Here is a 56,839-nt window from a genome sequence, read left to right as displayed (position 1 = left end):
CCTATCCGTCCAGCGCGTTCGGAACCGTCGCCCATATCGGACCGATGGCGCGGACAGCACTCGATCTTTCCGTCATGGCCGGCGCCATGTCCGGCCGCGATATCAGCGACTGGCAGCAAGGCGTGGGAACGCTGGCGCCGCTTGGCCGGATCGAAGAAGTTTTGCGGGGCGCCCGGATCGGCTACTGGTCGAAGCCGCCTTCAGGAGCGCTGGATTCCGGGATCGCCGCCGTCGTCTCCCACGCCTTGACGTGTTTCGACGCCTTCGGCGCGACGGTCGAGCCGATTGACCTTCCCGGTGGCGATCTCCTCGATTTGTTCCAGCATCATTGGTTCACCGGCGCCGCGGCGCGGCTGGCGCTGGTTCCGCCGAGCGAACGGGCGGGCATCGATCCGGGCTTCCTGGAGATCGCGCAGGCTGGGGCGGCGTTCGACGTCCATACGCTCGTCGCCGCACAGTTGGAGCGCGCCGAATTCGGCGCCGCCATGGACCGGCTGCTAGACGACTATGATTTCATCGTTTCGCCGGGGGCATCGATTCCAGCCTTCGACGTTGGCCTTGAAGTGCCTCTGGGCAGCGGCCTCTCGCGATGGATCGAATGGGCGGCGTTCAGCTACCCGATCAATCTCAGCCAGCAACCGGCCTGCGTCATTCCTTGCGGCATGACCGAGGCGGGCCTGCCCGTCGGCTTCCAGATCATCGGCGCGCGCGGCGACGATGCCCGCGTGCTTTCGGCGGCAGCCGACCTGGAAGCCGCTTTCGTGCCCATGACCCACGCGTTTCGCCAGAAAGATCTGGTGTGAAAGATTTCGCATGAAGAAAAGACTCTAACCAACGCCAAAAGGGGAACTTTGCCATGATGAACAGACGTGCAATGCTGCAGGGCGTGGTCGGCGCGGGTGCGGCCGGTGCCGCGCTTCTTGCCGATATGAACACTGCGGCGATCGCCCAGGACACCAAGCCCATTCCGGTCGGCTCGGCCCTGCCGATGTCCGGCATCGCCGCCGCCGACGGCATCGAGTTCAAGAACGGTCTCGAACTTGCCGCCGAGGAGATCAATGCGGCGGGCGGCATTCTCGGCCGGCCTGTCGAGATCCACATCGAAGACACCAAGGAAATGGGCGCCGACCTCGTCAGCCAGTCGATGCAGCGCCTGATCGACCGCTTCGAGGCACCGGTCATCATCAATGGCTATAATCTCGGCACCAACATGATCGAGATGGACGTCGCCGCCGACAACGACGTCATCATGATGCACTACAACACGCTGATTTCGCACAATGAGAAGTTCAAGACCGACCCTGCCCGCTATTACAGCTCCTTCCAGGGCGATCCGCCGGAGTTCTGGTATGGACCGGGCTGCCTGAACTTCCTCAAGACGCTTGCCGCGGACAGCAAATGGAAGGCGCCCAACAAGAAGATCGCCATCATCCCGTCTGCCAACGAATATTCGATCGTCATCGCCAACGCGATCCGCGACAAGGCCGCCGAATACGGCTTCGAGGTCAGCCTGTTCGAGACCGTTCCGTTCCCGACCAACCAGTGGGGACCAACGCTGGCGAAACTCCGCCAGGACCCGCCGGCGGCGATCCTGGTCACGCACTTCCTGCCGCAGGACCTGGCGCAGTTCATGGTCCAGTTCCTCGCCGAGCCGATCAACAGCCTGATCTACATGCAGTACGGACCATCGCTGCCGGCTTTCCGCGAGATCGGCGGCGAGGCGGTCAACGGCGTCGTCTATTCGACGGTGATCGGCTGCCTGCCGGACGACTTCTCCAAGCCGTTCCGCGAGAGCTACCGGGCCAAATTCGGCCCGAACTCGGCCTACATCACGGGATCGCAGACCTATGACGGCCTGTGGATGTGGGCGCTTGCCGCGGCAATCGCCGGTGGTCCAGGCGAACCGATGGACAAGGCGCAGACCACCAAGGTGGCCAATGCGATGAAGCGCCTGGTCTATCGCGGGGTCAACGGCACCTACCGGGCCGATCCGGCCGGCCAATCGGCCTTCTGCTATCCGACGCAGGTGGCCGATCCGTCACTTGGCATGCCGCACCAGTTCCTGCAGCATCAGGATTACAAGACCGATCCGAAGCTGATCGCGCCGGCGCTCTATGCCACGGACAGCTTCATCCTGCCGCCATGGATCAAGTGACCGGACGCGGAAATGAAACCAACGACACCGGCCGGGCCCTTTGCCCGACCGGCTCCATTGGGTGAGAAATATGACTGAGGCCGCCGGTCCGATGCTGGTTTGTGACAGTGTGGTCAAACGGTTCGGCTCGCTGGCCGCCGTCGACGGCGTGTCGATGGTGGTCAATGCGGGCGAGATCGTTGGCATTGGTGGGCCAAACGGCGCCGGCAAGACAACCTTCTTCGACGTGGTGACCGGGATCACGCCGGCCAGTGGCGGCCGGGTGCATTTCGGCGACACCGACATTTCGGCGCTTCCGGCCGACCGCATCTGCCAACTCGGCATCGCCCGCACCTTCCAGCTCAATGCCGCCTTCGACAGCTTGACCGTTCGCGAAAACATCGAGATCGCCGCGTATTTCGGCCGGCAGCGGCGAAGGCTGGCCGGCTTCCGCCTCGGCGAGGATGTCCGGCAGGCAACGATCGAAGCGCTGGACTTCGTCGGGCTTGCGGCCAAGGCCGACGAGACCGTGGCGCGGCTGCCGGTGCTCGACCGCAAGCTGCTGATGATTGCCGGCGCCATCGCCACCCGGCCGAAAATGCTCTTCCTCGACGAGCCGGTGGGCGGGCTCAACGTCGCCGAGATCGACCAGATCATGGCGATGGTGCTGAAACTGCGCGACCAGGGACTGACGATCGTCCTGATCGAGCACGTCATGCGCTTTCTCCTGGCGCTCTCCAGCCGCGTGATCATCATGCACCATGGCAAGGTGATATTCGAAGGCCGGCCGGACAAGGTCGCCGAGGACCAGACCGTTGTCGAAACCTATCTCGGCCAGGGCACGCAGAAACGGCTGAAGAAATTCTTCGATGAGCAAGCCGCCATGACGAATCCGGCGGTGGGGGGAACGCCATGACGGGCGCAGCCGCAAAACCACCTGTCCTGCAACTCGACGGCATCGTCTGCGGCTATGACGGACTCGACGTGCTCAAGGGCATTTCGCTGACCGTTCACGCCGGTGAATTCATCACCGTCGTCGGCCCGAACGGCCATGGCAAGTCGACATTGCTCAAGACCATTTCCGGCCTGGTGCCGCTGCGCGGCGGTCAGATCAGCATCGACGGCCGGCGCCTGTCCGGCAAGCCGCATGAGACGGCGATGCTGGGCGTCGCCCACGTGCCGCAGGGCGATATGCTGTTCGCGCAGATGAGCGTGCTCGAAAACCTTTTGATGGGCGGCTATCTCGCGCCGGACAAGGCCGAGATCACGCGTCGGCTGGACGAGGTCTACGCGCTTCTGCCGAAGCTTGCCGACCGTCGCAACCAGATCGCCTCGAGCCTGTCGGGCGGCGAACGGCGCATGGTCGGCATAGGCCGCGGCCTGATGATGGGCGGGCGCATCCTTTTGATCGACGAGCCGTCGCTTGGCCTCGCGCCACTGATCATCGATCAGGTCTACGACGTCATTTCGCAACTGAGCAAGGCTGGCCGCACGATCCTGCTGGTGGAGGAGAACCCGGCCCGGGTCGAGGACCTCGCCGACCGCCTGCATCTGCTCGACGACGGCGCCATCGTCTGGTCAGGCAAGCCCCCCGAACTGATGGCGCGCGACGAACTCCTCGCAACCTACCTCGGAGGCTGACGCCATGACCGACGTTCTCTTGGCCATTCTCGTCGCCGGCTTCACCTCGGGCGCGCTCTATGCGCTGGCGACGGTCGGGCTGTCGCTGGTCTGGGGTTCGATGGGCATGCTCAACATGGCCCATGCGGCGATGCTGACGCTTGGCGGCTACGTCGCCTTCACGGTGATCACCTCGCTCGGCCTGCCGGTCGCGATCGGTTTCGCCGGTGCCATCGTCGCGGGTGCTTTGGCCGGCGCCATCCTCTATTTCGCGATCGTTCGCAATCTCCTGCAGAATGACAAATCGACATTCGAAGCCAACGTCATGATCGCCACGGTCGGCATCGGCATCGCCCTCGAGAATGCCATTCTCCTGACCTATGGCGGGCAGCCGCTGAAGCAGCCGGTTTCGATCGCCGGTGCCTTACGCCTGGGGCCGCTGACGCTGCCCTGGCAGAACCTTCTGATCATCGCGGTGGTGGTCGTGATGATGGTGGTCGTCTCGGCGGCGCTCGGCCGCACGCGGATGGGCCGTGCGATCCGGGCGACGGCGCAGAACCGCGACGCGGCGCAGCTCATGGGCGTCGCCGTCAACCGCGTCTACCTGCAGGTGCTGATGCTGTCGGGCGCGCTCGCCGGCATCTGCGGCGTCATGGTCTCGTCGATGACGCAATTGTCGCCGCCACTCGGCAACGACCCGATGCTGAAGGCCTTCATCATGTGCGTGGTCGCCGGTCTCGGCAATCTGCCGGGCGCCATCGCAGCAGCACTTGGGCTGGCGTTGCTCGAATCCTTCGTTCAGTACGCCTTGGGCGCCAGGTGGGGCTTTCCATCGCTGCTGTTCGTCGTCATTGCCGTGCTGATCTGGCGGCCGTCCGGCCTTTTCGGCCACGCCGAAATCCGGCGCATGTGAGGGGCATCATGACAGAGACACGCCCCATGTCCCGTTCCTCCATGTCTCGCTCGGCCAGGACTGATCTTGCCATCAGCCTGATGCTGATCGCGGCGGCGATCGCGCTGCCGTTCCTGGTCGACAGCCGCTACATCCTTGGCCAGATCGTGCTGGCGCTGTTCTATGCGACGATCGCCTCGCAGTGGAACCTCCTGTTCGGCTTCTCGGGCATCTTCTCGCTGGCGCAAATGGCGATCTTTGCGTTCGGCGGCTATGCGACGGCGATGCTCTGCTTCTATTTCGGCTGGAACGTCTGGGCAGCACTTGTGCCGGGCGCGCTGGGCTCCGTGCTGTTCTCGCTGGTCGTCGGCCTCGCCTGCCTTCGCCTGACCGGCGTCTATGTGGCGCTGCTGACGCTGGCGATCGCCCAGACGATGTATCTGCTGATCGTCACCGACACCGAATGTTTCGTCATGGTCGGCTCCGTCTGCCGCCAGTTCACCGGCGGCGCCGTCGGCTTTGCCCGCTTCGGCGACCTCGGCACCAGGGCCTTGCTCCGGGCGCAGTGGCTGGTCGGCAATTACGCCATCATCGCGGTGCTGTTCGCGCTCACCATGGTCTTCACCTACGCGATCGTCAAAAGCCCTATCGGCCTTGCCTTCCGGGCGCTGAAGGACAATCCGGGCTATGCGGTGGCCCGCGGCGTCAACCGCTTCCAGGCGCAGCTTCTGGTGTTCGGCATCTCCGCCTTCTTCACCGGGCTGGCCGGCGGTTTCTATGCCGCGCATTTCCAGGCGATCGGCCCCGGTGTGCTGTCGATGTCGCAACTTATGTTCATCATCGCCATCGTCGTGGTCGGCGGCGTCGGCACGTTCTGGGGACCGCTGGTCGGGACGGTGGTGCTGGTGCTGGCTGACGAATTGATGCGAGAGAGCGGCGAGTTCCGCACGCTCGGGCTCGGCCTGATCATCGCCCTGTCGGTGGTGTTGATGCCCAAGGGGCTGGTCGGCCGTTTTGGTGATCTCATCGACTGGCTCGGGCGCCGTCGCGCCAGCCCCGACAGCAAGCCGGCAGCAAGCAGCATTGTGCAAAGCCCGACCCCGGCCGGAAAGTGAGAGACTGACGATGTTCGATACGATCATAGTGGGCGCCGGCTCGGCCGGCTGCGTGCTGGCAAACCGGCTCAGCGCCGATCCTGCCCGCAAGGTGCTGCTGCTGGAGGCCGGGCGCGAGGCGCCGCTCGCCTCGGATGTGCCGTCGGACTGGCCGACCATGTTCAACACGCAAGTCGACTGGGGCTACTACACCGAGCCGCAGGCCGCCTGCCGCGGCAGGCGGGTGTTCTGGCCGCGCGGCAAGATGATCGGCGGCTCCGGCGCGCTGAACGCCATGATCTATATTCGCGGCCTGCCGTCCGACTATGATGGCTGGGCGGCGATGGGCTGCCCCGGCTGGGCGTGGGCTGACGTGCTGCCGGTGTTCAAGGCCAGTGAAAGCAATGCCGAACTCGGCAACGACCCGCTGCACGGCGCCGACGGGCCGCTGCATATCGGCAATGTCGGACATGTCGATCCCAACGAGCTTGCCTGGATCGAGGCCTGCAAGGCCGCAGGCTACAAGCAGAACCGCGATTTCAACGGCGTCGAGCAGGAAGGCGTCGGCCTGTTCCAGTTCACCATCAAGAATGGCGAACGTTGGGGCACCGGCAAGGCCTATCTGCGCCCGGCGCGGGAACGACCCAACCTGACCGTGAAAACCGGTGTGCTGGCGACGGGCCTGATCGTCGAGAAGGGCCGGGTCAAGGGCATCCGCTATCTCGTCAATGGCGAACCTGAGACCGCTTTCGCCGACAGCGAGGTGGTGCTGTCCTCGGGCTCGATCGGCAGTTGCCAGCTGATGCTGCTTTCGGGCATCGGGCCGGCCGACGAACTCGCCCAGGTCGGCGTTGCTCCCGTGCACGACCTCCCGGGCGTGGGCAAGGATCTGCAGGACCACATCAACATTCCGATCACCTTCTATACCAAGGACAAGATCGGCGTCGGCGCCTGGACCGACGAGACGCTGCAGCGCGACTTCGCGGAATGGCAGACATCGCGCAGCGGTCCGCGTTCCTCACCCTGGGTGGCGGCGGGCGGCTTCGTCAAGAGCCGGCCCGATATCGAGCCGGACCTGCAGCTTTACGGCGCCATCAGCCCGCATCGCGACTATGTTCGGTTCCTTTCGTCCAGACCCGGCATCACGCTGCACACCACGCTGCAGCGGCCAGACAGCCGCGGCGAGATTCGCCTGCGCTCGGCCAATCCAATCGAATATCCGGCGATCGACCCACGTTACTTCATCAGCGACGAGGATGGCTCGGACATCGCCACGCTGGTCGAAGGCATCCGCATCAGCCGGCGCATCGCGGCGCAGTCGCCGCTTGCCGAAATGCTCGTCGGCGAAATCACGCCGAGCGCCGAATGCGAGAGCGACGCCGAGATCGCCGACTATATACGCGGCCACTGCACGACGCTTTATCACCCGACCAGCACCTGCCGCATGGGTTCAGATGCGATGGCCGTCGTCGATCCCACGTCGATGAAGGTTCATGGGCTGGACGGGCTTTGCATCGCCGACGCCTCGGTCTTTCCGAAAATGGTGTCGGGCAACACCAACGCGCCGACGATCATGATCGCCGAACGCGCCGCGTCAATGATCCTGGCCGGCTAGGAAACAAAACATGACGACAGGCTGGAATTTCCACGAACTCTATCTCTGGCACGAGACCGGCAATGCCGCGCAGTTCTTTCAGCCGAGCCTGACCATCGAGCCGGGCGAGCATGCGGAGAATGCCGACACGAAACGCCGATTCCGCAATCTGATGGAGGTTTCAGGCCTGACCGAGAAACTGTATAAGATCGCCTCCGTCGCGGTGAGCGAGGATGACCTCGCCCTGTTTCACGACCGCGACTACATCAGCCGTATCAAGCTGCTCAGTGATGGGCGCGGCGGCGATGCGAGCTATCTCACCCCCTTCGGCCATGGCAGCTACGAAATCGCCTGTCTGGCCGCTGGCGGCACGGCAGCGGTGATGGATGCGGTGTTGAGCGGCGATGCCGACAATGGCTATGCGCTGGTACGACCGCCCGGCCATCATGCCGAGCGCGGGCAAGGCATGGGCTTTTGCCTGTTCGGCAACGTTCCGGTCGCTATCCTGAAGAACCGGGCCAAACATGGCTTCGAGCGGGTCGCCAGCGTCGACTGGGATGTTCATCACGGCAACGGCACCCAGTCCGCCTTCTATTCGGACCCGTCGGTACTGACCATCTCGATCCATCAGGACGGTCTTTATCCGGATGACAGCGGTCTTCACAAGGAACGCGGCGAGGGCAAGGGCGAAGGCTACAACATCAATGTACCGCTGCCGGCCGGCTGCGGCCACGGCGCTTACATGTCCGTCTTCGAACGCGTCGTGCTACCGGCGCTCAATCGCTACAAGCCTGATCTCATCGTCGTGCCGTCGGGCTTCGACGCCTCGGCGGCCGATCCGCTGGGGCGCATGATGCTGCATAGCGGTAGCTACCGCGACATGACGCGGATGCTGATGCAGGCGGCGGACGACCTCTGCGGCGGGCGCCTGATGATGTCGCATGAGGGCGGCTATTCGGCCTCCTACGTTCCCTATTGCGGCCTGGCGGTGATGGAGCAACTGTCCGGCATCAGGACGCATATCGACGACCCGTTCCTGCCGGTCTTCGAAAGCTATGCCGGCCAACCCTTGCAGCCACATCAGGCGGCCGCTGTTTCCAGGGCGGAGGAACTTTTGGGCGGCATCGCCTAGAATTCTGATTGCGGTCAGCCAATGAGGCGATCTCAAGACACACCGGCGCCCAATCTCACAAATGCGGACTTGCGCTGACGGTAGGACGTGCGGCTGATGCAGCGTCGATAGTGAATGAGATAAACCGCAAATCGTTGCTTTCTGCGAAAAACTACGCCGGAGCATTCCAGACTACGCTAACTCCTACTCCCACTCGATTGTTCCCGGCGGCTTCGACGTCACGTCGTAGACGACGCGGTTGATGCCGCGGACTTCGTTGATGATGCGGGTGGCGGCGGCGCCGAGGAAGGCCATGTCGTAGTGGTAGAAATCCGCCGTCATGCCGTCGACCGAGGTGACGGCACGCAGCGCGCAGACGAACTCGTAGGTGCGGCCATCGCCCATCACGCCGACCGTCTGCACCGGCAACAGCACGGCGAAGGCCTGCCAGATGGCGTCGTAGAGGCCGGCCTTGCGGATCTCGTCGAGATAGATGGCGTCGGCCTCGCGCAGGATCTCCAGCTTTTCGCGGGTGATGCCGCCGGGGCAACGGATGGCAAGACCCGGGCCTGGGAACGGGTGCCGGCCGATGAAGCTTTCGGGCAGGCCAAGCTCCTTGCCTAGCGCCCTGACCTCATCCTTGAACAGCTCGCGCAGCGGCTCGACAAGCTGCATGTTCATGCGCGCGGGCAGGCCGCCGACATTGTGGTGCGACTTGATCGTCACCGACGGGCCGCCGGTGAAGGAGACGCTTTCAATGACGTCGGGATAGAGCGTGCCCTGCGCCAGGAATTCGGCGCCGCCGAGTTTCTTGGCCTCTTCCTCGAACACCTCGATGAACAGCCGGCCGATGGTCTTGCGTTTTTTCTCCGGGTCCGACTCGCCCTCGAGGGCGTCGATGAAACGGTCCGACGCGTTCACCAGAATGAGCGGTAAATTGTAGTGTTCGCGGAACATCGCCACCACGCCCGCGGCCTCGTCCTTGCGCATCAGGCCGTGGTCGACAAGGATGCAGGTCAGCTGGTCGCCGACCGCTTCGTGGATCAACAGCGCCGCAACGGAGGAATCGACGCCGCCCGACAGCGCGCAGATGACCTTGCCCTTGCCGACCTGCTTGCGGATCGTCTCGACCGCGTGCTCGCGGTAGGCGCGCATGGTCCAGTCGCCCTCGATGCCGGCGATGTTGTGGACGAAGTTGCGCAGCAGCCGGGCGCCGTCGGGCGTATGCACCACCTCGGGGTGGAACATGATGCCGTACATCTTGCGCTCGATGCTGCCGAAGATGGCGAAGGGCGAGCCTTCCGACTTGCCGAACACTTCGAAGCCCTTGGGCAAGGAGATGACGCGGTCGCCATGGCTCATCCACACCTGGTGGCGCTGGCCGGGTGCCCACAGGCCCTCGAACAGCGGGCTGTCCTTTTGGATCTCGACGAAGGCGCGGCCGAACTCGCGATGGTCGGAGCTTTCGGCAACGCCGCCCATCTGCACGCACATGGCCATCTGGCCGTAACAGATGCCAAGCACCGGCATGCCGGAATCGAAGACGATCTGCGGCGCGCGCGGGCTGCCTATATCGCCGGTCGAAGCCGGACCGCCGGACAGAATGACGGCCTTCGGATTGATGCGCTTGAATGCCGCTTCGGCCGACTGGAACGGCACGATCTCGGAAAACACGCCGGCCTCGCGGATGCGGCGGGCGATGAGCTGGGTGAACTGGCTGCCGAAATCGACAATCAGGACGGTGTCGGGATGATTGGCTGTTTTCATGGCGAGCGTTTAGAGAAAGAAACGAGTCGGCGCAATGGGTTGCGTAGCCCGACTTTCAGGCTGGTCTGGCATCTTCATGGGATGGTTCCGTCCGAAGGGCGCCGTCGCCGATCGCCCGTTCGAGCCGCATGACGGCGTCCGCCAGCTTCTCGTCGATGACTTCAAGATATTCGGTCCAGTCGCCGACATGCCGCAGATCCGCCGCCCCGTCGGAAATGCCGCGCAGACCGATCAGCGGAATGTCGAACAGTTGGCAGGCGCGCAGGCAGGCGAAGGTCTCCATGTCGACCATGTCGGCGCTAACAGCATCATAGGCCGCGCCGGTGATGATCGCTGCGCCGGTCGACAGGGTCGCCTGCCTGATCTCCGGTATCTTGAAGGGCAATGGCACGGTTACCGGCAGGTCGAGGAAGGGTGTCGCACCCTTTTCGAAGCCGAGCGGCGAAGCGTCGATGTCACGGTAGCTGACCGAAACCGCCTGGTAGATCTCCGTCTGCTCCAGCGTCCGACTGCCGGCTGAGCCGAGCGAAACAACGAGATCCGGCAGTGCCTTTTGCGATTTCAGCCAGGAGAGTTCCGCACCCAGCCTGACGCCGGCCTCGACGGGACCGACACCGGTTATCAATGGCGTGAACAGTTGCTTGAGGTGCGGGCCGTATTCGGCCTGCGCCGCCATGACGAAGAGGACGTCCTTGCCCGATAGGCGCGACACTTTACCGGTCATGATGATTTGCTCCTCTCCGCCGGATCATCTGCTTATCTGCACCGCCGCTCGCCGGGACCCGCTGCCTCCGGCAGCTCCCGGCGTTCGTGGCCTTCCATCGTGCCACCGGCACGATGGATTCGCCTGCGGCGAACCGGCCACTCACCCTTCTATGCCATCACGCCCGACCACGGTCATCATGGTGCCGGTCATGGTGGCGATCAGCTTGGCCTCGCCGTCGGCGGCAAAGGCGTAGGCCTGGCCGTCGGCGACGATGATGGTGCGGCCCGGCTTGGTCACCGAGCCGCGGAACAGGAAGCGCTCGCCCCTGCCCGGCGCCAGGAGGTTGACCTTGAACTCGATGGTCAGCACGCCGGAATTTTCCGGCATCAGCGAAAAGGCGGCATAGCCGCAGGCCGAGTCCAGCGCCGTCCAAATGACGCCGGCATGGAGGAAGCCATGCTGCTGGGTGAGTGCCGCCGAATAGGGCATCTCGATCTCGATGATGCCGGGGGTCACCAGCGTCAGTTCGGCGCCGATCGTGGCCATCGCCTTCTGGCGCGCGAAGGAGGTCCTGACGCGATCCTCATAGTCCGGGGCGGGTACGATCTTTGCTGCCATTGCCGCTGCCTTCCTTTACGCGGATAAGCTTATTGCAGAGGCATGGGCGGCAGGCAAATGCTTTTGCTGCACTGCACAATCGACCTGGCCTGCCGGCCGGCGCCGCGCATCCGTCAGGATTCAGGCCGATCTGCGTAACGCACAGAGATAAAACCCATCGGTGCCGCTGAGCGCCGGCGACAGCGAGATGTCGCCTTTGGCGCCGATGCGTGCGGCTGCCTCATGGCCGAGAAAACGGCTGTCCCAGAGCTTGCGGTGGTCGACCGGGGCAAAACCGCTGTTACGGTCCCGAAAGGCCGCGATCTGCTCACCGTTTTCCTCATCAAACACCGAGCAGGTGACGTAGACCAGCAGGCCGCCCGGTTTGACATAGGCTTTGGCCGCATCGAGGATCGCCGACTGCTCGCCCTTGCGGGCATCGAGCTGTCTCTGCGTCAGCCGCCATTTGGCGTCGGGACGGCGGCGCCAGGTGCCGCTGCCGGTGCATGGGGCGTCGACCAGCACGATGTCCATGTGATTGCCGAGCGGCGCGAGTTCTGTGGGCTTGGTGACCACTTGCACATTGCGGTTTTCCGAACGACGGATGCGGTCGAAGATCGGCGCCAGCCGTGCTTTCTCCGCATCATGGGCAAAGATCTGGCCACGATTTTCCATCGAAGCCGACAGTGCCAGCGTCTTGCCGCCGGCGCCGGCGCAGAAATCCAGCACCTGCATGCCGGCTTCGGCCCCGGCAAGGGCGGCCGCGATCTGCGAGCCTTCGTCCTGGACCTCGAACCAGCCCTTCTGGAAAGCCGGCTCGGCCTGCACGTTCGGGTGCCGGCCGTCGCCGTCGATCGGCGGGATGCGGATGCCGTGTGGCGCGATTGCCGAGGGTTTCGCGCCGGTTCCCGTCAGTTCGGCCAGCACCTTGTCGCGATTGGCCTGCAAGGTGTTGACCCTGAGGTCGAGCGGCGGGCGCGTTGCCAGCGCCGCGCCCTCGTCGGCCCAGGTCGAGCCAAAGGCTCGCTCGAAAAGCGGCGCGCACCAGTCGGGAACATCCGCCCGCACCGCGTCCGGCGCGTCGGCGAGCCGATGGTCGGCGATGGCCTGAAGCTCGGCGGCGGTCAGCAGCGGCGGTCCGAACTTGTCGCCATCAAGCGCCTCGTTGAGCGACTGGGCCGTCTGGCCCCATTCGAGCAGCAGCGCGCCGAAGCCGATGGCGCGCGGCGTGTCCTGCCCCAGCAGCCAGCCGGCGGAACGCTTGTGGCGCAAGGCGTCATAGACGATGTTGCCGATCGCCGCACGGTCGCCGCCGCCGGCGAAGCGATGCGACAGGCCCCAATCCTTCAGCGCGTCCGCCACCGGCCGGTGGCGCCGGCCGATGTCTTCCAGCACTTCGATGGCCGCAGCCAGCCGTCCGCCCAATCGCATGGTCTTGTTCCGTCACGCAGAAAATTATTCCGGCCCTGCTCTAGAGCGCGCAACCGGCGCGCACAAGCAGGTCGGCCTGCACAACCGCTCTGCTTTCCAACTTTTCTGGTTGCGAATACTCTTCCGGTTGTGATTCGCGGCGCGCAAAAGGTGGACCGGCGGATCGACCTGAGGAGAGGGCAATGAAGACTTATCTGGCGGAAGTTCTAGGCACATTTCTATTGGTGTTCATCGGTACGGCTTCTGTGGTGACGGGCGGCTTCGGTGGCGCGCTGCCGCTCGGCCAGGAAGGCATCGGTCTGGCGTTCGGCATCGGCCTCATCGCGGCGGCCTATGCGATCGGCCCGATTTCGGGCGCGCATCTCAATCCGGCGGTGACGCTCGGCGTCTTCCTTGCCGGCCGGCTGCCGGCCAAAGACGTCATCCCCTACTGGATCGCGCAGGTCATCGGCGGCGTCCTTGCTTCGCTGGCGTTGTGGATCATCGTTTCCGGCCAGGTTGGCGGACACACGACCGGCTTCGGCGCCAATGGCTGGGATGTGACGAAATGGGGCGTCAGCTCGGCATTTCTGTGGGAAGTGATCGGCACCTTCACCTTCGTCACCGTGATCCTGGGTGTCACCGCTGAAAAGCACTCGACGGCGTTCGCCGGGCTGGTCATCGGCCTGACGCTGGCGGGGTTGCATTTCGCCATCATCCCGGTGACCGGCACGTCGCTCAATCCGGCCCGCTCGATCGGCCCGGCGCTGTTTTCGGGCACTGCCGCGATCGGCCAGCTCTGGCTGTTCATCGTCGCACCGTTGATCGGCGGCGCCATCGCCGGCGTGGTTGCGAAGGCGCGGGTGTTTGAGAAGGATTGAGCTTTGGAGGGTTGAATACGAAGGCGCGGGCCATGGCCCGCGCCTGAGTGATTGGCACGATAGACCCGCCAGGCCTCCCCAATCACGGCTTGGATAGGCGCGGCCTTAGATGGGAGCTTTGCGCCCCATCTCGGTCGTTGAGGTTAGTGTTGCCAAATGCCTGAGAGCCGACACCGCAGACAGTAGGCTGCAGGTGCGTGCGCGCGTAAGAACGGTGCTCTCAACGTGACACTGCTAAAAAAGGGCGGGACGAAACGCCAAGCGCATTGTTGTCAACGCGACAAATGACTGTCGCGAAGGAAGGTCGAGGCTCGCTGAGGTTCGGTGGGCGGGCGACCTAAATACGACTAACACAAGCTATCGAGCACGCCAGTTCTTTTTCCGTGAACGGCTTGCTGAGAACGTTCATCTCGCGAGCGCCCGGTAGTTCGGCATAGCCCGTCGCTATAATGACGGGGATTTTCGGCCACTTGGTTTTCATTGCGTCCGATAGCTGCAGGCCTGTCATCTTTGGCATCGCATGGTCCGTTATGACGAGGTCGAACGGCTGCTCCTCCAGCAGGTCAAGGGCTGCTGCGGCCGAATGCGCCTCGGTAACGGCATGCCCAAGATCCTCAAGCATCGCAGCGGTGTTCAACAGCACTAGAACGTCGTCATCCACTGCCAGAATCCGGAGAGAGGCAGCCTCGGCGGTTTTCGGGCTGAGGGGCTCCTGCTCCCGCGCGCGGTCTGATGTCGCGGCAGCCACTGGCAGCCACATTTCCGCAGTCGTGCCTGCTCCCTTGTGGCTGATGAGAACCAGGCGCCCGCCCATCTGTTCCGTCATCCCGTGCACCATCGACAGACCCAGTCCCGTCCCTTTGCCAACTCCTTTTGTGGTGAAGAACGGTTCTGTCGCGCGGGCAAGCGTATCCTCGTCCATTCCTTCGCCACTGTCCATTATTGAAAGGCAGACATATTCGCCTGGCGCCAAGCCAGCGCCATGCCTTTCACCAATCCGTTCCTGCCGGGCGGAAATCAAGATCGTTCCCCCGTCAGGCATGGCATCCCTGGCGTTAACGCATAGATTCAGCAATGCGAGTTCGATTTGGCTCTCATCAATCATGACCTGATTGAGGGAAAGGGGAAATTTTGTCTGTATACTCGCCCTTGAGCCTAGCGATCGCTCTAGCAACTCCTTCATTCCCTGTATCAAGCTAATTATGTCAACGGGTCTTGGATCGAGTTGCTGTCGCCGCGCAAAAGCCAGCATGCGCTGCGTCAACGAGGCACCCCGTTGCGCACCGAGCACGGCATTGTCGAGGAGACGCAACAGCTGTGGATCGTCGGGCAGCCGTTTGCGAAGGAGTTCAAGACTGCCCAAAACCGCCATCAGCAGATTGTTGAAGTCGTGAGCCACGCCGCCCGTCAGCTTGCCGATCGCATCCATTTTCTGTGAATGAAAAAGGGCCTCACGTGCCTGATCCAGTGACTCCTGCGCCTTCTTCCGCTCTGTGATGTCGCGGGTAATCTTCGCAAAACCCAGAAGCTCGCCATTGTCGTGCCGTATCGAGTCAATGACCACGTGGGACCAGAACGCGGTGCCATCCTTGCGGATGCGCAAACCTTCCCGCTCAACTCGACCCTCACGCGCGGCGGTCTCCAGGGCGCTTTGCGGACCGCCTCGCTCGCGATCCTCGGGCGTAAAGAATTGGGAAAAATGCTTCCCGATGATTTCGTTCGCCGAATAGCCTTTGATACGCTCGGCGCCTGAGTTCCAGCTCGTAATTATCCCTTGTGGATCGAGCATATAGATCGCGTAGTCCGTGACGCCTTGGACCAGACGTTGGAACTGCTCCTGGCTTTTGCGGAGTTCCTCCTCCGCTTTCTTTTGTTCGGTCAGATCACGGCTGACTTTGGCAAAGCCGGCCAGGTTGCCGCCTGGATCGCGGATGGGATCGATCACAATGTGAGCCCAGAAACGATTCCCGTCGCTTCGGACCTGCCAGCCTTCGCTCTCGAACTTGCCCTCACGGGCTGCTGTCTCCAGAGCACGCGCGGGCAGGCCGGAGTCCCGATCCTCCGGTGTGTAAAACCGGGAAAAATGCTGGCCAATGATCTCGCGGGAAGCATAGCCTTTGAATCGCTCGGCGCCCGCGTTCCAGCTCGTCACGATCCCGGAAGGATCCAGCATGTAGATCGCGTAATTGGTAACGGCCTGGACGAGAACGCGGTAGCGATCCTCATCGGCTGGATTGACGGTCCCTTGAATCATTCCCCCATCCATTTACTTCGCTGCAACGGGAGAAAACCGCCGCCGGCCCCTTATGGTTCCACGCTAAATCAAATGAACTGGTGCCGACGGACATGTGGTGGACCTCGCACCAGTGTGCATCCCAACTTCGTCCGCCATTTCAAGGAGATTTACTTGCCTCCCAGCAGCGCGCCGATTACTAGAATTAGCTCCAGAAAATCGATGTTTCCCTGGGCCAGGTGGCCAAGCGGTGCAACCGTTCTACATTATTGATGCCCAATGACGGGCTGACAGTTTCTGGTGGAGACTAGGGGCGGAATGGCCGAGCGAAAAAAGCAGCCCGTTGTAAGTTCCGGTATCGCCGGCTTGGACGAAATTCTTCGTGGTGGTCTGCCCGCTTCGAACTTTTATATCGTGCAGGGCGATCCCGGCGCAGGCAAAACCACGGCAGCCTTGCAGTTTCTGCGTGCCGGCGTGGCGGCCGGTGAACGCTGCATCTACGTCAGCCTTTCGCAAACCGCTTCCGAACTGCAGGCGATTGCCTCTTCACACGGCTGGACGCTCGATGGAATTCGCGTCGAAGAGCTTTCGGCCTCCGAAGCCGTGAGTGGCGCAGCCGATCAGACGATTTTCCAGACCGCCGACCTTCGCTTGGATGAGACGCGTAAGGCGATCGAACGCGCGATCGAAGAATACAAACCACACAGACTGGTGTACGACTCCTTGCTCGAAATCCGGCTGATCACCGGCGATACGCCAAGGTTTAGGCGGGAACTGATCGGCTTCAAAGCCTTCCTGGCCAGGCGGGGCATTGTGGCTGTTTTGCTCGATACCCAAACCAGTGGCGGCGATCACAATGGCGAGGAAATCGAGGGCATCGCCCACGGCGTCATCCGCCTTGATAAATCGCTCGAGGACTATGGTGCGGTGCGCCGGCGGATCGAAGTCAGCAAGATGCGTGGCGTGCCTTATGCCGACGGTTATCATGACATGGCCATTCGCGAGGGTGAAGGCGTCGTTGTGTTTCCAAGGATTGTGCCGGGCTCGCCTCCCGAGGTGACCAAGCCGCAACTGATCAAATCGGGAGTCGAGGCTCTCGACGAGATGTTTGGCGGCGGTCAGGAGTCAGGAACAATAACACTGGTTATCGGTCAGTCCGGAACCGGCAAGTCAACTATGTCGTCTCTTTACGCGACGGCTTCTCTCAAGCGAGGCGAGAGCGTTGCCCTCTTCCTGTTCGAGGAGCGGTTGGAGACCTTCTTTCGCCGCTCCGAAGGGCTCGGGATGGACCTGCGGCAGTTCCACAAGGATGGCCAACTGGTCATCTACGATTTTAGCCCGAACGAAATCTCGCCAGGCGAGTTCGGCCAGATCGTGCAGCAAGTCGTCAGCCGCAACAATACACGTGTGGTGGTGATTGACAGCTTCACGGGCTATCTGAATTCACTTCCCCACCGCGAAAAGGCGGTGCTCGACATCCAATCTCTCCTGAAACATCTCGCGCGTGCGGACGTGCTGACAATGCTCATCGTCGCGCAGCACGGATTGCTCGGGCAGAATGTCGGGATTGACGTCGATGTCAGCTTTCTCGGGGATACCGTGCTTCTACTTCGTATGGCCGAGCACGAGGGCCGGTTGAGGCGCAACATTACAGTCGTCAAAAAGCGCCACGGTCCGCACGACCTCGATGTCCGGGAACTCTTCATTGCAAGCTCCGGGGTTTCGGTCGTTGCCTACAATCCTCTGCCTGAGACGTGAGCGGCACCGATTCCAACGGTCTGGGAACGCTCGATTGGGTGCTCATTTTGGCGCCCTACCGCAAGGACGCTGCTTACACGACCTCCCTGCTGCAGGAGCGCGGTGTTCGGGCTCAAGCGGCCGACCCCGCGGATTTGAACAACCTGCTTGCGTTATCTCCCGGGGTGCTGGTCGTTACGCATGAAGCCTTGAACCCCACGGCCATCGCAACTGTTGCCAGTTTCCTTCAGCATCAGCCGAACTGGTCGGAAATACCCATCGTGATCCTACTCGACCGCGCGGCGCCCCAAGTGCGCGTCCAGGCCGCCCTGAACGCTGCCTGGCCACGCTCACGCCAGATTTTTTACCAACGTCCCGTGGCCGCGTTGGAACTGATCAGCGGGATACAGTCGGCACTCCTCACCAGAGCCCGCCAGCGCGACGTACGCGATTACCTTGAGCGGGAAACCGAGCTGCGCCTCGAACTCAATCATCGGGTAAAAAACATCCTCGCAACAGTCGTATCAATCTTTGACATGACACGGCGCGGCGCAACCTCGGCAGCCAGCCTGTCCGAAGACTTCAAGGGCCGCTTGAGAGCCTTGGCGGATGTTCATTCCGCTGTATTTGCGGCCGGCGGCGAGGCCGTACCTTTGACAGATGTCGTGAATTCGGTCCTCGCGCCGTACATTTCCAGCGGACAACACGGCATTACGATTCAGGGGCCCGAGGTGTTGCTTTCGCGCGAGGCCGGCGCGACGCTCGCTCTCTCGCTCCACGAGCTTGCAACGAATGCGATCAAATATGGCGGATTGTCCTATCCCGAAGGAAGGATAGATTTGGAATGGAAGATCGCTTCGAGTTCGGAACCAGTTCTGGCGCTGAGATGGACAGAATCGGGAGGACCGCCGGTCGTTCAGCCCTCGCGAGTAGGATACGGCACACGCTATATGCGCGCCGCCCTGACCAGCCTGTTTGGAGAGCCTCCTGATCTCGTCTTCGCATCGGATGGCCTGCGTTTCTCGATTCACGGACTACTCTCCCGCCTTAGCCCGCAATCAACCGAGTAGTGTAGCGGCACCTTGGCTGCTCACCCAAAAGCACGGCATCTCGAGAAACACCGAGGTTGCTATCAATTGAAGCTGGCTCAATGTCGACGTGGACGGCCCACCGGTGTTGGATGCCAATCGGGGTTCACAGTCGACGCCGGCCGTTGCCCAGCCGCAGCGCGAGCCAGCCCTCAAGCCGTCGTCTGCGTCACCAGCCCCAGCTCCTCGACCATCGCTTCGCGCATCAGGAACTTCAGCGGCTTGCCGGTCACCGTCATCGGCAATTCGGTGCGGAAGCGAAAACGCCATCTCAGGCAAGGGGCGGTCGTCTGCAGTTCGCTATCGACTTCCAGGCTGATGAACCCAAGCAGTCCGTTGGCGGCTGTCTCGTGCCGCATCTAATTGCCTGCCTGACCAATATTTTTCACGGTATAAATATAAGAAATAAATATGTAAGAAATACCACTATATGGACCGCACCCGTCAAGAATGTTGTTCTTTCAGTACTAAAACTTACGTTGCATATGAACAGCGCTAAAATCAAAAGCACTGTGTCAGTCGCCGGCAGCCCCAGGGTTAACCCTCTTCCCGTCAGCAGGCTGGCGGCTGCGACCGCCGGTATTGTCAAACCAATTGTGGCGCAAGCGGAACCCATCGCGACATTCAAGCCGCGTTGCAGCTCATTGTTGAGTGAAGCGCGAACCGCCGAAATGGCCTCCGGCATCAAAACCAGCCCGGCGATCAATGCCCCCACGATGCTGTCAGCCTGTGTCACCTGATAGGCAACGAGCGTATTTTCAACACTTGCGGCGACCTGCTCGGCAAGCATGACAATGCCAATCAGCCCGATCAAGAGCAGCAATGTGCCGGCAAAGACGCTTTCGTGAGGGGCAGTCCGCAGCGAAACGCCGTGGGCCTGCCCTTCGACAAAGTCTTCTCGGTGGCGGACAGTCTGCGCGAACACAAAACTTGCATAAAGCAGCACCGAAAGCACACTCACAAAGCCAAGTTGAGCTGCCGAAAATGTGCCCGGCCCCGTAGCTTGTGTGTAGGTCGGCAGAATAAGCGTCATGATGGTCAGCGCGATCAGAACCGCCAAATATGCGCTGGTCCCTTGTCGAACAATTGCCTGCTTGCGATGACGCCAGCCGCCAAGCGCAAGACACGTGCCGACGACGCCGGTGGATGCAATCATCACCGTTGAAAAGACGGACTCACGTGCAAGCGTAGGGTTGTTCTCTCCATGCAGCATCATGGAAACGATGATCGACACCTCGATTGCCGTCACGGCAAAAGTCAGCACCAATGTGCCGTAGGGCTCTCCTACACGCCGGGCCACCGACTCGGCGTGGTCGAGCACCACGAAAATGGTGGTGAACATGATCGCACTCGAAAGCGCTCCGACGAGTATCCTGGCGCTCAGCGAACCTTCGTCCGCCGACAGCCCGCCTGCCCTGACTGCAACAGCCATCACCAAGGCGGCCAAGGGCATCGCATAAGAAACCACCGATCGTTTGAAACCACTCATTCGAGCCCCTGTCGCTTCTGCGAACCTTGCCGAAAAACCATGTGGAGTGGAGCACCTTAGATAATATCGGGCAGGCCCGACGGCCGGCGTTCTCCCCCTCACAAACAACGCGCTCCAAATGATGCAGCAGGATCGCGACCTGAACGCACCCAGCGCCGCGGACAAATCGAAGCGCCGCCTTCGCTCACGCCGTCTTCTGCGTCACCAGCCCCAGTTCCTCCACCATCGCCTCGCGCATCAGGAACTTCTGCGGCTTGCCGGTCACCGTCATCGGCAATTCGGTGCGGAAGCGTATGTGGCGGGGGATCTTGTAATGGGCGATCTGGCCGGCGCAGAAGTTCTTGACCTCCTGCTCGGTGGCGATCTGGCCGGGCTTGAGCACGATCCAGGCGCACAGCTCCTCGCCATACTTGGCGTCGGGAATGCCGAACACCTGCACCTCCTTGACCTTTGGATGGCGGTAGAGGAATTCCTCGACCTCCCTGGGATAGACGTTCTCGCCACCGCGGATGACCATATCCTTGACCCGGCCGACGATGTTGCAATAACCCTCGGCATCGATGGTGGCGAGGTCGCCGGTGTGCATCCAGCCGTCGCTGTCGATCGCCTCGCGGGTCTTCTCCTCGTCGTCCCAGTAGCCCTTCATCACGGAATAGCCGCGCGTGCAAAGCTCACCCGGTACGCCGACCGCAACGGTAGCGCCATCGGCATCGACCGCCTTGACCTCGACATGGGGGTGGATGCGCCCGACGGTCGAGACGCGCTTTTCCAGCGGGTCGTCGACGCCGCTCTGGAACGAGACCGGGCTGGTCTCGGTCATGCCGTAGGCGATGGTCACCTCTTCCATATGCATCAGCGACACCACCTTCTTCATCACCTCGATTGGGCATGGCGAGCCGGCCATGATGCCGGTGCGCAGGCTGGAGAGATCGAAGGCGGAAAAATCCGGATGATCCAGCAGGGCGACGAACATGGTCGGCACGCCATAAAGCCCGGTGCAGCGTTCCTGAGCCACCGCCTTCAGTGTGGCGCCGGCGTCGAACCCTTCTCCCGGGAAAACCATGGTCGCGCCTTTCGAGACGCAACCCATCGTGCCCATCGACATGCCGAAGCAGTGATAGAGCGGCACCGGAATGCACAGCCGGTCGTCGGCGGTCAGCTTGATCGCCGAAGTGACGAAATTGCCGTTGTTGACGATGTTGCTGTGGGTCAGCGTCGCGCCCTTGGGGGCTCCCGTGGTGCCTGAGGTGAACTGGATGTTGATGGCCTCGCCCGGCTTCAGCTTCTCCGAGATGCGGTCGAGGCTGTCATGCTCGTCACGCCCGGCCATGGCCAGCACGTCGCCGAAATTGAACATGCCGGGCGAATTCTCGTCGCCCATGCGGATGACGATCTTCAGCGCCGGCAGTTTCTGTGCCTTGAGCTTGCCCGACGTGGCCTTGGCGATCTCGGGTGCCAGCGTCTCGATCATGCCGAGATAGTCTGACGTCTTGAACCTGGCAGCGGTGACCAGCGCCTTGCAGCCGACCTTGTTCAGCGCATAGTCGAGCTCGGTCAACCGATAGGCGGGGTTGATGTTGACCAGGATCAGGCCGATGCGGGCGGTGGCGAACTGCGTCACCAGCCATTCCCAGCGGTTGGGCGACCAGATGCCGACGCGATCGCCCTTTGCCAACCCCAGTGCCAGGAAGCCGGCAGCCAGCGCGTCCACCGTGTCCGACAGTTCGCTCCAGGTGAAGCGCTTGTCCTGGTCGACGAAAACGGCGGCGTCGAGCGTGCCGTATTTGCTGACGGTGTCGGAAAACAGCGCGGGGATGGTCTTGTCGAGCAACGGCACGCTGCGTTCGCCAGAGACATGCGCCCTGTTGTCAACGGGTGCGACGAAGACACCGCCAGCACGCGCGCCGCGTCCGCGCAAATTGCTGGCATTCTTCAACTCGTCGAGATTGACCGGCATCGCTCTCTCCTCCCGGGACTGGCCGAGCCTATCAGCCCGAGGGGGTGGTGAAAATCCCGCCGATGGTCGGGGCCGGGCAACGATACGGTCCACGACGCTTCGGGGCTCTTCGTTGGTTGACGAACATCAAAACGCAAAAACCCGCCTGGGCGGCGGGTCACTGGCGCAAATCAGCACCATAGGCAAAAATGTACCATAGCTGACTGCACCGGTCAAGGAAATAATTCCTATACAGGAAAAACCCTGGCGCAAAGTTACCGACACCGCAGGACGGACCGCCGTAGGGGTTTTGAAGCTGGGTTTGGAGCCCTGAGGGCAGCGGGCGAAGGCCCGCCGCTATCCGACCGCTGACGCCATCTTCGCCGCGATGTCGCGCAAGAGTGCCTCATCCGCCGCTGCCCGTGTCCTCTTCGACGCCACCAGACAGGCCTGCGAGCGCAGGACGAGGCCATCGCCGAGTATCTTGAGATGATTGGCGCGCAGCGTCGAGCCGGTGGTCGTGATGTCGACGATGACATCGGCCAGACCGGCCGCCGGCGCGCCTTCGGTAGCCCCTAGGCTCTCGACGATGCGATAAACCTGGATGCCGTGCTTCTGCGAGAAGAATTGCTGCGTCAGCCGCCAGTATTTGGTGGCGATGCGCAGCCGCCGGCCATGGCGCTGGCGAAAATCGGCGGCGACGTCGTCGAGATCGGCCATGGTGTCGACATCGAGCCATATGTCGGGCACGGCAACCACGACATCGGCATTGCCGAAGCCGAGACGGGCGACAATTTCGGCGCGGGTCTCCCAGTCGGCGAGGTTTTCACGCACCAAATCCTCGCCGGTGATGCCCAGATCGACGGCGCCCTGGCCGATCTCGCCTGATATTTCGGAAGCCGACAGGAACACCACTTCGACATCATCCAGACCCTCGACGCGGGCGTGGTATTTGCGCTCGTCACCGGGCAGGCTGACGGCGAGGCCGGCTTTGGCCAGTATTTGCAGCGCCTGCTCTTTCAGGCGGCCTTTCGACGGGATCGCCAGCGTGATCATGGCGCCGTCTCCCGCAATGCCTCGATGCGGTCGAGCCAGACCGAAAAGCCGACGCCGGGGATAGGCGTCTTCGCGCCAAGCAAGGTCAGCAGCCGGTCATAGCGGCCGCCGCCGACCAGCGGCCGGTCGCCATTGTCGGCCGCGATTTCGAAAACCAGGCCGGTGTAGTAATCGAGCGGGCGGCCGAAGGCGGCGTCGTAGCGGACTTTATCGGCCGGCAAGCCATGCGTTTCGATCGCCTTGGCGCGGGCAGCGAACTTTTCCAGCGCGACATCGAGCGACAGACCGGCGCCGGTGGCGAAGGACTCCAGCGCCTGGGTTGCGCCATCAAGCGGAACGTCGATCGCCAGAAAATCCTTCAGCGCGGAAAAGGCCTCGCTCGACAACCGAACGCTGCGCAATTCGGCTTTCTCGATCAGCCGCCGGGCAATGTCGGACGGCGCGCGTCCGGCGGACGCCGACAGGCCCGCCTCTTCCATGCCGCTGGCGATGTGAGCGGAAAGACCGTCCAGATCACCGTCGAGGACGAGAGCGGCGACCGGACCGGAGAGTTGGCCGTTGCGCGGCGGGTTGGCGAGATCGGCGAGTGCCGCCTCAAGCATCGGCGCCGAGCCGAACGCACGGGCAAGGCGCATGCGCCAGCCGCGCGGCAGGCCAAGGGCAGCCAGAACCGCCTCGAAAATGGTCTGGTCGCCGAGCGTGATGGCCAGCGCCTGACCAGGCAGCACCAGCGACAGCAGCGCATGCGCGTCCGCCACCGAGCGGGCATCGGCCCCAGCGGTATCGCGGTCGCCAAGATCCTCTATGCCGGCCTGGAAGAACTCGTTGCCGCCTTCGCGGCGCTGGCGAAACACCTCGCCCAGATAGGAATAACGGCGCGGCGTGCCGGCCTGCGAGCTTATGTGGTCGAGGCAGACCGGAATGGTGAATTCCGGCCGCAGGCACAATGTCTGCCCGGTTTCGCTTTCGGTCAGGAAGATACGGCGGCGTAGATCCTCGCCGGCCATGTCGAGGAACGGGTCGGCCGGCTGCAATATGGCGACTTCGACCGCATGCGTGTTGCGGGTGGCGAAGAGGTTGGTGATGTCGGTTGATATTGCGGGGTAGCGGGAGGTCATCGATCGGATGGGCGCGAGGCACCCCCCTCTGGCCTGCCGGCCATCTCCCCCGCAAGGGGGGAGATTGGCAGCTTCGAGCTTGGCGCGCCATCTTCAACACCGGAGATTGGCGAAAGCCTCGGCGGCATCCAATCTCCCCCCTTGCGGGGGAGATGGCCGGCAGGCCAGAGGGGGGTATTCAAGCGCCACCTTTCGCGCGATCAGCGGCCTGCGCCGCCAATATCTTCTTCACCTCACCAACCAGCTCGCTTTCCGCCACCGTCACCTGCGCCGGGCGCGCGGCGCGCCATTCGGCGTTGTCGGTGATTTCGGCCGACATGCGCGCGCCTTCGATCAGGTCTTTGATCTGCAGCTCGCCCTTGGCGCGCTCGTCGCCACCCTGGATGATTGCGACCGGGCAGCCGCGGCGGTCGGCATATTTGAGCTGCGCCTTCATGCCGGCGCCGCCGAGATACATTTCGGAGCGGATGCCGGCGGCACGCAGCTCCGAAACCATCTTCTGGTAGCGGCCGAGGCTGTCGGTGTCCTTGTCCATCACCAGCACGACGACAGGTGCGATCACATCCGAGGCGTCGAGCTTGCCGAGGTTCTTCAGCGCGGTCATCAACCTGGAGACGCCGATGGAAAAGCCGGTCGCCGGCACAGGCTCGCCGCGAAAACGCGAGACGAGGCCATCATAGCGGCCGCCGCCACCGACCGAGCCGAAGCGCACGATCTGGCCGTCTTCGTTGGGGATTTCGGCCAGAAGCTCGGCTTCGAAAACCGGGCCGGTGTAGTATTCGAGGCCGCGCACGACCGAGCGGTCCATGGCGATACGGTCCTCGCCATATCCTGCCGCCCTGACCAGCGCTTCAATCGTGGCGAGTTCGCCGACGCCTTCCTGGTAGATGGCATTCGAACTGACCATGGAATCCTGGCCTACCTGTGCATTCCTCGCTGTCGCGAGAAGGACTGCCTCGGCCTGCCCGTTATTCAACCCGGCGCCCTTGGCGAAGTCGCCTTCGCCTTCCTTGCCACCGTCCCAGCGGCCCGGGCCAAGCAAAAGCTTCACGCCTTCCGGCCCGAGCTTGTCCAGTTTGTCGATCGCGCGCAGCACCGTCAGCCTTCGTCCGGCATTCTCCTCGCCGCCAAGCCCGATCGCCTCCAGCACGCCATCCAGAACCTTGCGGTTGTTGACGCGAATGACGTAGTCGCCGCGCTTGATGCCGAGCGCTTCCATGACGTCGGCCATCATCATCGCCATTTCGGCGTCGGCGGCCACGCCCGGCGTACCGATCGTGTCGGCGTCGAACTGCATGAACTGGCGGAAGCGGCCGGGGCCTGGCTTCTCGTTGCGGAACACCCAGCCGGAGCGATAGCTGCGGTAAGGCTTGGGCAGGCGCTCGTAATTCTCGGCGACGAAACGGGCCGTCGGCGCCGTCAAATCATAGCGCAGCGACAGCCACTGGTCGTCGTCATCCTGGAAGGAGAACACGCCTTCGTTCGGCCGGTCCTGGTCGGGCAGGAATTTTCCAAGCGCATCGGTGTATTCGATCAGCGGCTGGTCAGCGGGCTCGAAACCGTAAAGCTCATAGACCGAGCGGATCGTCGCCATCATCTTCTCGACGGCGCGGATGTCCTCGGCGCTGCGGTCGGCAAAACCGCGCGGCAGTCGCGCTTTCGTCTTTTCCGATTTGTCGGCCATGAGTGAGCATCCGGTGTTTCGTGGCGTTGCGGGATAGGAAATTCCTATTCGGCAGCGCGCGTTTCCTAACTGATGCAGCCGGGAGCGGCAAGGGTCGGCACCCAGCACCACGCTCGAACCTCCGTGAAACAAAACCGCATCGAAAATGAAACAATCCCGACACGGGTGTGGCATCGTGCCGACACAATCGTCGCCCATAAGGCGGGGTAAATGAGGGCTCGGGGCCATGGTCAGCACAGCAAGATTTTACGCTATTGATGGCGAAGCCGGCGAATTGCCCGCGCGCTTGCGCCCGGCCGACATCCACGCTCCGAAAATGGTCAGCCAGGCTGCCGGCCCGTTCGAAGTGCCGGCCGACACCGGCAAAGGCCCATCCATGCGCGACGCGTTGATGACCGGCCTGCTGGTGATCTATCCGACCGTGGCCACGGTGGTGGCGATCGTCGCCGGCCTGGTGCTGGCCAGCGCCAACGGCACCTGAAATTACTCGCTTTACCGGAAGTAGAGGGGCTACTTCGGCCTTTTGAACGCCTTCCGCTGCTTCTCGACCTCTTTGCGGCAGATGCAGCCCTCGAGATGGTCGTTGACCAGGCCCATCGCCTGCATGAAGGCGTAGACAGTGGTCGGCCCCACGAAGCTCCAGCCGCGTTTCTTCAACTCCTTCGAAATCCGCACCGAGACCGCCGTGGTCGGGTTGGCGCGCAGATGGGCGAGATCGACGATCTGCGGCCGCTCCTCCTTGCCGGGTTCGAACTTCCAGAACCAGGCGGCCAGCGAGCCGAACTCGTCGGCCATTTCGCGGGCGCGCTTGGCGTTGTTGATGGTCGAGACGATCTTGCCGCGATGGCGGATGATGCCGGCATTGCCGAGCAGGCGCTCGACATCCTTGTCGGTGAAGGCGGCGACCTTGTCGAATTCGAAATTGGCGAAGGCTTCGCGAAAATTCTCCCGCTTGCGCAGAATGGTCAGCCACGACAGGCCAGACTGAAAGCCTTCGAGGCAGATCTTTTCGAACAGCCTGCGGTCGTCGGCCACAGGCCGGCCCCATTCATGATCGTGGTAGTGCAGATAGTCGGGCAGATTGCCGTGCCAGAAGCAGCGCGCGACACCATCGGGACCGGCGAGCAGTCCGGTGTTTTCCTTGTCCATAAGCCAAAATCCGTTCGTTAACGCGCTTTTGCGCGGCATTTACTGCGGCTTTACCAGATTCCTGAACCCGGCGGTAACCACATCAAAAGGTTTACCGACAGTTCCGCATTTTACGCATTCCGATTCATGTTTCGGTTGCTGCTTGCGCGCCAATGATCGCCGAACCGGGAGGACGTTTCCACCCGTTTTGTATCAGACGATCAAGGTGCGTTACGATGAAGACAGTTCTGTTTCCCGTGCTCGGCGCCGTGGCTGTGTTTGCCGCCGGCGTCACGCCCTCCACCGCCGGCGACCGCTATGCCGACAGGCCGCCGGTGATGGTGAGCCCCGACCTTTCGGCACCCTGGGTGCTGCAGCTTGGCCAGGCACCCGGCATCGTGCGCCAGAACCGCCAGGTCGTCCAGCAACAGCGGCGCCTGCGCCTGGCGCAGCCCGACCGAGTGCAGACTGCGGCGGTGCAGCCGCCGGCCAAGCGCATGGTCGCGCGTCCTCAGATCAACCCGATCTACCTGCCGCAGGAAGTCGACTATGACGGAGGCCAGAAGCCGGGCACGATCGTCATCGACACCACGCAGAATTTCCTCTTCCTGGTCGAGAAGAACGGCAAGGCAAGGCGCTATGGCGTCGGCACCGGCAAGCCGGGCTTCGAATGGTCGGGTACGCACAAGATCACCAACAAGCGCGAATGGCCGGACTGGCGCCCGCCGGCGCAGATGATCAAGCGTGAAGCCGCCAAGGGCCGCTATTTGCCGACCTATCTTGCCGGCGGCACGGAGAACCCGCTTGGCGCCCGCGCGCTCTACCTCGGCACGACCGAGTACCGCATCCACGGCACCAACCAGCCGTGGACGATCGGCGGTGCGGTGTCATCGGGCTGCATCCGCATGCGCAACGAGGACGTCGTCGACCTCTATGAACGGGTCAATGTCGGAACCACGGTCGAGGTGATATAGTAGGTCCTGCGAATCACCTGGCCGGCAAAGCAGTCCGCTTTTCGAGGCCAGTTTAGGGACAACGGGGGACGGGCCGTATGGGGATGCGGCCGGTCAGGAAGGGCAGCACGGGAAACCGCGCTGCCCTTTCCGTTTTGAGCAGAAATCGAGGGCAGAAGGTCACCCACGCGTCGCGCAACGGGCATAGCGGTTCGCTTTCATGCTGCCCTTTGCCGCATTCTTTTGCTATCTCGGTGGCTAGTTCCACAAAAGAGTTCACCCATGCCCCTGTCCGAAGACAGCCGTTATCTCAAGGGCGGCCCGGTCGCCCAGCGCATCATCGCCGCCGTTCGCGAGGACGCCGCGATCGCCAAAGCCGAGGGCTTTCCCCCCAAGCTGATCTCGATCACCGTCGGCGACACCGATGCGGTGGATGTTTATGTGCGCAACCAGCGCGCCAAGGCTGAGCTCGCCGGCATCGATTTCGAGGAACGGCGCTTTCCCGCCACCATCACGGCAGGCGAGTTGGAAGCGGCCATTCACGGCCTGAACGCCGATCCGCGCGTTACCGGCATCATCATCCAGCGGCCGGTCCCAGTGCATATCCCTATCAGGACGCTGCAGGCGGCGGTGCATCCGCTCAAGGATGTCGAAGGCATGCATCCGGCCTCGATCGGCAACATCGTCTACAACCAGCTCGATCTCGCGCCTTGCACGGCGGCGGCCTCGGTCGAACTGCTCAAGGAAACCGGCCTCGACCTCAAGGGACTGGAAGTCGTCATCGTCGGCCATTCGGAAATCGTCGGCAAGCCGATCGCCTTCCTGTTGATGAGCGAAGGCGCGACGGTGACCGTGTGCCACCACATGACGCGGTCGGTCGCCGCCCATGCGCGACGTGCCGATGCGCTGTTCGTCGCCGTTGGCAAGCCGCGGCTGATCAAGGCCGACATGGTCAAGCCGGGTGCGGCCGTCATCGACATCGGCATCAATTCCGAAATCGGCCCCGACGGCTCAAGCCGCATCGTCGGCGACGTCGACACCGAAAGCGTGCGCGAGGTCGCCTCCTGGATCACCCCGGTGCCGGGCGGCGTCGGCCCGATTACGGTCGCCATCCTGCTGCGCAACACCATGGTGGCGCTCAGCCGCCAGCGTGCGCTTTATGAGGCGACCTACGGTACGGCGGACAGGCTCGCGGCGGAGTAAGCGCGGCGCCCTACTCCGCGGCGATGAGGTTCTCTCCCCGAACGCCTTCCGGCATCGGTCCGCCATAGGCCCAGTCGAGCAGTTTTATCGTGTGCACCACCGGCAGCTTGGCGGCGGAAGCGATCTGGGTGATGCAGCCGATGTTGCCGGTGGCGACGATCGAAGCCCCCGTCGCCTCGATGTTTGTCACCTTGCGGTCGCGCAGTTTGGCCGAGATTTCGGACTGCAGGATGTTGTAGGTGCCGGCCGAACCGCAGCACAAATGCCCTTCGCGCGGCTCGCGCACGATGAAGCCGGCCTTGGCCAGCAGCTCCTTCGGCTGGCGGGTGATCTTCTGGCCGTGCTGCATCGAACAGGCCGAGTGATAGGCGACGACCGTGCCCGGCTTGCGCACCGGTTCAGGCAGGTCGAAGGTCGAGAGATATTCGGTAATGTCCATGGCCAGCGCCGAAACGCGCGCCGCCTTGTCGGCATAGGCCGGGTCGAGCCGCAACATGAAGCCGTAATCCTTGATCGTCGTGCCGCAGCCGGACGCGGTGATGACGATAGCATCGAGCCCACCCTGGTCGATCGCCCACGTCCAGGCGTTGACATTTTGTCTCGCCGAGGCAAGGGCGGCTTGCTCGCGCCCCATATGATGCACCAGCGCGCCGCAGCAGCCTTCGCCCGGTGGCACCACGACCTCGACGCCGAGCCGCGTCAGCAGCGAAATCGTCGTCTCGTTGATGGCGGGATCGAGCACCGATTGCGCACAGCCGGTGAGGATGGCGACGCGGCCTCTTTTGCTCCCCTGCCCGGCATGGATGCCAGGTGAAGCTATCGACGATGCTGTCGGGATCGAGGCCGGCGCCAGCTTGAGCATCGCACTGAGCGGTTTCAGCGCCGGAACCTTGTCGAACAAGCCTATGAAGGGCTTGCCCAGCTTCGCCAGCTTGAGCGCCGCGCGAAAACGCTGGGGGTAGGGCAGCACGAAGGCCAGCATGGCGCGGGTCAGGCGGTCGAGCAGCGGCCGCTTGTAGGTCTCCTGGATATGGGCGCGGGCATGGTCGACCAGATGCATGTAGTTGACGCCCGACGGGCAGGTGGTCATGCAGGCAAGGCACGACAGGCAGCGATCGATATGGGTGACGATCTCCTTGTCGGCCGGACGGCCGTTCTCCAGCATGTCCTTGATCAGGTAGATGCGCCCGCGCGGTGAATCGAGCTCGTTGCCAAGCGTCACATAGGTCGGGCAGGTAGCGGTGCAGAAGCCGCAATGCACGCATTTGCGCAGGATCTTTTCCGATTCCGCGACATGCGGATCGGCAAGCTGGGCAAGCGAAAAATTGGTCTGCATCGCTGATGTCCTAGGCCATTCGGCCGGGATTGAGGATATTCTTCGGGTCGAATTCCTGTTTCAGGCGCGCCGCTAGTGCGGCAAGCGCCGGCGGCTGCGGCTCGAACACCGGCACAGCAGCACGATGCGAAGGTGCGGCACGCACCAGCGTCGCATGGCCGCCGCCATGTTTCCTCGACAGCCCGCGCAGCAAAGCAGCTTCCGGATCGCCCTCTTCCATGCGCAGCCACACCAGCCCGCCCTGCCAGTCATAGAAGGCGCTGACGGCGGCCTGCATGCGCAGCGTCAGGACCATCTGGTGGCCCTCGCCCGGCGTCATCGACACGCGCCAGACCGGTTTCTCGCCGTTGTCGGCGAAAGGCCTGCAATCGCGCACATCGCGCCAGATCAGCCGTGAAGCCTCACCGGCAATCTCCTGCAGCGGCCCGGCCTTGCCGAGCAGCGTTTTCAGCGCGGTGATGCGGTAGGCGACTGACGGGCCAAAACCCTCGACACGCAGCAGCGTGGCAGCGTCGCTGCCGAGCGCGCTGCCAGCGACCCGTGCAGCGATGCGCTCCGGCAGGTGCGCGGCACTCGACACTTCCGCGCTTGAACCGAGCGCCAGGGCCATGGCGGCGGCAGCGGCATCGTCGAGCAAGCCACGGATGGCGAGCGTGACTTCGGTCTCGGCGGCCGGCAGCACCTTGAAGGTGACGTCGGTGAAGGCGGCCAGCGTGCCCCAGCTGTTGGCCATCAGCTTGGACATGTCATAGCCGGTGACGTTCTTGACCACGCGACCGCCCGACTTGAAGGCCTCGCCGCGCCCGGACACCACATTGATGCCCAGGATATGATCGCGCGCCGCGCCCGCCTTCAGCCGGCGCGGCCCGGAGAGGTTTGCGGCGAGCACGCCGCCGATTGTGCCTTTGCCAGCTTCGCCGCCGAGCAGTGGGCCGTAGTCCATCGGCTCGAAGGCAAGCTGCTGGCCGTTTTCCGCCAGCAGCTTTTCGATCTCGGCCAGCGGTGTGCCGGCTTTTGCCGACAGCACCAGTTCAGCCGGTTCATAGAGCGTGACGCCAGAGAGTTTCGACAAGTCGAGCGTGTGTTCGGTTTGCAGCGGCCGGCCGATGCCACGCTTGGAGCCGTGGCCGAGGATTTCCAGCGGCGAGCCTTCCGCCGCTGCCCAGGCGACGGTGGAGGGGACTTCGGATGAGGTGGTCGGGGTGAAGGTGGTCATGAGATCGACGCCCCATCGACAGATGCGGAGGCGTCGCGATCCTTCACACCCCCCTCTGTCCTGCCGGACATCTCCCCCGCAAGGGGGGAGATCGGCAACTTCAACGTCGCATCTGTCTTCCAACGCCGGCAGTTGGCGAAAGCCGCGATGATAGCCAATCTCCCCCCTTGCGGGGGAGATGTCCGGCAGGACAGAGGGGGGTGTTCAAGCGCCGACATGTCCACTCAAAACCTCGGAATGTCCGGGAACGGCAGTTTGCCGCCGGAAATGTGCATCCGCCCAAGCTCGGCGCATCGCCGCAGCTGCGGGAACACTTTTCCCGGGTTGAGCAGATGGTTGGGATCGAAGGCACATTTGACCCGCATCTGCTGGTCGAGATCGATCTGGGTGAACATTTCCGGCATCAAGTCGCGTTTTTCCACGCCCACACCGTGTTCGCCGGTCAAGACGCCGCCGACCTTGACGCAGAGCCGCAATATGTCGGCGCCGAAGCTTTCGGCCTTGTCGAGTTCGCCCGGTACGTTGGCATCGTAGAGGATCAGCGGATGCAGATTGCCGTCGCCGGCATGAAAGACATTGGCGACGCCGAGACCGTATTTTTCCGACAGCTCGCGCATGCCGGCGAGCACGCGCGGCAGCTCCTTGCGCGGGATGGTGCCGTCCATGCAGTAGTAATCGGGCGAGATGCGGCCGACCGCCGGAAACGCCGCCTTGCGGCCGGCCCAGAAGCTCAGCCGTTCCTGTTCGGACTGCGAAATGCGGCAGGTGGTCGAGCCGTTCTTGTAGGCGATCGCCTCGACCAGCCCGATCAGATGATCGACCTCGACGCCGGGGCCGTCGAGCTCGACGATCAGCAGCGCCTCGACATCGAGGGGATAGCCGGCATGAACGAAATCTTCCGCCGCATGGATCGCCGGCCGGTCCATCATCTCCATGCCGCCCGGGATGATGCCGGCGCCGATGATGTCGGCGACGCACTGGCCGCCCTGCTCGCTGGTCGGGAAGCCGATCAGCAGTGCACGTGCCGTCTCCGGTTTCTTCAGGATGCGTACGGTAACCTCGGTGACGACGCCGAGCAGCCCTTCGGAGCCGGTCATGACGCCGAGCAGGTCGTAGCCTTCCGCATCAAGGTGACTGCCCCCCAGCCGCACCACTTCGCCATTCATCAGCACCATCTCGATGCCGAGCACATTGTTGGCGGTTAGGCCGTATTTCAGGCAGTGCACGCCGCCGGAATTCTCCGCGACATTGCCGCCGATCGAGCAGGCGATCTGGGAGGATGGATCGGGGGCGTAGTAAAAGCCCTCCTGCTCGACGGCGGTGGTGATGCCGAGATTGGTGACGCCCGGCTGGGCAACGACGACGCGATTGGGGAAATCGATCCCGAGGATGCGGTTGAAGCGGCTCATGACCAAAAGCACCGCGTCCTCGAGCGGCAGCGCGCCGCCCGACAGCGAGGTGCCGGAGCCGCGCGGCACGACGCGGATGTTGCGGTCGTTGCAGTATTTCAGCACGCGCGAAACCTGCGCCACCGTTTGCGGCAGCACGACAACCAGCGGCAGCTGCCGATAGGCGGTCAGGCCGTCGCTCTCGAAGGCGCGCATGGAATTGGCGGCGTCGACGACGCCCTCACCCGGCACGATGATGCGCATGTCGGCGACGATCTCGTCGCGCCGGCGCATCGTGGCGTCGTCTGGTTTCGGCATGGCCAAGCCGGACATCAGCAGCCTCATTTCGCTTGACTGGTCAAAATCTTTTACCAGTGAAGCGCGTTGGGTGCAAATCCTGTGGCGGCGGGAATCCGCTTCAAGGCTGAGGCAAGCTTCCTCAGCGGCAATCTGCCGCTCTCTCACCCTCCCCTTGTGGGGAGGGTCGCGAACGAAGCGAGCGGGGTGGGGGTCCGCGCGGCGCTCTACGAGGACCACCACCCCGTCTCACGATCTTCGCTTCGCTGCGATCATGAGCCGACCCTCCCCACAAGGGGAGGGTGAGCAGATCTATTCGCCGGGCGGCTTGCCGGGCTCGGAATGCATCCGGCGCACACGGCGTACGCCCCACGAGACCAGCAGGATGGCGACAGGCACCGAAGCAGCGGTAACGATCTCCGGCGCGAAGGCATGGCCGAAGATCGAGGCGCCCTTGGCGACATAGCCGACAAGGCCGACCACATAATAGGAGACGGCGGCGACCGAGAGCCCCTCGACGGTCTGCTGCAGGCGCAGTTGCAGGCGGGCGCGGTTGTTCATCGAGGCAAGCAGGTCGCGGTTCTGCTTCTCGACCTCGACATCGACCCAGGTGCGCAGCAGCGTCGTGGCGCGGGTCAGTTTTCGCGACAGATTTTCCTGCCGCTCCTCGACCGAGCGGCAGGTGCGCATTGCGGGTGCCACACGGCGCTGCAGGAACCCGCGCCATGTGTCATAACCGGGCACAGCCTCTTCCTCGAGCGCCTCCAGCCGTTCGCCGACGATGCCGTCATAAGCGCGGCTGGCGCCGAAGCGGTAAAGGCTCGATGCCGCGTCCGCCTCCAGCTCCGCCGCAAGTTCGGTCAGATCGGCCAGCAAGGTCTGGCTGTCGCGTGTCCCGGCGACCTTCATCTCCAGCGTGGTCTGCGCCAGCCGGTCTTCGATGCGGCGGGCGCGGCCGGACAAGGTCAACGCCAGCGGCAGGCCGAGCATGGCCAGCGTCCGATAGGTTTCGATGTCGATAAGCCGCTGCGACAACGCGCCGGTGCGCGCCGGGGTCAAACCGCGATCGAGCAGCAGCATGCGCGTCAGGCCATCGCCATCCTGGCGAAAATCGGTGACGATGGCGGCGTTTCCGCGCTCGACCAGCGAGTAGCACAGACTGGTCGGGTCGAAACCGGCTATCAGTTGCTCGCTCGCTTGCGTCCATTTGCGGATTTCGAGCCTGATGCCGGAGATGCAGGTTCCCGGCGGCGAAAACCCGTTGCCGAAGGGTGAGTCCTCCTGCGTCCTGCCGCTTTCGGAAAGCGGCCCTTCCCACAAATAGGTCGAGAATTCGGTGTGCCGCTCCCAGCGCAGCGAGCCCTTGCCCCATTTCATGGCATGGTGGCGGGCCTGGCGGTCGGGCGCGGCGATGCCGAGGCGCCGCGACAGTTCGGAAAGCACCGCGTGGTCGACGCCGGAGCCACCCTCCGTCATGAAGGCGAGTTGCATCAGGACGCGTGGCTTTTCGATCAGCGGATGCGGCCGGGCATGAACCTCGCCGAGTGCGCCGGGCCGCCCCTCATGCGCGGGAAAGCCCATGACGCTGCCCTTGGCGCGCGGCTGGAATTCGAGATCGGACGGGTCGTCTGACACGGCTTGTTCCCTGGGTTCCTTGAACCCTCTTGCACGTGCGTCCCTCTAGTGCCAATGGCCTTATGACGCAAACAGCAAAGTTAGCCGAAGATGATGGCATCAGGGCGAAAAATCGGCACGCTTTTGTCAATTGGATAAATAATTTGACCAGTTGGCGAGGCAGGCTCTATTCTGCGACACCGGTTCACCTTCCAGGCATTCTGTTGAGCGACATTTTTTCCAGGATCGAGCATTCGCGCACCGCCGACGAGGTGGTGCAGCAGATCGAGAGCCTCATCCTCGAAGGCGTGCTGCGCACCGGCGACCGGCTGCCGGGCGAGCGCGAGCTTGCACGCCAGTTCGACGTATCCCGGCCGATCCTGCGTGACGCCCTGAAGGCACTGGAAGGACGCGGCCTTTTGACGACAAGGCCCGGCGGCGGCACGCATGTCGCCGATGTCATCGGCCAGCTTTTCACCAAGCCGGTGACGGACCTGATCTCGATGCACCGCAAGGCAGTGACCGATTATCTGGAATACCGCCGCGAGATCGAAGGGGTCGCGGCTGAATACGCGGCACGGCGCGCCACTGCGGACGACATGGCGCTGCTCGACAAGATCATGGCACGCATGGACGATGCGCACCGGACCGGCGACTTCGACGACGAAGCCGAGATCGATGTCGAGTTCCACCACGCGATCTGCGAATGCGCGCACAACATCATCCTTTTGCACACGCTGCGCTCCTGTTACCGGCTGTTGTCGGAGGGCGTGTTCCAGAACCGGCTGCTGGTGTTCAGCGTGCCCGGCGCGCGCGACGCCCTGCTCGCGCAGCACCGCGCGATCCATGCGGCGGTGAAGGCCGGCGATCCGGATGCTGCCCGGCAAGCGGCGATGGACCACATCACCTATGTCGAACGGTCGATGGCGGAGGCCGAGCGCAGCGGCGACTGGCAGCGCGTCTCGCGGCTGAGGTTGAAACAGCGCGTCGACGCCACCGATACAGAACCAGCACGCAAACGCTCCTAGCTATCGAGACGGGAAGCCCATGAGCCAGATCCTGACCATCGCCGACCTCAAGGACCTCGCCCGCCGGCGCGTGCCGAAGATGTTCTTCGACTATGCCGATTCCGGTTCGTGGACCGAAGGCACGTATCGGGCCAACGAAGAGGACTTCCAGAAGATCAAGTTCCGCCAGCGCGTGCTCGTCGACATGGACAACCGTTCGCTGGCATCGACGATGATCGGCGAAAAAGTGTCGATGCCGGTGGCATTGGCGCCAACCGGCATGACCGGCATGCAGCACGCCAATGGCGAGATGCTGGCGGCTCAGGCTGCGGAGGAATTCGGCGTGCCGTTTACCTTGTCGACGATGAGCATCTGCTCGATCGAGGATGTCGCCTCGGTAACCACGAAGCCGTTCTGGTTTCAGCTCTATGTGCTGCGTGACAAGGATTTCGTGCTCAACCTGATCGACAGGGCAAAGGCGGCGAAATGCTCGGCGCTCGTGCTGACGCTCGACCTGCAGATTCTCGGTCAGCGCCACAAGGACATCCGCAACGGGCTTTCGGCGCCACCCAAGCTGACGCTGACGAACATCGTCGACATGGCCATCCGCCCGCACTGGTGCGCCGCCATGGCCGGCACGAAGCGGCGAACCTTCCGCAACATTGTCGGCCACGCCAAGGGCGTCGGCAACATGGCCTCGCTGGCATCGTGGACGACGGAGCAGTTCGACCCGCATCTGTCGTGGAAGGACGTCGCCTGGATCAAGGAGCGCTGGGGCGGCAAGCTGATTCTCAAGGGCATTCTCGACAAGGAGGACGCGCTGATGGCGGCCAAGACCGGCGCCGACGCGATCATCGTTTCCAACCATGGCGGGCGCCAGCTCGATGGTGCGTCGTCGTCGATCGGCGTGCTGGAAGAGATTGCCGACGCGGTCGGCGACACGATCGAAGTGCATATGGATGGCGGCATCCGCTCCGGCCAGGATGTGCTGAAGGCGCTTTGCCTCGGTGCCAAGGGAACCTATATCGGCCGGCCATTTCTTTACGGCCTGGGTGCACTTGGCAAGGAAGGGGTTACCAAGGCGTTGGAAATCATCCGCAAGGAGATGGACATCACGCTGGCGCTGTGCGGAAAGCGTCTTGTCACCGACATGGGCAAGGACCAGCTCCGGCGCTAAGCCCGTGACCGCGTGACCACGGAGACACCGAAAAATTGGCAGAACCCGGCATCCATTTTCTCGACGCGCATGGGCCGGAAGGTGTGCGTCTTTACGCGATCGGCGACGTCCACGGCCGGCTCGACCTGCTGGCCGCCATGCATCTGCGCATCAGGGCCGAGATCGAGCAGGAGGCGCCTGCCGACTGGCGCATCATCCATCTTGGCGACTATGTCGACCGCGGGCCGGACTCGAAGGGCGTCATCGATTTCCTGATCGAAGCGCAAGAGCGCGACCCTCGTCACCTGATGCTGGCCGGCAACCACGACATCGGTTTTCTCGACTTTCTCAAGACCCCTGACCCGGAAGGGCTTTTCATCCGGTTCGGCGGCATCCAGACGGCACAGTCCTACGGCGTGGCGATCAGTGAAGGCACAAGCGTGTGGTTCGGCAAAGCCGAATCGGCCGTGCGCAAAGGACATCAGGCCCTGGTCGAGGCCGTACCGCAAAGCCACATCGACTTCCTGCGATCGCTGCCGTTCTCCGCGATTTTCGGGGACTTCTTCTTCTGTCATGCCGGCATCAGGCCGGGTAATCCTCTGGAGAAGCAAAACCCACAGGACCTGATCTGGATCCGCGACGTCTTCCACAACCACACCGACCTCTATCCGAAGATCGTGGTGCACGGCCACACCCCGGTGCCGGAGGCGGAAGTGATGGCCAACCGCGTCAATGTCGACACGCTTGCCTGGCAATCAGGCATGCTGAGCGCGCTCGTCGTCGACGGCGCGGATAAACGCATCCTGACAATGACGATCAAGGAAGCTTGAGCGTCGCGCGTCGGAGGACGCGAAAGGCGCTTCCCGCCTTTAGCGCAGCGAGGCGGTGACGCCGTAACCGTCTACGGCATTGTGGTTGTTGGCTGCGTCGGCGGCATAGATGCCGAGACCGCACAGCACGATGGCGGACAACATGGCAAAGGACAGAAGCGCTGCTTTCACGGAGGTCATCTCTTGTTGAGCTTTCTGCATCTGTGCACCAGGCGGTTACCAATGCGTTGAAACGGAGAATTCGCTTCAAAGTTTCGACGATTTTGCGCTTCTAGGCATGTTCTGTATCAACGGTGTGTCGCGGGGGTCACACAAAAGGTTCATAACCGTTGCACAGAAGATGCAGAGCGCGCGCCTTCTAGGATGGCGGGCGGACACAAGCCAAGAATGAAACGGTTTTCCCCAGGCGGTTTCACCGCCGCGTGCCAATTATGTCACGCTGGAGGGTACGGAGAGACCAACGCTCAGATGGTCGCTACCCAGGCACGGGCAATGGCGAGGCCAGCGGCATCCGCATCGGGTCCGTTGCGAGCCATTTCGCCATCGAGCTTGCCGGCCCAGTCGGGATGGCGCGCGGCGATGGTCGGGGCAAAGGACGTGCTCCAGTCCTTGACCATCGGCCGGTCGGCCTCGAAATGGAACTGGAAGCCATAGACGGCGCGGCCGACGCGAAACGCCTGGTTCTCGGCGACATCGTTGCCGGCGAGCCGCACGGCGGTTTCGGGCAAAACGAACGTGTCGTCATGCCACTGGAAGATCGGGAATTTTGCCGGCAGCGCGCCCAGCACCGGATCGGCCTTGGCGTCCGCCGTCAGCGATACGCCGCGCCAACCGAACTCATTGGCGCCGCCGATGCGGTTTTCGCCGCCGAAGGCACGGGCGACGAGCTGGCTGCCGAGGCAGATGCCGAGCACGGCGCGATCCTTGTCGGCAAAGTCGCGGGTCAGTTCGAGCAGTGCCGGGAAATAGGGGTACTCATCGTCGGCCAGCGCATTCTGGCCCCCGCCGAGCACCACCATGGCATCATGCCCGGCCGCGTCATCCGGCAGGGGATCGCCCCTGTAAGGGAGACGCAGGTCGAGATCGGCACCCGCTTCCGCAAGTGCTGCGCCGACCTGGCCAAGGCCGGTATTGTCGTAGTTCTGGACCACCAGCACCCGCATCACAAAACCCTGCTGACATGAAAAAGATGCGACCAGCGATACCATGCCGCTCGCATTGCAGCCAAGATGCGTGTCCGGAGAGAAAACTATGCCACTGCAGAACCGGGTCGATCCGTTCGGTACCATCCACGCCGTGCCTGATCGCGGCCTGTTCACCGGCAATCGCGGCATCATCCACGACCCCGAGACGAAGACGCTCAAGAAAAAGCGCTGGGCGCTTCAGGCCTGGATCATCTGCGTCTGCCAATTCCGCAATGTGCGGCGCGAACCGATGGGCCGCAACCGGAAGGGCGGCAAAGCGGGCTGGACCGAGCTGTTCTTCCTCGACGAAGTAACGGCACTGGCGGCCGGGCATCGCCCCTGCTTCTTTTGCCAGCGCGAACGGGCCAGGGATTTCGTCGGCCGCTTCGGCGAAGCCTTCGGCATTGCCGAACCGCGTGCGCCGATGGTCGACAAGCAGCTGCACAAGGAGCGGCTGGCTTCGGGTGGCAGGCCGCCAGGGGTTGCTGTTGAAGACCTTGCCCGGCTGCCCGACGGCGCCATGGTCGCGGATGGCGCCACGGTTTATGCTTTGCGTCGGGGCAAGACGCTGCGCTGGTCGTTTGCCGGGTATGAGCATCCCGGCGATTTCGGCCTGCTCAACGGCAAGACACTCTCGCTGCTGACGCCGGCCACAACGCTCGCCGTGCTGCGGCATGGCTTTCGGCCGGTGTGGCATCCGACCGCCGAGGCTTGACGCCGGCAGCCGGCTCGCTCATTCCTCGGCGATGCGCGCCAATTACAAGATGCAACGTCTGTTCGTGCCCGACGATCTCGCGCCGGATGTAGAGTTCGAAGCCGGCCAACAGCAGAGCCACTATCTCCGGCATGTGCTGCGGCTTGGCGAAGGCGCCGAAATCCTGGTGTTCAATGGCCGCGACGGCGAGTGGTCGGCGGCCATCGCGGCGAAGACGAAAAGGGCGGTGCGGCTGAAGGTGTCGGCGCTGCAGCGGCCGCAGCCGCCGCTGCCCGATCTCGTCTACTGCTTTGCGCCACTGAAGCAGGGCCGGCTCGACTATCTCGTGCAGAAGGCGGTCGAGATGGGCGCCGGCATCCTGCAGCCGGTCATCACCCAGCACACGCAAGTGGCCAAGCCGTCGATCGATCGCCTGCGCGCCAATGTCGTCGAAGCCGCCGAACAATGCGGCATCTTGGCGGTACCTCAGGTGCACGAAGCCGAAAAATTCGACCGCCTGCTGATCGGCTGGGACACAGGGCGACGGCTGATCTTCTGCGATGAGGATGCTTCGACCAACAATCCGCTGGCCGCGCTGCAGGCGGTCAAGGAAAAGAAGCTTGGGCTGCTGGTCGGGCCGGAGGGTGGCTTTTCCGACGACGAGCGCAAGATGCTGCGCGCCCTGCCCTTCGTCACCGCCATTCCGCTCGGCCCGCGTATCCTGCGCGCCGATACGGCGGCGGTGGCCGCGCTCGCGGTGATGCAGGCGACAGTCGGAGACTGGTAAGACCTCGCCTCTTGCAAGGAATGGGCAGCGCTGCCACGTTCAATTCCTGTTGACCTGTGGCTCAGGATTTTTCGCTTGATCGTCTGCTGACATTTCGTCCATTTAGCGCCGGCGATCGTCCGATCGTCCTACAGCGCCCGCCGCCTTTCGGACGTGCAAAGGACACTGTAGCATTCCATTGGGGCACATGATCCCCAGCGAAAGTCGAAAGCCGATTTTCGGGGTCATGTGCAGAGGGTTCATAATGGCGCGCGATACGACCGATTTCCGCCCGATCGAAGGTGTCGACGAACTCGTCGAGCATCTGGCCGAAGGCAACAAGCCGCGCGACAAATGGCGCATCGGCACCGAGCACGAGAAATTCCCCTTCTATGTCGACGGCAATGCACCGGTCCCCTATGGCGGCGAGCGCGGCATCCGCGCCATTCTCGAAGGCATGCAGTCAAAGCTCGGCTGGGATCCGATCGTCGATGACGGCCGCATCATTGGCCTGGTCGAACCGACCGGTCAGGGTGCGATTTCGCTGGAACCCGGCGGCCAGTTCGAGCTTTCCGGCGCACCGCTGGAGACGATCCACCAGACCTGCCGGGAGGGCAACGCCCATCTGGCGCAGGTGCGCGAGATCGCCGAGCCGATGGGCATCCGCTTCCTCGGCCTCGGCGGCAGTCCGAAATGGTCGCTGGCCGAGACGCCGAAAATGCCGAAATCGCGCTACGAGATCATGACGCGCTACATGCCCAAGGTTGGTACCAAGGGCCTCGACATGATGTACCGCACCTGCACGATCCAGGTGAATCTCGACTTCGAGAGCGAGGCCGACATGCGCCGCAAGATGCAAGTGTCGTTGAAGCTGCAGCCGCTGTCGACGGCATTGTTCGCCAATTCGCCTTTCACCGAAAGCCACCCGAACGGCTTGCAGAGCTGGCGCGGCGACATCTGGCGCGACACCGACAACCAGCGCTCGGGCCTGCTCGAATTCTGCTTCTCGCCCGATTTCGGCTTTGCCGACTATGTCGAATGGGCGCTCGACGTGCCGATGTATTTCGTCATCCGGGACGACCGCTATCACGACATGACCCACATCACCTTCCGCCAGTTCATGGCCGGGGCCGCGCGCAATGCAGTGCCGGACGGGCTGCCGACAATGGGCGACTGGGCGAACCATCTGTCAACGCTGTTCCCGGACGTGCGGCTGAAGCGCTTCCTCGAGATGCGCGGCGCCGATGGCGGGCCATGGCGGCGCATCTGCGCGCTGCCGGCCTTCTGGGTCGGATTGCTTTATGATGAGGCCGCACTCGATGCCGCCGAGGCGCTGACCTCGAGCTGGACGTATGAAGAAACGCTGGCGATGCGCAACGCCGTGCCGGAACAAGGCATTTCCGCACCGTTCCGCAACACCACGCTGCGCGAGATCGCGCGTGACGTGATGGTCATTTCCCGCATGGGCCTGAAGAACCGTGGCAAGAAGAACCGCGACGGCTACGACGAGACCTCCTTCCTCAACACGTTGGACGAAGTCGTGGCGCGCGGCACCACCAGCGCCGAGGAGATGCTATCGGCCTACCACACGCGCTGGGGCGGCTCGATCGAGCCGGTTTTCATGGAATACGCCTATTAACCCTCGGATTTGGCAAAGCTGACCGGCCGGCAAAAGTCGCTTCAATCGGAAGTGGAAACAAACTAGGCTTCTTCGGCGAGGATTTCCGGAGGAGAGACCAATGCCTTCCTTGTTCGACATGCTGACGCAGGCCCAGAACGGCAACGGCATGCAGGCCCTTGCCCAGCAATACGGGCTCTCGATGCAGCAGACGCAAGCGGCGGTCGCCGCGTTGCTGCCGGCCTTTTCGCAAGGGCTGCAGCGCAACACCGCCGACCCTTACGGGCTCGGCGCCTTCATGGCGGCGATGGCCCGCGGCCAGCACGCCAAGTATTTCGAGGACGCAACCCGGGCCTTCTCGCCGCAAGGCGTGGATGAGGGCAACGGCATTCTCGGGCACCTGTTCGGCTCGAAAGACCTGTCTCGCGCCGTGGCCAGCCAGGCGGCGCAAGCCAGCGGCGTCAATCAGCAGATCCTGCAGCAGATGCTGCCGGCGATCGCCTCGATGGTCATGGGCGGGCTGTTCAAGCAGACGACAAATCAGATGCAGGCCGCCGGCGGTTTTGGCGGCGGCGGCAACAATCCGCTCGGCGAGATCATCGAGCAGATGATGCGCCAAGGCGGCGCCATGCAGGCCCCGGCGCCGCAGCCGCGCCAGGCGCCGCAGCCCCAGAATCCAATCGACAATCCGCTCGGCAAGGTGTTGCAGGACATGTTCGGCGGCGGTGCGCCTCAGCCACAGCCGCAAAGCCAGCCGCAGCCGCAGCCTAATCCCTACGGCGACAATCCGCTCGGCAAGGTGCTGCAGGACATGTTCGGCGGTGGCGCGCCTCAGCCGCAGCCGCAAGGGCGGACGCAGCCGCAGCCTCAGCAGACACAGAGCCCCTACGGAGACAATCCGCTGGGGAAAATCTTCGAGGAGATGCTGCGGCAAGGTGGCGGTGGCTTAGGCGGCATCCCTGGCGGACAGCCGGCGCCGCAACAGCCTCAAGCGCCCCCACAGCAGCGTCAGGCACCGCAGCCACAGGCCAATCCGAGCGGCAGGCCAACGAATCCGTTCGACGACCTGTTCGGCAAGATGTTCGAGACCGGCGCCCAGCAGCGTGACGACTACCAGAAGGGCGTGGAGACGATCTTCGACCAGTTCAAGCGGGATATGGATCGGCGGTAGGCGGTCTTCGCTGAGGTAGAAAGAGAAAAGCCCGGTCCTGGGAGGACCGGGCAGAGTGCAGGCGGGCCGGGGGGATCCGGCAGGGAGTGGGAGCCTGCATACTCGTCAGTCGCGTCGAACCCCGAAAAGGTTCACGACCTAAACAACAAGCAACAGATCAGGCCACCTTGCGGGCGATGTCCTCGATCGTTTCGACGCGATCGCTGGCGATTTCGCGCAGCATCGCCGTCGGGTCGCGGCCAAACGGCACGTCGATGGCGACGTGCAGGTCGGCGCGCGTCAGGCCGATATCGGCGAGTTCGGCGTCCGACATCTCGCCAAGGCGATAAAAGGCGCGGCGGTTTTTCCAGGCGCGATAGATGTTGGAGACGGTGTTGGCCACGCGAGTCGCAACGGCCGGACGCGAGGTGATGCGCGAGGTCTCGGTGGCGAAATCGAACGTGGTCATTGTCGGTCTCCTTCAGACTCGAACGGGCAAAGCCTTGCAATCGGCGCTGGCGACAGCGGCCGTTCCGGCTTCGATTCACATGCCTTCATGTGGACAATACCAATTTGCCATCGAGTGATTGATTAATCCAACGAATGTTTCTAATCTTTACCATCAACACTAGTGATGGATCATGTCGATGAAATCGCCGCTCGATCTCGATCAATTGCAGACCTTCATCTCGATCGCCGATACCGGCAGCTTCACCAGGGCGGCCGAAGAGGTGCACCGGACCCAGTCGGCGGTTTCGATGCAGATGCGCCGTCTGGAGGAGCGGCTCGGCAAGCCGCTGTTCGAAAAGGACGGGCGCACCAACAGGCTGACCGAGGAAGGCGACAAGCTGCTCTCCTATGCGCGGCGGCTGCTCTATCTCAACCGTGAGACGCTGGCTGCCTTCGATGACCGGCGGCTCGAAGGCACGATCCGCATCGGCACGCCCGACGACTATGCCGATCGTTTCCTGCCCGAGATCATGGCGCGGTTCACGCGCTCCAATCCGCGCGTCGAACTGACCGTCATCTGCGAGCCGACGCCGGGGCTGGTCGAGCATATCAAGCGCGGCAATCTCGACCTCGCGCTGGTGACTCACAACGACGTACGCGGCCAGTCGGAGGTGGTGCGGCGCGAACCGCTGCTGTGGGTCACCTCGGCCAACCATGCGACGCATGAGCAGGAAACGCTGCCGATGGCCTTTGGCCGGCCGAACTGCATCTGGCGGCGCGCCGCCGTCGATGTGCTCGACCAGCAGAACCGCGACTATCGCATCCTGTTCACCAGTTTCTCGGCCACCGTCATCACCGCCGCGGTGCTTTCCGGGCTGGCGATCTCGGTGCTGCCGGAATGCGCGCTGCGGCCCGGCATGCGGGTGCTGAGCGAAGCCGACGGCTTCGGCGCCCTGCCCGATTGCCGCATCGGTATCATGCGCGGCCAGACGTCGCGGCCGGAGATCGTCGATGCGCTCGCCCGCCATATTTCGGAAAGCCTGGACAATATCTCCGTCCCGGTCGGCGAAGACCCCGGGACATTCGATTTCGCAGCACTCGCCTTCACCAAGCTGCGGCGAACCAAGCCGAACCAGATTCTGCCCGGCTGGTAGGCAGGGTCAGGTATGCGGGTTATGAACGGCTGGCCCGACGCAACCGCCTTGACGCGGGCGCCCAACCGTTCCCCAATCGGCCGATGAGCGAAGCAGCATCCGAATCACGCACCAACGCCGCCGAATATACGGTGAGCGAGATTTCCGGCGCGCTGAAGCGCACGGTCGAGGACGTTTTCGGCAATGTGCGGGTGCGTGGCGAAATATCAGGCTATCGCGGGCCGCATTCCTCAGGTCATGCCTATTTCGCGCTGAAGGACGACCGCGCCCGGCTCGACGCCGTGGTGTGGAAAGGCACGATGAGCCGGCTGAAATTCCGTCCCGAAGAGGGCATGGAGGTGATCGCCACCGGTAAGCTCACCACCTATCCCGGCAAGTCCAACTACCAGATCGTCATCGACAATCTGGAGCCTGCCGGCGCCGGCGCGCTGATGGCGCTGCTGGAGGAGCGCAAGCGGCGGCTACAGGCCGAGGGGCTGTTCGATGCCGGCCGCAAGCGGTTGCTGCCATTCATGCCGCGCATCATCGGCGTCGTCACCTCGCCGACAGGATCCGTCATCCGAGACATCATCCACCGCATCAAGGACCGCTTTCCGCTGCACATCCTGGTCTGGCCGGTGCGTGTTCAGGGCGAGATGTCAGGCGCGGAAGTGACTGCTGCGGTCAACGGCTTCAACGCGCTGGCATGGGATGGCGCCATCCAGCGTCCCGATCTGTTGATCGTGGCGCGTGGCGGCGGCAGCCTCGAAGACCTCTGGGGCTTCAACGACGAGGCGCTCGCCCGCGCGGTTGCCGCTTCCGGCATTCCGGTGATCTCGGCTGTCGGCCACGAGACCGACTGGACGCTGATCGACCTCGTTGCCGATGTGCGGGCGCCGACGCCGACGGGTGCGGCCGAAATCGCTGTGCCGGTGAAGGCGGACCTTGAAGCAACGCTTGCCAGCCTCGGTGCGCGGCTGAAAGCGGCGGTCCTGCGCAATTTCGAGCGCAAACGGCAGGCTGCTCGTGCGGCGGCCCGCGCACTGCCTTCGCCCGACCAATTGCTGGCGCTGCCGCGCCGACGCCTCGATGAGGCGACATCCAGGCTCGGCCGGGGCCTGTTGGTCTCCACCGAACGTAAGCGTGCAAGGTTTTTTGCCGTAAAGCTGACACCGGCAATGCTGTCGCAGCGCATTGCCGAGGCGCGGCGCACCAACGAACGCAATCTTTTGCGAGCACAAGGGGCATTGCGAACGTTGGCAAGAGCCCGGCGTGCGGAGCTTAACCGAGCGGCGGATCAATTGCCAAAATGTGCCAGGGCATCGCTGCAGCGGCACAAGCAGCAATTGACCATGCTGCAAGGCCGCATCACGATCGAGCCGACGGCACGGCGGCAACGCGTGCAGAGGGATTTGCTGACAGCTTTGACAAGACGCGGCACGCAAGCAGTGGTGCTCAGGCTGGAGCGCCTGCGCGGCCGCGTCGTCCAGGCCGACAGGCTGATGGCAACACTGTCGCACAAGGCCGTCCTGGCGCGCGGCTTTGCGCTGGTGAGGGATGCGGATGGCGCGGTGATCAAGCAGGCTGCCGATGTGGCGTCGGGAATGGCGCTTTCGCTCGAGTTCGCCGACGGCACCGCCGATGCGGTGGCGATCAGCGGCACGGCAAAACCGAAAGCCGTGGCCAAGCCGGCGGCCAAGGCCAAAGAGCCTGGCAATCAGGGATCCCTGTTCTGACACCATGACCGACAATCCGCATCATCTGACAACGCCCTCAGGCAAACCGCGCGCGCGGAATTTCGGCATCGGCTTCGACGGGCGGCCCGGACCGTTCAATGCGATCACCGACGTGCCCGGCGTGGCTGTCGGCTATGCGACGCTGATCTCGGGCGATGGCGCGCTTGTCGTCGGCGGGGGACCAGTGCGCACCGGCGTGACCGCGATCCTGCCCAGGCCGCTCGCCGACCTCGCCACGCCGGTCTTCGCCGGCATCTTCAGCCAGAACGGAAACGGCGAACTGACCGGCTCGCACATCGTCGAGGAAACCGGGGCTTTCAACTTCCCGATCACCATCACCAACACGCATTCCTGCGGTGTTTCACGCGACGGCACGCTGCGCTGGATGCAAAGCGTGCTGCCGGCAGCGCTCGACAGCGGCTGGGGGCTGCCGGTGGCGGCGGAGACCTATGACGGCTTCCTCAACGACATCAACGGTCACCATTTGACGTCAGCGCATGTTGCGCAGGCCCTCGACGGCGCCGCCGGCGGACCGATCGAGGAAGGCAGCGTCGGCGGCGGTACCGGCATGATCACTTTCGGCTTCAAGGCCGGCTCCGGCACCGCATCGCGCATCGTCGAATGGCACGGCCGTGCCTACACCGTCGGCGCCTTCGTGCAGTCTAATTTTGGAAAACGGCGCAATATCACCATTCGCGGCCTGCGCGTCGGGCCGGAACTCGTCGAGCCGGCGGTCCGCGAAGGCACACCGCGTGCTGAAAAGGGCTCGATCATTGCCGTCGTCGCCACCGACGCACCGTTCCTGCCGCATCAGATGAAGCGGCTGGCCCGCCGGGTGCCGCTCGGCGTCGCCATGACCGGCGGCTTCGGCTATCACAGCTCAGGCGACATTTTTATCGCCTTCTCAACCGCCAATGCGAGCGCAGCGCTGGCGCCCTCCGGCCGCATCGCCAGCGCCAATTTTATTCCGGACACCGATATCGATCCGTTTTTCGATGCGGTGATCCAGACCGTGGAGGAAGCAATCCTCAACGCGGTGGTTGCCAACGACGATATGACCGGACGCGACGGAAATTTCGTGCCGGCGCTGCCGAAGGCGTGGCTGAAGGAGAAGTTTGGCTGAAGACAAAAACGCGGGCCAGAAGCCCGCGCTGGAACAACGTCGCCGCTATGCGATCATTCCGCGGCTTTTCCGGGGGGCTGCTGGCTTTCCTCGGCCTCGGCGGCTTCCTCAAGCCGGGATGCGATAAGTTCCTGGATATCGCCGACTTCTTCCTGGATGTCCTCCAGCGGGATGCCGACCTCGGCCGCCTCGGCGGCGCACTCCTTGGCCAGGGTTTCGGCCTGCTTGTCGATCCTTGCCTGGGAGGACTGGCAATGGACCTTTTCGCCGATCCATCCCCGCAAGAATTCGATGGCGTGTTCACTCATACTGCTGTTCCCTGGCGGCAAAGCCGGTTGGTAATCATAAACGTCGACATCCCGCAAAGGATGCATGTCCCCATTCCAGCCGAGTCGCGGTCGGCCGGCAAGCCAATGCCGTCCAAGGTCCACAGAGCCATAGGAAATCGAGGGGTCAAGAGCATTTTCTGATTCTGGAGGAGTCGGTACCGTTGGCTAGGTCACGCCCAGCGCTGCGCCACTGTTTCTATTTCCTTTTTTCCGGTTTCCGAGCCGATTTCCGTCACAATAGATGGCGCAACATACTACACATTCACAGTTGCTTCGAGGTGTGGCCCTCGAGCGCGCGGGTCGAAGCCGCCGCTATATAGTGACATCCTCCTGCAATGTCGACTCCGCTCGCCATGCTGCTTCTTTCCGCCGCGCCGAAGGCTCCGCAACGGACCAAGAGCAAGTGACGATGGACGCGAACGGGGTGGAGCAAGCCTCGGCGGAATCGCTCAGACGGGCACAGCCACCACCGCCGCGCAGTCGCCGGCCTTGACCAGCCCGGGGAAATGCCGCGCCGCCAGCATGCCCGACATTTTTGCCTGGATCTCCTGCGGGGCGATGCCGGTGCGGCCGGTGGAATGGATGCGCGCCAGCACCGCGCCCTTTTCGACGGGTTCACCGAGATCGACCATGGTTTCGATCATGCCGTCATCTTCGGCGAAGGAGAAACAATCGCCCGATGGCATATCCAACCACTGGGTTGAGGTCTTCTCCACCGCACCGGCGACAATGCCGGCGTGGCGCAGCACGTTGAGAATGCCGTGCCGCGCGATCCGCACGGTTTGCGCGCGCGACGTGCCGCCGCCGCCAAGCTCGGTGCTGACGAAGACCTTGCCCATCTCCTCGGCTGCCGTGTCATACATGCCGATGGCGTCGATTTCGATCATGCGCATCGAGAACGGGGCGGCGAAGGCTGCGACCGCGTCGAAGGCTTTCTGTTCCAGCGCCTTGTCGGGCAAGGTGTGCGCGGCGCAGAACGGCACGAAGTCCAGCGTCTTGCCGCCGGAATGGAAGTCGAACACGATGTCGGCGCGGGGGAGCAGCTCACGCTGGAAATAGTCGGCGATCTTTTCGGTCACCGTTCCGTCCGGCCGGCCGGGAAAGCTGCGGTTCATGTTGCCCTTGTCGATCGGCGAGGTGCGCTTGCCGGCACGGAAGGCCGGATAGTTCATTGCCGGCACGATGATCACCGTGCCGCTGACATCTTTCGGGTCGAGCGTGCGGGCGAGATCGTAAAGGGCCAGCGGTCCCTCATACTCATCGCCATGGTTGCCCCCGGTCAGCAGCGCTGCCGGCCCGTTGCCGTTGCGGATGACGCAGATCGGGATCATCACCGAGCCCCACGCGGAATCGTCGCGGCTGTAGGGCAAGCGCAGGAAACCGTGCTGGATGCCGTCGCGGTCGAAATCGACGGTCGGCGCGATCGGCGACGGGCGGGTGCTGGACATCGGGCTCAATCCTTCACCGCCAGCTTACGCGGCACATTGGCCAGGCACTCTACACCGGTTTCGGTGATCAGGATGGACTCGGTGATTTCCAGTCCCATCGTTTCCAGCCACAGGCCGGTCATGAAATGGAAGGTCATGCCGGGCTTGAGTTCGGTGCGGTCGCCGGGACGCAGGCTCATCGTGCGCTCGCCCCAGTCCGGCGGATAGGACAGTCCGATCGAATAGCCGGTGCGGTTGTCCTTGATGATGCCGTATCGCTTGAGGACACCGAAGAAGGCGTTGGCAATGTCCTCGCAGGCGTTGCCGGGTTTCGCCGCGGCCAGCCCCGCTTCCATGCCTTCCAGCGTCGCCTTCTCGGCATCGAGGAATTCCTGCGTCGGCTTGCCGAGGAAGACGGTGCGCGACAGCGGGCAGTGATAGCGATTGTAGCAGCCGGCAATCTCGAAGAAGGTGCCCTCGCCCCGCTTCATCGGTCTGTCATCCCAGGTCAGATGCGGCGCCGAGGCATCGGCACCCGACGGCAGCAGCGGCACGATCGCCGGATAATCACCGCCGATACCGTCGACGCCGCGCGTGCCGGCATCATAGATTTCGGCAACGAGATCGCATTTGCGCATGCCGACCTCGATCTTGTCGAAGATGCGCTGGTGCATCGCTTCGACGATGCGGGCCGCCTTGCGCATATAGTCGATCTCGGTCGGGCTCTTCACCGCACGCTGCCAGTTGACCAGCGCGGTGGCATCGACAAAGCGGGCATTGGGCAAATGCTTCTGCAGCGACGCGAAGGCGGCCGCCGAGAACCAGTAATTGTCCATTTCGACGCCGACTGTCAGCTTGCCCCAGCCGCGATCCGCAAGCACGCTCGCCAAAAAATCCATCGGGTGGCGCTCGGTCGACTGCACATAGTGGTCGGCATAGCCGACGATGTTGTCGTGCGCGAGATAGGCGGTGCGCTTGGCGCCGTTGGCGTCCTGGCCGCGGCCGTACCAGACCGGCTCGCCCGAAGGCGGCACGATAACCGCCTGGTGCACATAGAACGACCAGCCATCATAGCCGGTCAACCAGGCCATATTGGAAGGATCGCTGATAACAAGAAGATCGACGCCCTTCACCTCCATGGCTTTGCGCGTTTTGGCGAGACGATCCGCAAATTCGCCGCGCGAGAACTTCAGGTTCGGTTGCATTGTTCTTGGTCCTCGTTTGTTGGGCCTTGCGGCCGGTATCAGCTTTGAATCCAACTCGTCGTTCTTGTTTGAGAGTGATCTCTGGACAAAACGGAAACTGTTTGTCCGAGAAAACCTGTTCCCACTTTTCCGGATCACGCTTTGGCCAGCATCAGCTTTCGAAAATCGTTCCGGAGTTGGCCACCCTCGCGCGATCTCGAGCGAGCGTGGCGATCGCCGTGTCCTGGACGCCAGTGCCGGTGAGGTCGGCGATGGTGATGTCGCTGGCCGAGCGCCGGCCATGTTTTTCGCCGGCGATGATCTGGCCGAGTTCGGTCACCTCTTCCTCGGCGGCCATCACGCCCGCCGCGATGGCATGGTGCAGCTCACCCAACCGCCTTGTCTGGCGGGCACTGTCGGCGACATAGAGATCGGCCATGCGCAGGATTGCCGGCGCGATCTCGTTCTTATGCTCGGCGTCGGAACCCATCGCGGTGATGTGCTGGCCGGCGGAAACGAATCCCGCCTTGATCAGCGGCTCGGTCGAAGGCGTGGTGGTGACGATGATGTCGGCGCCGGCGACCGCGTTTGCCGCGTCGGATTCAGCGCGCACGACGATGCCGATCTTTTCGCGCAGGGCTCCGGCGGTCGCCTCGGCCTTTGCCGCATCGCGCGCCCAGATGCGCGCCTCGGCAATCGGCCGCACCAGCATGAGGGATTCCAATTGCAATCCGGCCTGGACGCCGGCGCCGAAGATCGCGGCAACGGACGAGTCCTGCCGCGACAGATGTTTGGCGGCGACGGCGCCGGCGGCAGCCGTGCGGACGTCGGTGAGATAGCCATTGTCGAGCAACAGCGCCTCGACTAGGCCGGTCTTGGCCGAAAGCAGCACCATCATGCCGTTGACGCTGGGCAGGCCGAGCTTCGGATTGTCGAAGAAGCCGGGGCTGATCTTGATGGCGAAGCCGTCAATGCCCGGCACATAGGCTGTCTTCACGTCGACCTCGCCGTGGTACTCGGGAATGTCGAGCCGCAGGATCGGCGGCATCGCCACCGGCAGGGTAGCGAGCGCGCGGAAAGCGTTTTCAATGCAGGCGACGGCATCGAGATCGAGTGTCACGATCGCCCGCAACTCTTTCTCGGTAAGGATGGTCATCCGGCTCATGCGGCGCGCTCCGGAGTGGCAAGCTCTGCAAAGGACAGCGTTCTGTCACACCCCCCTCTGTCCTGCCGGACATCTCCCCCGCAAGGGGGGAGATTGGACTTCATCTTTGCCTTCGCCAATCTCAGACGCCGCAAGAAAAGCGGCAGCATCGAAGCTGCCGATCTCCCCCCTTGCGGGGGAGATGTCCGGCAGGACAGAGGGGGGTGTGAAGAAACTCGGCGTGAAAGACGTTTCATCCGGCGCGACCCGCATTTATCGAAGTGTCACCGCAGACGATTTTCCGATGCAGCTCCATATCAATGTTTCGGCCAGAAAGAAGCACAACCACCGGCCCGTTCGCCGTAATCTTGCCGGCGAGCAGTGCGGCGATGCCGACCGCGCCGGCGCCCTCGACGATCTCGCGCTCCTGCGCATAGGCGTGGCGGATGCCGGCGGCGATCTCGTCTTCGCTGAGCAGGACGACATCGTCGAGCAGGTCGCGGCACATGGCGAAGGTCAGCCGGTTGTCGAGGCCGATGCCACCACCGAGCGAATCCGCCAGCGTCGGCAATTCTTCCACCAGCACCGGCTGGCCCGCATCGAGGCTGGCCTTCATCGCCGCGCCACGCGCCATCGAGACACCGACGACTTTTGTCCGGGGGCTGACGCCTTTGATGGCTGTAGCAACCCCTGATGCGAGCCCACCGCCGGAGATCTGGGCCAGAACGAGGGCGGCATCCGGGACCTGCTCGATCATCTCAAGCCCGAGCGTGCCTTGCCCGGCGATAATGTCGGGATGGTCGAAGGGCGGCAGCATAACCAGCCCCTCTTGCGCCACCAGCCGATCGACCTCCTGCTGGGCATCGTCCTGGCTGTCGCCGACGATGCGGACTTCCGCGCCAAGCCGGCGGATCTCGTCGAGCTTGTTGCCGGGCACCAGGCGCGACATGCAGATTACGGCGCGCATGCCCTCAAGCTTCGCCGCATGCGCCAGCGCGCGGCCGTGATTGCCGGTCGAGGCCGCGACCACGCCCCGCGCCTTCTGTTCGGCGTTCAACGAGGCGACGGCGTTCGAGGCGCCACGCAGCTTGAAGCTGCCGGTGGTCTGGCGATGCTCGAGCTTGAGGTGAACGGGGACGCCGAACTGTTCCGAGAGGCTGTGGGACAAGACGGTTGGCGTGCGCTCGACTTTACCAGCGATACGCTCACGGGCGGTACGGATGTCGGTGAGAATGACGGCGGGCATCACGAAACGCCCCCCTCTGGCCTGCCGGCCATCTCCCCCTCAAGGGGGGAGATTAGCGGCTGCAACACCTTCGCCAATTGTCGATGTTGCAGGAAGAGCGGTGACGCATGAACTGCCAATCTCCCCCCTTGAGGGGGAGATAGCCGGCAGGCCAGAGGGGGGTGCTCGCTCACACTGGACATAATCTTACTGAACCAAGGGCAACGTCATCAGCCGCCCGAACTCAGGATGCGGCGCCTCATCCCCGCACAATCTCAGGCAGTTCCAGGCGGTCGCCTGGTTGCTGGTCACCACGGGACGTCCAATAGAATTTTCCATGCCGGTGACCGCGAGGGCGCTACGCAGCGCCGTGCACGACACGAACAGCGCATCGGCGCTGGCGTCGGTCGCTTCACGCGCCAGGTCGACAAGCGTTGCCGGTGCGATGCGTGCCATCTCGCGGTCGTCCTCGAAGCCGAGGCAGGTGAAGCTGACGATCTCGAAGCCGCGCGCGGCGAAATAGGCGGCCATCGGCCTGGATGTCTCGACCGTGTAGGGAGTGAGAATGCTGATCTTGTTTGCGCCCAGAGCACGCAGCCCGCGCACGCCCGCCATCGGCGGTGTGACCACCGGCACGCCGGGCTTTGCGACCTGGATCGCCGCCTCGATCTCGGCATCGCCGATCACCACCGAGGCCGAAGTGCAGGAATAGCAGATGGCATCGAGCTTCTCGTCCGGCAGGATCAGGGCCGCGCCCGCCGTCAGCGCCGGCTGCATCTTGCGCAGGTTTTCAGGCGTCGTCGGGTTGGCATAGGGAATGCGCGCGACATAGACGCCGACCCGCTCGCCCGCCACCATGCGGCGGAAATCCGGTTCGCTGGTATGGTCGGAGGCCAGGATAATTAGGCCGACGCGCCGCTCCAGCGGGCGCGCATCCAGCGCCGACCGTTTCGGGTAGACCTTGATCTCGGGCAAGGGTTTCATCGGCTACCTCTCGATCTTGCCGTAGCGGCGTTCCAGCCAGCGCAGCAGCACGACCGAAAACAGACTGATGACCAGGAAGAAAGCACCGACCAGGGTGATCGGCTCGATATAGCGATAGTAGGTGTTGGCGACGCTTTTGGCCTGGTTCATCAGTTCCAGCACGGTGATTGCCGACAGCAGCGGCGTTTCCTTGAACATGGCGATGAAGTAATTGGCGAGCGCCGGTATCATCGGCGGGATAGCCTGCGGAATGATGATGTTGGTCCAGGTCTGCGTGGCGCTCAGATTGCACGCCTTGGCCGCTTCCCACTGGCCGCGCGGCACATTGTCGATGCCGGCGCGATAAACTTCCGCCGTGTAGGTGCCGTAGTGCAGCCCGAGCCCGATGACACCGGCGACCAGCGGCGGCAGCAGGATGCCGATGTCGGGCAGCACGTAGAAAATGAAATAGAGCTGCACCAGCAATGGCGTGCCGCGGATGAACTCTGCGAGGAAGCCGACCGTGCGCGACAGCGCTTTGTTGGGCGAGCGGCGCGCAAGCGCAATGCCAAGCCCGACGATCGCCGCCAGCACCGAGCCGAGCAGCGTCGCCAGGATGGTGATCTTCACCCCCTGGATCAGCGTCGGCATGATTTCCCAGACGAAGTTCCAATCCCACTCCATCAGCAAGCCCAATTTGTCAGAAGGGAATTGGCCATCAGGCACGCACCCCATCGAGGCCGCGCGCCATGCGTCGTTCCAGCGAGCGCACGCCCCACGAGATGAGCAGGGCGAGGACGAAATAGATGATCAGGATGGTGGTGAACGGCACCAGGGTGTTGCCGGTCTGGGCGCGCACCACCTGCGCCTGGAAGGTCAGGTCGGTGAGCGAGATCAGCGACACCACGGCGGTCGCCTTGAGCAATTCGATGGCATTGTTGCCAAAAGTCGGCAGCATCACCAGCAGCGCCTGCGGCAGGATGATGTGGCGCATGCCTTGCCAGCGGCCGAGATTGAGCGCTGTGCAGGCCTCATACTGTTCGCGGCCGATCGACTGGATGGCGCCACGCACCACTTCGGCGGCATAGGCGCCGACATTGAGGCCGAGCGCCAGCACGCCGGCCTGCAACGGGGTCAGCGAAATGCCGATGAAGGGCAGCACGAAATAGGCCCAGAACAACTGCACGAAGATCGAGGTGCCGCGGAAGAATTCGATGTAGGCGGTAGCCAGCGCGCGCAGCACGAAGAAACGCGACAGCCGCCCCATTCCGGCAAGAAAGGCCATGAACAGCGCAAGCACCGACCCCATCAGCGTCAGCTCGATGGTGACAAGCGCTCCCTGCAATATCAGGCCGAAATAGCCGGACCACTGGGTCATCTAATGTACTGTTCCACCTGGACGTTTGGTCGAAGCCCCCTCACCCGGCCTCCGCTACGCTCGGCCGACCTCTCCCCGGCGGGGAGAGGAGACCACCAGCGTCGGCGCCAGCCTCTTCTCCCCAGCCGGGAGAAGGTGGCCCGAAGGGCCGGATGAAGGGGTCTTCCTTACTTCACTTCGCCGCGCAGAGCTTGTCGCGGCTGGTCGACATCGCGGCCGCCGCCGAGAAGCCGTAGGGCTCGATGATCTTGGCGAACTCGCCTGATTTCTTCATCTTGGCCAGTTCTACGTCGAAGGCGTCGCGCAGTGCCTCGTCGCCCTTCTTGAAGGCGGCGCCGTCGCAATAGACCGGTGCGCCCTGCACCGGAGCGATGACTTCGAGGTTCGGATCGTTGGCCTTCTTGACCAGATCATTGATCGACAGGACGGGCAGCGAATAAGCGTCGATGCGGCCATCCTGAAGCATCTTCACGCCGCTCTGGCCATCCGGCACGACGATGACGCGATCGCGTGGCACGCCGGCATTGAGGGCGAGCTTCTCCTCAGTGCCGCCGCCCGGCGCACCGATGGTCGCAGTCGTATCCTTGGCGACATCCTCATAGCTCTTGAAGCCCTTCGGATTGCCCTTCTTCACCAACATCGCCTCGGCATCGCAAAGCACCGGCTCGGAATAGACGACGGCGGCGCAGCGTTCCGGCTTCATGAACAGGCCGGCGGTGACGACATCGAAGCGACCGGCCTGCAGGCCAGGGATCATGGCGCCATATTCGGAGATCGAAGCGGCGACGTCGGCGACGCCGAGCCGCTTGAATATCTCGCGGGCCACATCAGGCGCGGCACCCGAAACCTTGCCGTCGGCGGCGACCGCCGTATAGGGCGGCTCGTTGGCGATGGCGAGGCGGGCGAAACCTTGCGCCTTGAGCTGTTCGAGCTTGCTGTCATCGGCCGAACCCACGTTCGAGGCGGCCAGCACCGCCGCCAACGCAAGGCTGGCGACGCCAGCCAGAATGCCAAGTTTTTTCATTGTTCCCCACTCCTTGTTTCTTGTCTTGCTTTGTTA

At 63.3% G+C, this 56,839-nt stretch carries 52 protein-coding genes (1 of these 52 cut by a window edge); 24 read left to right on the top strand and 28 right to left on the bottom strand.

What is annotated here, in order from left to right:
• The 8 genes from NKJ00_RS00990 to NKJ00_RS00955 all read left to right on the top strand — a co-directional run.
• On the top strand, window positions 1-803 hold the 3' portion of the coding sequence (locus NKJ00_RS00990; RefSeq protein WP_352628407.1) for an amidase. The gene continues 631 nt to the left of window position 1, outside the view; only the last 803 of its 1,434 coding nucleotides appear in the window; its start codon lies beyond the left edge, outside the window; the stop codon is at window positions 801-803.
• 53 nt (window positions 804-856) lie between these two features.
• Complete coding sequence (locus NKJ00_RS00985) at window positions 857-2,155, top strand: ABC transporter substrate-binding protein (protein WP_352628405.1); 1,299 nt, start codon at window positions 857-859, stop codon at window positions 2,153-2,155.
• Between the two features lie 70 nt (window positions 2,156-2,225).
• A complete protein-coding gene (locus NKJ00_RS00980; protein ID WP_031212363.1) occupies window positions 2,226-3,050 on the top strand; it encodes an ABC transporter ATP-binding protein in 825 nt (274 codons plus the stop codon).
• On the top strand, window positions 3,047-3,775 hold the full coding sequence (locus NKJ00_RS00975) for an ABC transporter ATP-binding protein (protein WP_352628403.1): 729 nt from the start codon (window positions 3,047-3,049) through the stop codon (window positions 3,773-3,775). Before NKJ00_RS00980 ends, NKJ00_RS00975 begins: the two co-directional genes overlap by 4 nt.
• A gap of 4 nt (window positions 3,776-3,779) precedes the next feature.
• A complete protein-coding gene (locus tag NKJ00_RS00970; protein WP_128302560.1) occupies window positions 3,780-4,667 on the top strand; it encodes a branched-chain amino acid ABC transporter permease in 888 nt (295 codons plus the stop codon).
• Between the two features lie 26 nt (window positions 4,668-4,693).
• A complete protein-coding gene (locus NKJ00_RS00965; protein ID WP_352628400.1) occupies window positions 4,694-5,761 on the top strand; it encodes a branched-chain amino acid ABC transporter permease in 1,068 nt (355 codons plus the stop codon).
• Between the two features lie 10 nt (window positions 5,762-5,771).
• Complete coding sequence (locus NKJ00_RS00960) at window positions 5,772-7,355, top strand: GMC family oxidoreductase (RefSeq protein WP_352628398.1); 1,584 nt, start codon at window positions 5,772-5,774, stop codon at window positions 7,353-7,355.
• A 10-nt stretch (window positions 7,356-7,365) separates the two neighbouring features.
• A complete protein-coding gene (locus tag NKJ00_RS00955; RefSeq protein WP_023809007.1) occupies window positions 7,366-8,466 on the top strand; it encodes a histone deacetylase-like amidohydrolase in 1,101 nt (366 codons plus the stop codon).
• A gap of 183 nt (window positions 8,467-8,649) precedes the next feature.
• Here NKJ00_RS00955 and guaA read toward each other — a convergent pair whose 3' ends face one another.
• From guaA to NKJ00_RS00935, 4 genes are all read right to left on the bottom strand, one after another.
• On the bottom strand, window positions 8,650-10,212 hold the full coding sequence (guaA, locus tag NKJ00_RS00950) for a glutamine-hydrolyzing GMP synthase (RefSeq protein WP_352628396.1): 1,563 nt from the start codon (window positions 10,210-10,212) through the stop codon (window positions 8,650-8,652).
• A gap of 55 nt (window positions 10,213-10,267) precedes the next feature.
• Window positions 10,268-10,936 carry a 5'-methylthioadenosine/S-adenosylhomocysteine nucleosidase gene (locus NKJ00_RS00945; protein ID WP_352581472.1) on the bottom strand — a complete coding sequence of 223 codons (669 nt, stop codon included), beginning with the start codon at window positions 10,934-10,936 and terminating at the stop codon, window positions 10,268-10,270.
• 141 nt (window positions 10,937-11,077) lie between these two features.
• Window positions 11,078-11,536, bottom strand: coding sequence for a PaaI family thioesterase (locus NKJ00_RS00940; RefSeq protein ID WP_352628394.1), 459 nt, complete (start codon window positions 11,534-11,536; stop codon window positions 11,078-11,080).
• 120 nt (window positions 11,537-11,656) lie between these two features.
• Window positions 11,657-12,946: an RsmB/NOP family class I SAM-dependent RNA methyltransferase gene (locus tag NKJ00_RS00935; RefSeq protein WP_352628392.1), complete on the bottom strand. Its 1,290-nt coding sequence runs from the start codon at window positions 12,944-12,946 to the stop codon at window positions 11,657-11,659.
• 182 nt (window positions 12,947-13,128) lie between these two features.
• On the opposite strand from NKJ00_RS00935, the gene NKJ00_RS00930 reads away from it, so the two are divergent.
• Window positions 13,129-13,806 (top strand): MIP family channel protein, encoded by a 678-nt coding sequence (locus tag NKJ00_RS00930; protein ID WP_023809011.1) that lies wholly within the window; start codon window positions 13,129-13,131, stop codon window positions 13,804-13,806.
• A 337-nt stretch (window positions 13,807-14,143) separates the two neighbouring features.
• On the opposite strand, the gene NKJ00_RS00925 is transcribed toward NKJ00_RS00930, so the two are convergent.
• Window positions 14,144-16,060 (bottom strand): hybrid sensor histidine kinase/response regulator, encoded by a 1,917-nt coding sequence (locus tag NKJ00_RS00925; protein ID WP_352628390.1) that lies wholly within the window; start codon window positions 16,058-16,060, stop codon window positions 14,144-14,146.
• A gap of 297 nt (window positions 16,061-16,357) precedes the next feature.
• Here NKJ00_RS00925 and NKJ00_RS00920 point away from each other — a divergent pair, with 297 nt between their 5' ends.
• The gene (locus NKJ00_RS00920; protein ID WP_023809013.1) at window positions 16,358-17,797 is read left to right on the top strand and encodes a DUF7125 family protein; all 1,440 of its coding nucleotides are present in this window, start codon (window positions 16,358-16,360) and stop codon (window positions 17,795-17,797) included.
• Entirely contained in the window at window positions 17,794-18,846 is a 1,053-nt protein-coding gene (locus tag NKJ00_RS00915) for a sensor histidine kinase (protein ID WP_352628386.1), read from the top strand. The genes NKJ00_RS00920 and NKJ00_RS00915 overlap by 4 nt, the downstream gene beginning before the upstream one ends.
• A 170-nt stretch (window positions 18,847-19,016) precedes the next feature.
• Here the strand turns inward: NKJ00_RS00915 and NKJ00_RS00910 are convergent, their stop codons facing one another.
• The 6 genes from NKJ00_RS00910 to hisS all read right to left on the bottom strand — a co-directional run bounded on the left by NKJ00_RS00910 (window position 19,017) and on the right by hisS (window position 26,147).
• Complete coding sequence (locus tag NKJ00_RS00910) at window positions 19,017-19,223, bottom strand: hypothetical protein (RefSeq protein WP_352581475.1); 207 nt, start codon at window positions 19,221-19,223, stop codon at window positions 19,017-19,019.
• A gap of 26 nt (window positions 19,224-19,249) precedes the next feature.
• Window positions 19,250-20,353, bottom strand: a complete 1,104-nt coding sequence (locus NKJ00_RS00905; protein ID WP_352628384.1) for a calcium:cation antiporter — start codon at window positions 20,351-20,353, stop codon at window positions 19,250-19,252.
• A 184-nt stretch (window positions 20,354-20,537) separates the two neighbouring features.
• Window positions 20,538-22,310, bottom strand: coding sequence for an AMP-binding protein (locus tag NKJ00_RS00900; RefSeq protein WP_352628382.1), 1,773 nt, complete (start codon window positions 22,308-22,310; stop codon window positions 20,538-20,540).
• A 336-nt stretch (window positions 22,311-22,646) separates the two neighbouring features.
• A complete protein-coding gene (gene hisG / locus NKJ00_RS00895; protein ID WP_352553584.1) occupies window positions 22,647-23,345 on the bottom strand; it encodes an ATP phosphoribosyltransferase in 699 nt (232 codons plus the stop codon).
• Entirely contained in the window at window positions 23,342-24,463 is a 1,122-nt protein-coding gene (locus tag NKJ00_RS00890; protein WP_352628380.1) for an ATP phosphoribosyltransferase regulatory subunit, read from the bottom strand. Before NKJ00_RS00890 ends, hisG begins: the two co-directional genes overlap by 4 nt.
• A gap of 178 nt (window positions 24,464-24,641) precedes the next feature.
• Window positions 24,642-26,147, bottom strand: a complete 1,506-nt coding sequence (gene hisS / locus NKJ00_RS00885) for a histidine--tRNA ligase (protein WP_352628378.1) — start codon at window positions 26,145-26,147, stop codon at window positions 24,642-24,644.
• A gap of 226 nt (window positions 26,148-26,373) precedes the next feature.
• Between hisS and NKJ00_RS00880 the strand changes: the two genes are divergently transcribed.
• Complete coding sequence (locus NKJ00_RS00880) at window positions 26,374-26,628, top strand: hypothetical protein (protein ID WP_023809021.1); 255 nt, start codon at window positions 26,374-26,376, stop codon at window positions 26,626-26,628.
• A gap of 29 nt (window positions 26,629-26,657) precedes the next feature.
• Here the strand turns inward: NKJ00_RS00880 and NKJ00_RS00875 are convergent, their stop codons facing one another.
• Complete coding sequence (locus tag NKJ00_RS00875) at window positions 26,658-27,296, bottom strand: DNA-3-methyladenine glycosylase I (protein ID WP_023809022.1); 639 nt, start codon at window positions 27,294-27,296, stop codon at window positions 26,658-26,660.
• 215 nt (window positions 27,297-27,511) lie between these two features.
• Between NKJ00_RS00875 and NKJ00_RS00870 the strand changes: the two genes are divergently transcribed.
• Window positions 27,512-28,249, top strand: a complete 738-nt coding sequence (locus tag NKJ00_RS00870) for a L,D-transpeptidase (RefSeq protein ID WP_352628376.1) — start codon at window positions 27,512-27,514, stop codon at window positions 28,247-28,249.
• A 261-nt stretch (window positions 28,250-28,510) separates the two neighbouring features.
• The gene (locus NKJ00_RS00865; protein ID WP_127292743.1) at window positions 28,511-29,431 is read left to right on the top strand and encodes a bifunctional 5,10-methylenetetrahydrofolate dehydrogenase/5,10-methenyltetrahydrofolate cyclohydrolase; all 921 of its coding nucleotides are present in this window, start codon (window positions 28,511-28,513) and stop codon (window positions 29,429-29,431) included.
• Window positions 29,432-29,441: 10 nt separating this feature from the next.
• Here NKJ00_RS00865 and glcF read toward each other — a convergent pair whose 3' ends face one another.
• The 4 genes from glcF to NKJ00_RS00845 all read right to left on the bottom strand — a co-directional run bounded on the left by glcF (window position 29,442) and on the right by NKJ00_RS00845 (window position 35,303).
• Complete coding sequence (gene glcF, locus NKJ00_RS00860; RefSeq protein ID WP_352628374.1) at window positions 29,442-30,767, bottom strand: glycolate oxidase subunit GlcF; 1,326 nt, start codon at window positions 30,765-30,767, stop codon at window positions 29,442-29,444.
• A gap of 10 nt (window positions 30,768-30,777) precedes the next feature.
• Window positions 30,778-31,983, bottom strand: a complete 1,206-nt coding sequence (locus tag NKJ00_RS00855) for an FAD-binding protein (RefSeq protein WP_352628372.1) — start codon at window positions 31,981-31,983, stop codon at window positions 30,778-30,780.
• A gap of 224 nt (window positions 31,984-32,207) precedes the next feature.
• On the bottom strand, window positions 32,208-33,704 hold the full coding sequence (locus NKJ00_RS00850) for an FAD-linked oxidase C-terminal domain-containing protein (protein WP_023809027.1): 1,497 nt from the start codon (window positions 33,702-33,704) through the stop codon (window positions 32,208-32,210).
• 276 nt (window positions 33,705-33,980) lie between these two features.
• Window positions 33,981-35,303 (bottom strand): DUF3422 family protein, encoded by a 1,323-nt coding sequence (locus tag NKJ00_RS00845; RefSeq protein ID WP_352628370.1) that lies wholly within the window; start codon window positions 35,301-35,303, stop codon window positions 33,981-33,983.
• Between the two features lie 203 nt (window positions 35,304-35,506).
• Between NKJ00_RS00845 and NKJ00_RS00840 the strand changes: the two genes are divergently transcribed.
• The 3 genes from NKJ00_RS00840 to NKJ00_RS00830 are packed head-to-tail and all read left to right on the top strand — an operon-like array spanning window position 35,507 to window position 38,275.
• A complete protein-coding gene (locus tag NKJ00_RS00840) occupies window positions 35,507-36,310 on the top strand; it encodes a FadR/GntR family transcriptional regulator (protein WP_023809029.1) in 804 nt (267 codons plus the stop codon).
• 19 nt (window positions 36,311-36,329) lie between these two features.
• Entirely contained in the window at window positions 36,330-37,466 is a 1,137-nt protein-coding gene (locus NKJ00_RS00835) for an alpha-hydroxy acid oxidase (protein ID WP_127254774.1), read from the top strand.
• A 35-nt stretch (window positions 37,467-37,501) separates the two neighbouring features.
• Window positions 37,502-38,275 carry a metallophosphoesterase family protein gene (locus NKJ00_RS00830; protein ID WP_352440702.1) on the top strand — a complete coding sequence of 258 codons (774 nt, stop codon included), beginning with the start codon at window positions 37,502-37,504 and terminating at the stop codon, window positions 38,273-38,275.
• 39 nt (window positions 38,276-38,314) lie between these two features.
• Here the strand turns inward: NKJ00_RS00830 and NKJ00_RS00825 are convergent, their stop codons facing one another.
• Both NKJ00_RS00825 and NKJ00_RS00820 read right to left on the bottom strand, forming a co-directional pair.
• Window positions 38,315-38,446 carry a hypothetical protein gene (locus NKJ00_RS00825; RefSeq protein WP_013893872.1) on the bottom strand — a complete coding sequence of 44 codons (132 nt, stop codon included), beginning with the start codon at window positions 38,444-38,446 and terminating at the stop codon, window positions 38,315-38,317.
• 293 nt (window positions 38,447-38,739) lie between these two features.
• On the bottom strand, window positions 38,740-39,438 hold the full coding sequence (locus tag NKJ00_RS00820; protein ID WP_352628368.1) for a type 1 glutamine amidotransferase: 699 nt from the start codon (window positions 39,436-39,438) through the stop codon (window positions 38,740-38,742).
• Between the two features lie 88 nt (window positions 39,439-39,526).
• Between NKJ00_RS00820 and NKJ00_RS00815 the strand changes: the two genes are divergently transcribed.
• From NKJ00_RS00815 to NKJ00_RS00800, 4 genes are all read left to right on the top strand, one after another.
• Entirely contained in the window at window positions 39,527-40,174 is a 648-nt protein-coding gene (locus NKJ00_RS00815; RefSeq protein WP_352628366.1) for a hypothetical protein, read from the top strand.
• 31 nt (window positions 40,175-40,205) lie between these two features.
• Window positions 40,206-40,940 carry a 16S rRNA (uracil(1498)-N(3))-methyltransferase gene (locus tag NKJ00_RS00810; protein WP_352628742.1) on the top strand — a complete coding sequence of 245 codons (735 nt, stop codon included), beginning with the start codon at window positions 40,206-40,208 and terminating at the stop codon, window positions 40,938-40,940.
• Between the two features lie 244 nt (window positions 40,941-41,184).
• On the top strand, window positions 41,185-42,558 hold the full coding sequence (locus NKJ00_RS00805; RefSeq protein WP_352440705.1) for a glutamate--cysteine ligase: 1,374 nt from the start codon (window positions 41,185-41,187) through the stop codon (window positions 42,556-42,558).
• 100 nt (window positions 42,559-42,658) lie between these two features.
• Entirely contained in the window at window positions 42,659-43,708 is a 1,050-nt protein-coding gene (locus NKJ00_RS00800) for a DUF937 domain-containing protein (protein ID WP_352610036.1), read from the top strand.
• 157 nt (window positions 43,709-43,865) lie between these two features.
• On the opposite strand, the gene NKJ00_RS00795 is transcribed toward NKJ00_RS00800, so the two are convergent.
• Entirely contained in the window at window positions 43,866-44,156 is a 291-nt protein-coding gene (locus NKJ00_RS00795) for a DUF1127 domain-containing protein (protein WP_127254768.1), read from the bottom strand.
• 178 nt (window positions 44,157-44,334) lie between these two features.
• Here NKJ00_RS00795 and NKJ00_RS00790 point away from each other — a divergent pair, with 178 nt between their 5' ends.
• The 3 genes from NKJ00_RS00790 (at window position 44,335) to NKJ00_RS00780 (ending at window position 48,129) form a co-directional block, all read left to right on the top strand.
• Window positions 44,335-45,291, top strand: a complete 957-nt coding sequence (locus NKJ00_RS00790) for a LysR substrate-binding domain-containing protein (protein WP_027035580.1) — start codon at window positions 44,335-44,337, stop codon at window positions 45,289-45,291.
• Between the two features lie 83 nt (window positions 45,292-45,374).
• Window positions 45,375-47,006 (top strand): exodeoxyribonuclease VII large subunit, encoded by a 1,632-nt coding sequence (gene xseA, locus NKJ00_RS00785; RefSeq protein ID WP_352440707.1) that lies wholly within the window; start codon window positions 45,375-45,377, stop codon window positions 47,004-47,006.
• Window positions 47,007-47,010: 4 nt separating this feature from the next.
• A complete protein-coding gene (locus NKJ00_RS00780; protein ID WP_352440708.1) occupies window positions 47,011-48,129 on the top strand; it encodes a DmpA family aminopeptidase in 1,119 nt (372 codons plus the stop codon).
• Window positions 48,130-48,182: 53 nt separating this feature from the next.
• Here the strand turns inward: NKJ00_RS00780 and NKJ00_RS00775 are convergent, their stop codons facing one another.
• The 9 genes from NKJ00_RS00775 to ehuB all read right to left on the bottom strand — a co-directional run bounded on the left by NKJ00_RS00775 (window position 48,183) and on the right by ehuB (window position 56,803).
• On the bottom strand, window positions 48,183-48,503 hold the full coding sequence (locus NKJ00_RS00775) for a hypothetical protein (protein WP_245273059.1): 321 nt from the start codon (window positions 48,501-48,503) through the stop codon (window positions 48,183-48,185).
• Between the two features lie 404 nt (window positions 48,504-48,907).
• On the bottom strand, window positions 48,908-49,906 hold the full coding sequence (doeB, locus tag NKJ00_RS00770) for a N(2)-acetyl-L-2,4-diaminobutanoate deacetylase DoeB (RefSeq protein ID WP_023809041.1): 999 nt from the start codon (window positions 49,904-49,906) through the stop codon (window positions 48,908-48,910).
• 5 nt (window positions 49,907-49,911) lie between these two features.
• A complete protein-coding gene (gene doeA, locus NKJ00_RS00765; RefSeq protein ID WP_023809042.1) occupies window positions 49,912-51,090 on the bottom strand; it encodes an ectoine hydrolase DoeA in 1,179 nt (392 codons plus the stop codon).
• Window positions 51,091-51,241: 151 nt separating this feature from the next.
• Entirely contained in the window at window positions 51,242-52,234 is a 993-nt protein-coding gene (eutC, locus tag NKJ00_RS00760; protein ID WP_352440709.1) for an ectoine utilization protein EutC, read from the bottom strand.
• Window positions 52,235-52,466: 232 nt separating this feature from the next.
• Entirely contained in the window at window positions 52,467-53,459 is a 993-nt protein-coding gene (eutB, locus tag NKJ00_RS00755; protein ID WP_352628363.1) for a hydroxyectoine utilization dehydratase EutB, read from the bottom strand.
• Window positions 53,460-53,645: 186 nt separating this feature from the next.
• Complete coding sequence (gene eutA / locus NKJ00_RS00750) at window positions 53,646-54,422, bottom strand: ectoine utilization protein EutA (RefSeq protein ID WP_352628361.1); 777 nt, start codon at window positions 54,420-54,422, stop codon at window positions 53,646-53,648.
• Between the two features lie 3 nt (window positions 54,423-54,425).
• On the bottom strand, window positions 54,426-55,085 hold the full coding sequence (gene ehuD, locus NKJ00_RS00745; protein WP_352440712.1) for an ectoine/hydroxyectoine ABC transporter permease subunit EhuD: 660 nt from the start codon (window positions 55,083-55,085) through the stop codon (window positions 54,426-54,428).
• A 34-nt stretch (window positions 55,086-55,119) separates the two neighbouring features.
• Window positions 55,120-55,779: an ectoine/hydroxyectoine ABC transporter permease subunit EhuC gene (ehuC, locus tag NKJ00_RS00740; RefSeq protein WP_023809047.1), complete on the bottom strand. Its 660-nt coding sequence runs from the start codon at window positions 55,777-55,779 to the stop codon at window positions 55,120-55,122.
• A 172-nt stretch (window positions 55,780-55,951) separates the two neighbouring features.
• A complete protein-coding gene (ehuB, locus tag NKJ00_RS00735) occupies window positions 55,952-56,803 on the bottom strand; it encodes an ectoine/hydroxyectoine ABC transporter substrate-binding protein EhuB (RefSeq protein WP_023809048.1) in 852 nt (283 codons plus the stop codon).
• Window positions 56,804-56,839 lie beyond the last annotated feature (36 nt).

It is taken from the genome of Mesorhizobium sp. M0227, assembly GCF_040321855.1.
Lineage (GTDB): Bacteria > Pseudomonadota > Alphaproteobacteria > Rhizobiales > Rhizobiaceae > Mesorhizobium.
Note: the sequence above shows the minus strand (reverse complement) of the source record. Positions and strands in the feature narration are given on the sequence as shown.

Bases quoted from the DNA above. Each gene is read 5' to 3' on its own strand.
- NKJ00_RS00965 (WP_352628400.1), top strand. From the start codon at position 4,694: ATGTCCCGTTCCTCCATGTCTCGCTCGGCCAGGACTGATCTTGCCATC.
- NKJ00_RS00970 (WP_128302560.1), top strand. From the start codon at position 3,780: ATGACCGACGTTCTCTTGGCCATTCTCGTCGCCGGCTTCACCTCGGGC.
- NKJ00_RS00855 (WP_352628372.1), bottom strand. From the start codon at position 31,983: ATGACCACCTTCACCCCGACCACCTCATCCGAAGTCCCCTCCACCGTC.
- eutB (WP_352628363.1), bottom strand. From the start codon at position 53,459: ATGCCCGCCGTCATTCTCACCGACATCCGTACCGCCCGTGAGCGTATC.
- eutA (WP_352628361.1), bottom strand. From the start codon at position 54,422: ATGAAACCCTTGCCCGAGATCAAGGTCTACCCGAAACGGTCGGCGCTG.
- NKJ00_RS00875 (WP_023809022.1), bottom strand. From the start codon at position 27,296: ATGGACAAGGAAAACACCGGACTGCTCGCCGGTCCCGATGGTGTCGCG.
- NKJ00_RS00945 (WP_352581472.1), bottom strand. From the start codon at position 10,936: ATGACCGGTAAAGTGTCGCGCCTATCGGGCAAGGACGTCCTCTTCGTC.
- ehuB (WP_023809048.1), bottom strand. From the start codon at position 56,803: ATGAAAAAACTTGGCATTCTGGCTGGCGTCGCCAGCCTTGCGTTGGCG.
- glcF (WP_352628374.1), bottom strand. From the start codon at position 30,767: ATGCAGACCAATTTTTCGCTTGCCCAGCTTGCCGATCCGCATGTCGCG.
- ehuD (WP_352440712.1), bottom strand. From the start codon at position 55,085: ATGGAGTGGGATTGGAACTTCGTCTGGGAAATCATGCCGACGCTGATC.
- NKJ00_RS00920 (WP_023809013.1), top strand. From the start codon at position 16,358: ATGGCCGAGCGAAAAAAGCAGCCCGTTGTAAGTTCCGGTATCGCCGGC.
- NKJ00_RS00865 (WP_127292743.1), top strand. From the start codon at position 28,511: ATGCCCCTGTCCGAAGACAGCCGTTATCTCAAGGGCGGCCCGGTCGCC.
- NKJ00_RS00980 (WP_031212363.1), top strand. From the start codon at position 2,226: ATGACTGAGGCCGCCGGTCCGATGCTGGTTTGTGACAGTGTGGTCAAA.
- NKJ00_RS00835 (WP_127254774.1), top strand. From the start codon at position 36,330: ATGAGCCAGATCCTGACCATCGCCGACCTCAAGGACCTCGCCCGCCGG.
- NKJ00_RS00930 (WP_023809011.1), top strand. From the start codon at position 13,129: ATGAAGACTTATCTGGCGGAAGTTCTAGGCACATTTCTATTGGTGTTC.
- NKJ00_RS00795 (WP_127254768.1), bottom strand. From the start codon at position 44,156: ATGACCACGTTCGATTTCGCCACCGAGACCTCGCGCATCACCTCGCGT.
- NKJ00_RS00780 (WP_352440708.1), top strand. From the start codon at position 47,011: ATGACCGACAATCCGCATCATCTGACAACGCCCTCAGGCAAACCGCGC.
- NKJ00_RS00880 (WP_023809021.1), top strand. From the start codon at position 26,374: ATGGTCAGCACAGCAAGATTTTACGCTATTGATGGCGAAGCCGGCGAA.
- NKJ00_RS00905 (WP_352628384.1), bottom strand. From the start codon at position 20,353: ATGAGTGGTTTCAAACGATCGGTGGTTTCTTATGCGATGCCCTTGGCC.
- hisG (WP_352553584.1), bottom strand. From the start codon at position 23,345: ATGATCACGCTGGCGATCCCGTCGAAAGGCCGCCTGAAAGAGCAGGCG.
- NKJ00_RS00935 (WP_352628392.1), bottom strand. From the start codon at position 12,946: ATGCGATTGGGCGGACGGCTGGCTGCGGCCATCGAAGTGCTGGAAGAC.
- ehuC (WP_023809047.1), bottom strand. From the start codon at position 55,779: ATGACCCAGTGGTCCGGCTATTTCGGCCTGATATTGCAGGGAGCGCTT.
- NKJ00_RS00900 (WP_352628382.1), bottom strand. From the start codon at position 22,310: ATGCCGGTCAATCTCGACGAGTTGAAGAATGCCAGCAATTTGCGCGGA.
- NKJ00_RS00940 (WP_352628394.1), bottom strand. From the start codon at position 11,536: ATGGCAGCAAAGATCGTACCCGCCCCGGACTATGAGGATCGCGTCAGG.
- NKJ00_RS00800 (WP_352610036.1), top strand. From the start codon at position 42,659: ATGCCTTCCTTGTTCGACATGCTGACGCAGGCCCAGAACGGCAACGGC.
- NKJ00_RS00810 (WP_352628742.1), top strand. From the start codon at position 40,206: ATGCGCGCCAATTACAAGATGCAACGTCTGTTCGTGCCCGACGATCTC.
- NKJ00_RS00790 (WP_027035580.1), top strand. From the start codon at position 44,335: ATGAAATCGCCGCTCGATCTCGATCAATTGCAGACCTTCATCTCGATC.
- doeB (WP_023809041.1), bottom strand. From the start codon at position 49,906: ATGTCCAGCACCCGCCCGTCGCCGATCGCGCCGACCGTCGATTTCGAC.
- NKJ00_RS00815 (WP_352628366.1), top strand. From the start codon at position 39,527: ATGCCACTGCAGAACCGGGTCGATCCGTTCGGTACCATCCACGCCGTG.
- NKJ00_RS00820 (WP_352628368.1), bottom strand. From the start codon at position 39,438: ATGCGGGTGCTGGTGGTCCAGAACTACGACAATACCGGCCTTGGCCAG.
- NKJ00_RS00955 (WP_023809007.1), top strand. From the start codon at position 7,366: ATGACGACAGGCTGGAATTTCCACGAACTCTATCTCTGGCACGAGACC.
- NKJ00_RS00805 (WP_352440705.1), top strand. From the start codon at position 41,185: ATGGCGCGCGATACGACCGATTTCCGCCCGATCGAAGGTGTCGACGAA.
- NKJ00_RS00890 (WP_352628380.1), bottom strand. From the start codon at position 24,463: ATGACCTCCCGCTACCCCGCAATATCAACCGACATCACCAACCTCTTC.
- NKJ00_RS00850 (WP_023809027.1), bottom strand. From the start codon at position 33,704: ATGTCCGGCTTGGCCATGCCGAAACCAGACGACGCCACGATGCGCCGG.
- NKJ00_RS00985 (WP_352628405.1), top strand. From the start codon at position 857: ATGATGAACAGACGTGCAATGCTGCAGGGCGTGGTCGGCGCGGGTGCG.
- NKJ00_RS00910 (WP_352581475.1), bottom strand. From the start codon at position 19,223: ATGCGGCACGAGACAGCCGCCAACGGACTGCTTGGGTTCATCAGCCTG.
- NKJ00_RS00960 (WP_352628398.1), top strand. From the start codon at position 5,772: ATGTTCGATACGATCATAGTGGGCGCCGGCTCGGCCGGCTGCGTGCTG.
- NKJ00_RS00870 (WP_352628376.1), top strand. From the start codon at position 27,512: ATGAAGACAGTTCTGTTTCCCGTGCTCGGCGCCGTGGCTGTGTTTGCC.
- hisS (WP_352628378.1), bottom strand. From the start codon at position 26,147: ATGGCCGACAAATCGGAAAAGACGAAAGCGCGACTGCCGCGCGGTTTT.
- NKJ00_RS00925 (WP_352628390.1), bottom strand. From the start codon at position 16,060: ATGATTCAAGGGACCGTCAATCCAGCCGATGAGGATCGCTACCGCGTT.
- xseA (WP_352440707.1), top strand. From the start codon at position 45,375: ATGAGCGAAGCAGCATCCGAATCACGCACCAACGCCGCCGAATATACG.
- eutC (WP_352440709.1), bottom strand. From the start codon at position 52,234: ATGAGCCGGATGACCATCCTTACCGAGAAAGAGTTGCGGGCGATCGTG.
- NKJ00_RS00975 (WP_352628403.1), top strand. From the start codon at position 3,047: ATGACGGGCGCAGCCGCAAAACCACCTGTCCTGCAACTCGACGGCATC.
- NKJ00_RS00775 (WP_245273059.1), bottom strand. From the start codon at position 48,503: ATGCATCCTTTGCGGGATGTCGACGTTTATGATTACCAACCGGCTTTG.
- doeA (WP_023809042.1), bottom strand. From the start codon at position 51,090: ATGCAACCGAACCTGAAGTTCTCGCGCGGCGAATTTGCGGATCGTCTC.
- guaA (WP_352628396.1), bottom strand. From the start codon at position 10,212: ATGAAAACAGCCAATCATCCCGACACCGTCCTGATTGTCGATTTCGGC.